Source organism: Mycobacterium sp. NGS11 (assembly GCF_059813315.1).
In genome coordinates this window covers 1-56,539 of record NZ_JCALEJ010000012.1, presented here as the reverse complement: position 1 = coordinate 56,539, position 56,539 = coordinate 1, and the positions used below count along the sequence as shown (strand labels likewise).

Annotated in this window: 52 protein-coding genes (1 of these 52 cut by a window edge); 25 read left to right on the top strand and 27 right to left on the bottom strand. The window is 66.0% G+C overall.

The genetic code is table 11. The features are described 5' to 3' along the window. From AC5Y4T_RS15620 to AC5Y4T_RS15605, 4 genes are all read right to left on the bottom strand, one after another. Nucleotides 1-921 carry the beginning of a helix-turn-helix transcriptional regulator gene (locus AC5Y4T_RS15620; RefSeq protein WP_499954214.1) on the bottom strand. Its footprint begins 2,403 nt before the window's first position, so the window shows 921 of its 3,324 coding nt (coding positions 1-921); its start codon is at nt 919-921; its stop codon lies off the left edge, out of view. A 63-nt stretch (nt 922-984) separates the two neighbouring features. Continuing rightward, nucleotides 985-1,413 carry a pyridoxamine 5'-phosphate oxidase family protein gene (locus AC5Y4T_RS15615; protein WP_499921353.1) on the bottom strand — a complete coding sequence of 143 codons (429 nt, stop codon included), beginning with the start codon at nt 1,411-1,413 and terminating at the stop codon, nt 985-987. 48 nt (nt 1,414-1,461) lie between these two features. Then, nucleotides 1,462-2,283 carry a mycofactocin-coupled SDR family oxidoreductase gene (locus tag AC5Y4T_RS15610; RefSeq protein WP_499954212.1) on the bottom strand — a complete coding sequence of 274 codons (822 nt, stop codon included), beginning with the start codon at nt 2,281-2,283 and terminating at the stop codon, nt 1,462-1,464. Nucleotides 2,284-2,311: 28 nt separating this feature from the next. Then, nucleotides 2,312-3,484, bottom strand: coding sequence for an acyl-CoA dehydrogenase family protein (locus tag AC5Y4T_RS15605; protein WP_499921356.1), 1,173 nt, complete (start codon nt 3,482-3,484; stop codon nt 2,312-2,314). A gap of 128 nt (nt 3,485-3,612) precedes the next feature. Between AC5Y4T_RS15605 and fabG the strand changes: the two genes are divergently transcribed. From fabG to AC5Y4T_RS15580, 5 genes are read left to right on the top strand one after another with little or no spacing between them, the layout of a single operon-like run. Continuing rightward, nucleotides 3,613-4,347 (top strand): 3-oxoacyl-ACP reductase FabG, encoded by a 735-nt coding sequence (fabG, locus tag AC5Y4T_RS15600; RefSeq protein WP_499921402.1) that lies wholly within the window; start codon nt 3,613-3,615, stop codon nt 4,345-4,347. Continuing rightward, nucleotides 4,344-5,570, top strand: a complete 1,227-nt coding sequence (locus AC5Y4T_RS15595; protein WP_499954210.1) for an acetyl-CoA C-acetyltransferase — start codon at nt 4,344-4,346, stop codon at nt 5,568-5,570. Before fabG ends, AC5Y4T_RS15595 begins: the two co-directional genes overlap by 4 nt. Continuing rightward, the gene (locus AC5Y4T_RS15590; RefSeq protein ID WP_499921360.1) at nt 5,567-6,766 is read left to right on the top strand and encodes a CoA transferase; all 1,200 of its coding nucleotides are present in this window, start codon (nt 5,567-5,569) and stop codon (nt 6,764-6,766) included. Before AC5Y4T_RS15595 ends, AC5Y4T_RS15590 begins: the two co-directional genes overlap by 4 nt. A gap of 18 nt (nt 6,767-6,784) precedes the next feature. Next, nucleotides 6,785-7,978 carry an acyl-CoA dehydrogenase family protein gene (locus AC5Y4T_RS15585; protein WP_499954208.1) on the top strand — a complete coding sequence of 398 codons (1,194 nt, stop codon included), beginning with the start codon at nt 6,785-6,787 and terminating at the stop codon, nt 7,976-7,978. A gap of 4 nt (nt 7,979-7,982) precedes the next feature. Further along, nucleotides 7,983-8,675 (top strand): GntR family transcriptional regulator, encoded by a 693-nt coding sequence (locus AC5Y4T_RS15580; protein ID WP_499950231.1) that lies wholly within the window; start codon nt 7,983-7,985, stop codon nt 8,673-8,675. Nucleotides 8,676-8,738: 63 nt separating this feature from the next. Here AC5Y4T_RS15580 and AC5Y4T_RS15575 read toward each other — a convergent pair whose 3' ends face one another. From AC5Y4T_RS15575 to AC5Y4T_RS15550, 6 genes are read right to left on the bottom strand one after another with little or no spacing between them, the layout of a single operon-like run. Further along, on the bottom strand, nt 8,739-10,277 hold the full coding sequence (locus AC5Y4T_RS15575; RefSeq protein ID WP_499954206.1) for a class I adenylate-forming enzyme family protein: 1,539 nt from the start codon (nt 10,275-10,277) through the stop codon (nt 8,739-8,741). After that, nucleotides 10,270-11,838, bottom strand: a complete 1,569-nt coding sequence (locus AC5Y4T_RS15570; protein WP_499954204.1) for a class I adenylate-forming enzyme family protein — start codon at nt 11,836-11,838, stop codon at nt 10,270-10,272. Before AC5Y4T_RS15570 ends, AC5Y4T_RS15575 begins: the two co-directional genes overlap by 8 nt. Beyond that, entirely contained in the window at nt 11,828-13,297 is a 1,470-nt protein-coding gene (locus AC5Y4T_RS15565) for a class I adenylate-forming enzyme family protein (protein WP_499954202.1), read from the bottom strand. The genes AC5Y4T_RS15570 and AC5Y4T_RS15565 overlap by 11 nt, the downstream gene beginning before the upstream one ends. Continuing rightward, nucleotides 13,297-14,091 (bottom strand): enoyl-CoA hydratase/isomerase family protein, encoded by a 795-nt coding sequence (locus tag AC5Y4T_RS15560; RefSeq protein WP_499954200.1) that lies wholly within the window; start codon nt 14,089-14,091, stop codon nt 13,297-13,299. Before AC5Y4T_RS15560 ends, AC5Y4T_RS15565 begins: the two co-directional genes overlap by 1 nt. Next, on the bottom strand, nt 14,082-14,894 hold the full coding sequence (locus tag AC5Y4T_RS15555; protein WP_499921372.1) for an enoyl-CoA hydratase/isomerase family protein: 813 nt from the start codon (nt 14,892-14,894) through the stop codon (nt 14,082-14,084). The genes AC5Y4T_RS15560 and AC5Y4T_RS15555 overlap by 10 nt, the downstream gene beginning before the upstream one ends. Before the next feature lie 15 nt (nt 14,895-14,909). Next, the gene (locus AC5Y4T_RS15550) at nt 14,910-15,731 is read right to left on the bottom strand and encodes an enoyl-CoA hydratase/isomerase family protein (RefSeq protein WP_499954198.1); all 822 of its coding nucleotides are present in this window, start codon (nt 15,729-15,731) and stop codon (nt 14,910-14,912) included. Nucleotides 15,732-15,853: 122 nt separating this feature from the next. On the opposite strand from AC5Y4T_RS15550, the gene AC5Y4T_RS15545 reads away from it, so the two are divergent. Both AC5Y4T_RS15545 and AC5Y4T_RS15540 read left to right on the top strand, forming a co-directional pair. After that, nucleotides 15,854-16,549: a hotdog family protein gene (locus tag AC5Y4T_RS15545; protein ID WP_499954196.1), complete on the top strand. Its 696-nt coding sequence runs from the start codon at nt 15,854-15,856 to the stop codon at nt 16,547-16,549. After that, nucleotides 16,546-17,454, top strand: coding sequence for an enoyl-CoA hydratase/isomerase family protein (locus AC5Y4T_RS15540; RefSeq protein ID WP_499954194.1), 909 nt, complete (start codon nt 16,546-16,548; stop codon nt 17,452-17,454). The genes AC5Y4T_RS15545 and AC5Y4T_RS15540 overlap by 4 nt, the downstream gene beginning before the upstream one ends. Nucleotides 17,455-17,473: 19 nt before the next feature. Here the strand turns inward: AC5Y4T_RS15540 and AC5Y4T_RS15535 are convergent, their stop codons facing one another. Beyond that, the gene (locus tag AC5Y4T_RS15535; RefSeq protein ID WP_499954192.1) at nt 17,474-18,286 is read right to left on the bottom strand and encodes a TetR/AcrR family transcriptional regulator; all 813 of its coding nucleotides are present in this window, start codon (nt 18,284-18,286) and stop codon (nt 17,474-17,476) included. Nucleotides 18,287-18,479: 193 nt separating this feature from the next. Between AC5Y4T_RS15535 and AC5Y4T_RS15530 the strand changes: the two genes are divergently transcribed. After that, nucleotides 18,480-19,277 (top strand): SDR family NAD(P)-dependent oxidoreductase, encoded by a 798-nt coding sequence (locus tag AC5Y4T_RS15530; protein WP_499954190.1) that lies wholly within the window; start codon nt 18,480-18,482, stop codon nt 19,275-19,277. Between the two features lie 43 nt (nt 19,278-19,320). Then, a complete protein-coding gene (locus AC5Y4T_RS15525) occupies nt 19,321-20,337 on the top strand; it encodes a dihydrodipicolinate synthase family protein (RefSeq protein ID WP_499950216.1) in 1,017 nt (338 codons plus the stop codon). Between the two features lie 62 nt (nt 20,338-20,399). Here AC5Y4T_RS15525 and mbp1 read toward each other — a convergent pair whose 3' ends face one another. Then, a complete protein-coding gene (gene mbp1 / locus AC5Y4T_RS15520; protein WP_499954188.1) occupies nt 20,400-20,639 on the bottom strand; it encodes a microaggregate-binding protein 1 in 240 nt (79 codons plus the stop codon). 355 nt (nt 20,640-20,994) lie between these two features. Between mbp1 and AC5Y4T_RS15515 the strand changes: the two genes are divergently transcribed. The 6 genes from AC5Y4T_RS15515 to AC5Y4T_RS15490 are packed head-to-tail and all read left to right on the top strand — an operon-like array spanning nt 20,995 to nt 27,799. Beyond that, a complete protein-coding gene (locus AC5Y4T_RS15515) occupies nt 20,995-21,840 on the top strand; it encodes an enoyl-CoA hydratase (protein ID WP_499954186.1) in 846 nt (281 codons plus the stop codon). A gap of 30 nt (nt 21,841-21,870) precedes the next feature. Continuing rightward, nucleotides 21,871-23,073, top strand: coding sequence for an amidohydrolase family protein (locus AC5Y4T_RS15510; RefSeq protein WP_499950214.1), 1,203 nt, complete (start codon nt 21,871-21,873; stop codon nt 23,071-23,073). A gap of 24 nt (nt 23,074-23,097) precedes the next feature. Then, complete coding sequence (locus tag AC5Y4T_RS15505; RefSeq protein WP_499954184.1) at nt 23,098-24,723, top strand: acyl-CoA synthetase; 1,626 nt, start codon at nt 23,098-23,100, stop codon at nt 24,721-24,723. Further along, nucleotides 24,720-25,550 carry an amidohydrolase family protein gene (locus AC5Y4T_RS15500; RefSeq protein WP_499954182.1) on the top strand — a complete coding sequence of 277 codons (831 nt, stop codon included), beginning with the start codon at nt 24,720-24,722 and terminating at the stop codon, nt 25,548-25,550. The genes AC5Y4T_RS15505 and AC5Y4T_RS15500 overlap by 4 nt, the downstream gene beginning before the upstream one ends. Nucleotides 25,551-25,552: 2 nt before the next feature. Continuing rightward, on the top strand, nt 25,553-26,599 hold the full coding sequence (locus AC5Y4T_RS15495; RefSeq protein WP_499954180.1) for an acyl-CoA dehydrogenase family protein: 1,047 nt from the start codon (nt 25,553-25,555) through the stop codon (nt 26,597-26,599). Beyond that, on the top strand, nt 26,600-27,799 hold the full coding sequence (locus AC5Y4T_RS15490; protein WP_499954178.1) for an acyl-CoA dehydrogenase family protein: 1,200 nt from the start codon (nt 26,600-26,602) through the stop codon (nt 27,797-27,799). Nucleotides 27,800-27,877: 78 nt separating this feature from the next. Here AC5Y4T_RS15490 and AC5Y4T_RS15485 read toward each other — a convergent pair whose 3' ends face one another. The 7 genes from AC5Y4T_RS15485 to AC5Y4T_RS15455 form a co-directional block, all read right to left on the bottom strand. Then, complete coding sequence (locus AC5Y4T_RS15485) at nt 27,878-29,032, bottom strand: thiolase family protein (RefSeq protein WP_499954176.1); 1,155 nt, start codon at nt 29,030-29,032, stop codon at nt 27,878-27,880. Then, complete coding sequence (locus tag AC5Y4T_RS15480) at nt 29,029-30,243, bottom strand: CaiB/BaiF CoA transferase family protein (RefSeq protein ID WP_499954267.1); 1,215 nt, start codon at nt 30,241-30,243, stop codon at nt 29,029-29,031. Before AC5Y4T_RS15480 ends, AC5Y4T_RS15485 begins: the two co-directional genes overlap by 4 nt. Nucleotides 30,244-30,264: 21 nt before the next feature. Next, nucleotides 30,265-31,473: a cytochrome P450 gene (locus AC5Y4T_RS15475; RefSeq protein ID WP_499954174.1), complete on the bottom strand. Its 1,209-nt coding sequence runs from the start codon at nt 31,471-31,473 to the stop codon at nt 30,265-30,267. Between the two features lie 122 nt (nt 31,474-31,595). Continuing rightward, on the bottom strand, nt 31,596-33,248 hold the full coding sequence (locus tag AC5Y4T_RS15470) for an acyl-CoA synthetase (protein WP_499954172.1): 1,653 nt from the start codon (nt 33,246-33,248) through the stop codon (nt 31,596-31,598). 8 nt (nt 33,249-33,256) lie between these two features. Continuing rightward, nucleotides 33,257-33,877 (bottom strand): PaaI family thioesterase, encoded by a 621-nt coding sequence (locus AC5Y4T_RS15465; protein ID WP_499954170.1) that lies wholly within the window; start codon nt 33,875-33,877, stop codon nt 33,257-33,259. Further along, a complete protein-coding gene (locus AC5Y4T_RS15460; protein WP_499954168.1) occupies nt 33,874-34,503 on the bottom strand; it encodes a cysteine hydrolase family protein in 630 nt (209 codons plus the stop codon). Before AC5Y4T_RS15460 ends, AC5Y4T_RS15465 begins: the two co-directional genes overlap by 4 nt. Further along, a complete protein-coding gene (locus tag AC5Y4T_RS15455; RefSeq protein WP_499954166.1) occupies nt 34,500-35,507 on the bottom strand; it encodes a Rieske 2Fe-2S domain-containing protein in 1,008 nt (335 codons plus the stop codon). Before AC5Y4T_RS15455 ends, AC5Y4T_RS15460 begins: the two co-directional genes overlap by 4 nt. A 230-nt stretch (nt 35,508-35,737) precedes the next feature. On the opposite strand from AC5Y4T_RS15455, the gene AC5Y4T_RS15450 reads away from it, so the two are divergent. The 3 genes from AC5Y4T_RS15450 to AC5Y4T_RS15440 are packed head-to-tail and all read left to right on the top strand — an operon-like array spanning nt 35,738 to nt 38,297. Further along, nucleotides 35,738-36,877 (top strand): alpha/beta hydrolase, encoded by a 1,140-nt coding sequence (locus AC5Y4T_RS15450; RefSeq protein ID WP_499954164.1) that lies wholly within the window; start codon nt 35,738-35,740, stop codon nt 36,875-36,877. Next, entirely contained in the window at nt 36,877-37,257 is a 381-nt protein-coding gene (locus AC5Y4T_RS15445; protein ID WP_499950192.1) for a nuclear transport factor 2 family protein, read from the top strand. The genes AC5Y4T_RS15450 and AC5Y4T_RS15445 overlap by 1 nt, the downstream gene beginning before the upstream one ends. Continuing rightward, complete coding sequence (locus tag AC5Y4T_RS15440) at nt 37,254-38,297, top strand: TIGR03857 family LLM class F420-dependent oxidoreductase (RefSeq protein WP_499954162.1); 1,044 nt, start codon at nt 37,254-37,256, stop codon at nt 38,295-38,297. The genes AC5Y4T_RS15445 and AC5Y4T_RS15440 overlap by 4 nt, the downstream gene beginning before the upstream one ends. 16 nt (nt 38,298-38,313) lie before the next feature. Here the strand turns inward: AC5Y4T_RS15440 and AC5Y4T_RS15435 are convergent, their stop codons facing one another. After that, entirely contained in the window at nt 38,314-39,810 is a 1,497-nt protein-coding gene (locus AC5Y4T_RS15435; protein WP_499950189.1) for an acyl-CoA carboxylase subunit beta, read from the bottom strand. A 213-nt stretch (nt 39,811-40,023) separates the two neighbouring features. Between AC5Y4T_RS15435 and AC5Y4T_RS15430 the strand changes: the two genes are divergently transcribed. Genes AC5Y4T_RS15430 through AC5Y4T_RS15415 form a run of 4 tightly spaced genes read left to right on the top strand, consistent with a single transcriptional unit; the run spans nt 40,024 to nt 43,333 of the window. After that, nucleotides 40,024-41,244 carry a cytochrome P450 gene (locus AC5Y4T_RS15430; protein WP_499922026.1) on the top strand — a complete coding sequence of 407 codons (1,221 nt, stop codon included), beginning with the start codon at nt 40,024-40,026 and terminating at the stop codon, nt 41,242-41,244. Between the two features lie 48 nt (nt 41,245-41,292). Continuing rightward, complete coding sequence (locus tag AC5Y4T_RS15425; protein ID WP_499921994.1) at nt 41,293-42,114, top strand: SDR family NAD(P)-dependent oxidoreductase; 822 nt, start codon at nt 41,293-41,295, stop codon at nt 42,112-42,114. 41 nt (nt 42,115-42,155) lie between these two features. Next, nucleotides 42,156-42,596 carry a VOC family protein gene (locus AC5Y4T_RS15420; protein ID WP_499921992.1) on the top strand — a complete coding sequence of 147 codons (441 nt, stop codon included), beginning with the start codon at nt 42,156-42,158 and terminating at the stop codon, nt 42,594-42,596. Further along, on the top strand, nt 42,593-43,333 hold the full coding sequence (locus tag AC5Y4T_RS15415) for an SDR family NAD(P)-dependent oxidoreductase (RefSeq protein ID WP_499921990.1): 741 nt from the start codon (nt 42,593-42,595) through the stop codon (nt 43,331-43,333). The genes AC5Y4T_RS15420 and AC5Y4T_RS15415 overlap by 4 nt, the downstream gene beginning before the upstream one ends. 2 nt (nt 43,334-43,335) lie before the next feature. Here AC5Y4T_RS15415 and AC5Y4T_RS15410 read toward each other — a convergent pair whose 3' ends face one another. Beyond that, entirely contained in the window at nt 43,336-44,493 is a 1,158-nt protein-coding gene (locus AC5Y4T_RS15410; RefSeq protein ID WP_499954160.1) for a Zn-dependent alcohol dehydrogenase, read from the bottom strand. Further along, on the bottom strand, nt 44,490-45,722 hold the full coding sequence (locus AC5Y4T_RS15405) for a cytochrome P450 (RefSeq protein WP_499954158.1): 1,233 nt from the start codon (nt 45,720-45,722) through the stop codon (nt 44,490-44,492). The genes AC5Y4T_RS15410 and AC5Y4T_RS15405 overlap by 4 nt, the downstream gene beginning before the upstream one ends. 356 nt (nt 45,723-46,078) lie before the next feature. Here AC5Y4T_RS15405 and AC5Y4T_RS15400 point away from each other — a divergent pair, with 356 nt between their 5' ends. The 3 genes from AC5Y4T_RS15400 (at nt 46,079) to AC5Y4T_RS15390 (ending at nt 49,635) form a co-directional block, all read left to right on the top strand. After that, entirely contained in the window at nt 46,079-47,038 is a 960-nt protein-coding gene (locus AC5Y4T_RS15400; protein ID WP_499954156.1) for an alpha/beta hydrolase, read from the top strand. A gap of 190 nt (nt 47,039-47,228) precedes the next feature. Further along, nucleotides 47,229-48,380, top strand: a complete 1,152-nt coding sequence (locus AC5Y4T_RS15395; protein WP_499954154.1) for an acyl-CoA dehydrogenase family protein — start codon at nt 47,229-47,231, stop codon at nt 48,378-48,380. 10 nt (nt 48,381-48,390) lie between these two features. Next, complete coding sequence (locus AC5Y4T_RS15390; RefSeq protein WP_499954152.1) at nt 48,391-49,635, top strand: acyl-CoA dehydrogenase family protein; 1,245 nt, start codon at nt 48,391-48,393, stop codon at nt 49,633-49,635. Here the strand turns inward: AC5Y4T_RS15390 and AC5Y4T_RS15385 are convergent. From AC5Y4T_RS15385 to AC5Y4T_RS15365, 5 genes are all read right to left on the bottom strand, one after another. Continuing rightward, nucleotides 49,632-51,599 (bottom strand): SpoIIE family protein phosphatase, encoded by a 1,968-nt coding sequence (locus tag AC5Y4T_RS15385; RefSeq protein ID WP_499954150.1) that lies wholly within the window; start codon nt 51,597-51,599, stop codon nt 49,632-49,634. The two genes, AC5Y4T_RS15390 and AC5Y4T_RS15385, sit on opposite strands and share 4 nt — an antisense overlap. Before the next feature lie 260 nt (nt 51,600-51,859). Beyond that, nucleotides 51,860-53,065 (bottom strand): amidohydrolase family protein, encoded by a 1,206-nt coding sequence (locus AC5Y4T_RS15380; RefSeq protein WP_499954148.1) that lies wholly within the window; start codon nt 53,063-53,065, stop codon nt 51,860-51,862. Between the two features lie 100 nt (nt 53,066-53,165). Next, the gene (locus tag AC5Y4T_RS15375; protein ID WP_499954146.1) at nt 53,166-54,197 is read right to left on the bottom strand and encodes a hotdog fold thioesterase; all 1,032 of its coding nucleotides are present in this window, start codon (nt 54,195-54,197) and stop codon (nt 53,166-53,168) included. Between the two features lie 292 nt (nt 54,198-54,489). Next, nucleotides 54,490-54,945, bottom strand: a complete 456-nt coding sequence (locus AC5Y4T_RS15370; protein ID WP_499954144.1) for an SRPBCC family protein — start codon at nt 54,943-54,945, stop codon at nt 54,490-54,492. A 57-nt stretch (nt 54,946-55,002) separates the two neighbouring features. Beyond that, nucleotides 55,003-56,520 carry an HNH endonuclease signature motif containing protein gene (locus tag AC5Y4T_RS15365; protein ID WP_499954142.1) on the bottom strand — a complete coding sequence of 506 codons (1,518 nt, stop codon included), beginning with the start codon at nt 56,518-56,520 and terminating at the stop codon, nt 55,003-55,005. Nucleotides 56,521-56,539 lie beyond the last annotated feature (19 nt).

The window sequence follows — 56,539 nt, the reverse complement described above, 5'->3', positions numbered from 1 at the left end:
GAACTGCAGCAGGCTTTTCTCCGGGGAGCGCCCTGGGTGGTCCGGCAATCCCAACGTCCGGGCCGCGGTGACCGGCACCAGGTCGGGGTCGGTGATCGGAGCCAGGTCGACGTAGCAGATTCCGTCGGCGTAGTCGTCCGCGACGGAGGCCGCTACCTGCACGGCCAAGCGGGTCTTGCCCACGCCGCCGGCACCGGTCAACGTCACCAACCTGCTGTGCGCGAGAATGCTTCGCACGCCGTCCATCTCGGTGGCGCGGCCCACGAAGCTGGTCAGCTGAGCCGGAAGACGTTGAGCCACAGACATTCCGGGCGCGTCACGCTTCCGTAGCGGCGGAAATTCGTTGCAGAGGTCGGGATGGCACAGCTGCACGACCCGCTCGGGACGGGGCAGATCGCGAAGCGCGTGGGTGCCCAGGTCGGTCAGCCACGCGTCGTCGGAAAGTGTGTCGGCAACGAGATCGCCGGTGGTGCCCGACAAAACCGTCTGGCCGCCGTGCGCGAGCTCGCGAAGCCGGGCGGCCCGGTTGATGGCCGGACCGACGTAGTTGTTCTCGTCACGCAATTGCACCTCGCCGGTGTGCACCCCAATCCGTAGCCGCAGCGGCGCTAGGGGAGCGTGTTGCAACGCAAGCGCGCACGCCACGGCATCCGAGGCTCGGCTGAAAGCGATGACGAAGCTGTCACCCTCACCCTGCTCGACCGGACGAATTCCGTGATGGGCGCCGACCAACACGGCGAGTGTCTGGTCCAATTTCGCGATCGCCGCGGTCATCTCCAGCGGTTGGGTGTCCCACAGCTGCGTCGAACCCTGGACGTCGGCCAGCAGCAGCGTCACCGTGCCGGTCGGCAAGGGCTCGTTCATGCCTAGCTCGCTCCAGTCCAACGGCGGCACGTCCGCCCGTGGATCGATTTCGCTCATGGTAGCCAGCATGAACTGAGCGCATGCCGTAAAACATCGGCGGATGCGCGTATATCTCGCGGCTCAGAGGTCGCCGGTGAAGTCGGCGCTCAGCCAGCGGTCGGGCCGGATGGTGAAGAGCACCTCCTCGACGCCTTCCATGCTTTGCACGAACGCGCGGCCGCCTTCCTCGCCGAGGTATCGGATGGCGATCGATTCCTGTAGGTCGGCCGGGGCCGGGTTGGTGGTCTCGACGATGGTGCCTTCCACCACGACGTACTGGTACGGCGGCTCCTCGCGCTGCACCACCAGCGTGACGGTGCCCGCTTGGGTGATGAGCCGGGCCTTGCGGCTGGACGCCCCGGTCATGATCCGGACGTCTCCGCCGGGGGTGTAGTCGTACCAGATCGGGACGCTGGCCGGCGGCCGGCCTTCGGTGGCGGCGACGGACAGCACGGCCACATGCTTGTCGGCGAGGAACTCCTGGCGCTCGGTTTCACTGAAGGCTTTCATGACGAGTGCAAACGCCGCGACCGTGGAGCTATTCCCGGGCTAACGCGATCAGTACTGCGTCGAGCCTTGATCGACCGGGATCTGTGCGGCGGTGACCTTGCGCGACTCGTCGCTGGCCAGCCAGCACACGGTATCGGCGATCTCCTCCGGCTCGGCGACCCAGTCCGGCAGGAACGGCGTGAGGACGTGCGACAGCTGCGGGTTGGTCTCCATGGTCTTGCCCACCGCGTTGACCATGTCGCCGGAGCCCATCGCGGTGTTGACCGGGCCCGGGTGAACGCTGTTGACCCGGATCGAGTGCTTGCCCAACTCCGCGGCGAAGGCCCGCGCCAGCCCGGTGACGGCGTGCTTGCTGGCGGTGTAGTGAATCATGAACGGCTGCATCTTCATGCCGGCGGCCGAGCTGATCAGGATGATCGAGCCGCCGCGGCCGCCCTCGATGATCTTGTCGGCGCCCGCCATCACGGTGTTCCAGGTGCCGGTCACGTTGATGTCCATCACGTCGCGGAAGTTCGCCGGGGTGATGTCGTCCCACGCCTGCGGAGCCGCGACCCCGGCGTTCGCGACGATGATGTCCAGCCGGCCCAGCTCGGCGACGCCGTCGGCGACCACCTGTCGCAGACCGTCGAAGTCGCGGGTGTCGACCACCGACGAGATGATCCGTCGGTCCGCCGCTTCGACCAGGCGCACGGTCTCGCTCAGGTCGCCGGGGGTCGCCGGATCGTAGGGCACGCACGACGGCAGCTTGCCGGCGATATCGACGGCGATGATGTCGGCGCCTTCGCGGGCCATGCGCACCGCGTGCGCCCGGCCCTGGCCGCGCGCCGCGCCGGTAATGAATGCCACTTTTCCGGCCAGCTTGCCGCTCATAGTTCTCCTCTGTTGGGTCCGGCCACTTTCATCGCTGCGCGGCCTTGACGAGGTTCGATCCGATGATCAACCGCTGAATTTCACTGGTGCCCTCGTACAGCCGCAGCAGGCGCACATCGCGGTAGATGCGCTCGACGGCAACGCCCCGCATGTAACCCGTGCCGCCATGAATCTGCACCGCGAGATCCGCGACATTGCCGGCCATTTCGGTGCAGAAGACCTTGGCGGCTGATGGCGCGATCCGGCGATCCTCGTCGGCGACCCACAGCCGAGCGGCTTCGCGCACCAGCGCACGGCCGGCCATCACGCCGGTCTGCTGGTCGGCGAGCATGCCCTGCACCAACTGGAAGCTGCCGATCGGCGTCCCGCCCTGCGTGGCGGTGGCGGCGTACGACACGGATTCGTCGAGCGCGCGTTGAGCGGCGCCCACCGCCAGGGCGGCGATGTGCACCCGCCCGCGGGCCAACGACGTCAGGGCCGCCCGGTACCCGTGGTCTTCGCTGCCGCCGACGAGCGCATCCGGGCCGACGCGGACGTCGGTGAAGTTCACGTCCGCCGTCCAGGCGCCCTCCTGGCCCATCTTGGCGTCCTTGGCGCCCACCTCCACCCCGGCGGCGTCGGCGGGAACCAGAAACACGGCGATGCCCGGGCCCTGGTCGTCGGCCGGCCGGGTGCGTGCGAACACCACGAAGAGATCGGCGACGGGCGCGTTGGTGATGAAGCGCTTCTGCCCGGAGATGACCCAACCATCCCCGTCGGGAACGGCTTTGGTGCGCAAGCCGGCCGGGTTCGATCCGGCGCCCGGTTCGGTCAGCGCGAAGGAGGCGACGACGTCGCCGGACGCGATCGACTCCAGCCAACGGGATTTCTGGTCGTCGGTGCCGAACCCCACCAACACCTGTCCGGCGATGCCGTTGTTGGTACCGAACATCGAACGCAGCGCCAACGACGTGTAGCCCAACTCCATCGCCATCTCGACGTCCTGCATCAGGTTGAGGCCAAGGCCGCCCCACTCCTGGGGAATCGCGTAGCCGAACAGGCCCATCTTCTTGGCCTCGTCGCGCAGGTCGTCGGGAACGCGATCGGTGTCGAGAATCTCCTGCTCGCGCGGGACAACGGCGCTGCGGACGAATTGCCTTGTCTGAGCGAGGATCTCGCGGAAGTCCTCGTCGGAGACTTCAGCGGCTTCGGCGGCGGCCATGGGCTCCACACTCCTCTCTCGATCCGGGACACCCCGGTTCAGGGCAGGATCCTATATCAAATATGATATTTGCCTTACGGGTGCCCTGTGGAGGCGACGACAGTGAAGGATGTGTGATCCAGGTGGCGATGTTGACAGGTCAGACCGCGGTAATCACGGGCGGAGCGCAAGGGCTGGGTCTGGCCATCGCGGAGCGCTTCGTCGCCGAGGGTGCCCGAGTCGTGCTCGGCGACGTGAACCTCGAGGAAACCCAGGTCGTGGCCAAGCAGCTGGGCGGCGACGATGTCGCGATCGCGGTTCGGTGCGATGTCACCCGGTCGGCCGACGTCGAAACCCTGATCCAGACCGCGGTCGAGCGTTTCGGCGGCCTGGACATCATGGTCAACAACGCCGGGATCACCCGGGACGCGACGATGCGCAAGATGACCGAGGAGCAGTTCGATCAGGTGATCAACGTGCACCTGAAGGGGACCTGGAACGGCACCCGGTTGGCCGCCGCCGTCATGCGCGAAAACAAGCGCGGCTCCATCATCAACATGTCCTCGGTGTCCGGCAAGGTCGGCATGATCGGCCAGACCAACTACTCCGCGGCCAAGGCGGGCATCGTCGGCATGACCAAGGCGGCCGCCAAAGAGCTGGCCTACCTGGGCGTCCGGGTGAACGCGATCGCCCCCGGCCTGATCCGCTCGGCCATGACCGAGGCCATGCCGCAACGGATTTGGGATTCCAAGGTCGCCGAGGTGCCGCTGGGCCGGGCCGGTGAGCCCAGCGAGGTCGCCAGCGTGGCGCTGTTCCTGGCGTCCGACCTGTCGTCGTACATGACGGGCACCGTTATGGAAATCACCGGCGGCCGCCACCTATGAGCGCGACGCGCCAGGCCGTCATCTGTGAACCCGTCCGGACCCCGATCGGCCGCTACGGCGGAATGTTCAAGGCGTGCAGCGCCGTCGACCTCGGCGTCACCGCGCTGAAGGGGTTGCTCGAACGGACCGGGCTGGCGCCCGACACCGTGCAGGACGTGATCCTGGGCCACTGCTATCCGAACAGCGACGCGCCGGCGATCGGGCGCGTGGTGGCGCTGGATTCCGGTCTGCCGGTGACGGTTCCGGGCATGCAGGTCGATCGGCGTTGCGGCTCGGGCCTGCAGGCGGTGATCCAGGCGTGCCTGCAGGTGGCCGCGGGGGACAACGACCTCGTCGTCGCCGGCGGCTGCGAGAGCATGAGCAACGTCGCCTTCTACTCCACCGACATGCGTTGGGGCGGCGCCCGCAACGGCGTTCAGGTGCACGACGGGCTGGCGCGGGGACGCACCACCGCCGGCGGCCGGAACTACCCGGTGCCGGGCGGAATGCTGGAGACGGCCGAGAATCTGCGCCGCCAGTACGGCATTTCACGCCAGGAGCAAGACGAGCTGGCGGTGCGATCCCACCAGCGTGCCGTCGCCGCGCAGAAGGACGGAGTCCTGGCCTCGGAAATAATTCCAGTGATCATCCGCAGTCGACAGGGTGACGACATCATCGACACCGACGAACACCCGCGCGCCGACACGTCGGTCGAGTCGCTGGGCAAGCTCAAACCCGTTCTGCTGAAGGATGATCCGGAGGCGACGGTGACCGCCGGCAACGCCAGTGGGCAGAACGACGCGGCCTCGATGTGCGTGGTCACCACCCCGGAGAAGGCCGACGAATACGGCCTCAAGCCGTTGGTGCGTCTGGTGTCGTGGGGCGTGGCGGGGGTCGCACCCGACGTCATGGGCATCGGCCCGGTGCCCGCGACCGAGGTGGCGCTGGCCAAGGCGGGCCTGCAGCTGTCCGACATCGACCTCATCGAGCTCAACGAAGCCTTTGCCGCGCAAGCGCTTGCGGTGATGCGGGAGTGGAAGTTCGGCGCCGCCGATCACGAGCGGACCAACGTGCACGGTTCGGGGATATCGCTGGGCCATCCGGTGGGCGCGACGGGCGGCCGGATGCTGGCCACCTTGGCGCGCGAACTCCATCGCCGCGAGGCGCGCTACGGACTGGAGACCATGTGCATCGGCGGCGGCCAGGGCCTGGCGGCCGTCTTCGAACGGGTCACGTCGCGATGACCGGTTCGGCGTTGCCACTGGACGGCCTCACCGTTGTGGAGGTGTCGAGTTTCGTCGCCGCCCCGCTGTGCGGCATGACGCTGAGTCAGCTCGGCGCAGAAGTCATCCGGGTCGACCCCATCGGCGGCGCATCCGATGTGCAACGGTGGCCGCTGGCGGCGGATGGCACCTCGATCTATTGGACCGGCCTGAACAAGGGGAAGCGTTCGGCCACCATCGATCTGCGGTCCCCGGAAGGCCACGAACTGGTTCAGCGGCTCATCATCGAGGGCGACGGCATCGTGGTGACCAACGCCGCGGGATTGTCCTGGCTCAGCCACGAGGTGCTGGCGGCCAAGCGCCCCGACGTGGTTCACGTGCAGCTACTCGGGCGCGGTGACGGATCCACTGGAGTGGATTACACGGTGAACGCGGGTCTCGGCTATCCGCTCGTCACCGGTCCGGCCGATCATGGCGGAGCGATCAACCACGTGCTGCCGGCCTGGGACGTGTGCTGCGGCCTGTACGCCGCGCTCGCCGTCGTCACCGCCGTCCGCCACCGCGAGCGGTCCGGGGCGGGGGCCCGGATCAGCCTGGCGTTGGAGGATGTCGCCCTGGCCACCGCGGCCAACTTGGGGTTGCTGACCGAGCCGCAAGTCAATGGGACACAACGCGAACGGCTGGGTAACGCGATCTACGGCCAGTACGGGCAGGACTTTCTCAGCAGTGACGGGGCCAGGTTCATGGTGGTCACCTTGACGGGGCGGCATTTTCGCGACCTGCTTGCGGTGACGGGCACCGACGGCGCGGTGTCGGCGCTGGCCGAGGCGCTGGGCGCGGATTTCGGGTCCGAGGGCGATCGTTACCGCTACCGTGACGTGCTTTCCAGTTTGTTCGCCACCTGGTTCAGCGCTCACACCGCCGACGAGATCACCATCGCGCTGTCAGGCACCACGGTGCTGTTCGAGCGGTACCGCACCTTCGCCGAGGTGGCCGCGGGTCCGAAAGTGACTGGCAATCCTCTGTTCTCGCGATTGCGGCAACCGGGTCTCGGCGAATACTTCGCCCCCGGGCTGCCGGCCGCGTTCGACGGCACACACCCGGCCAGCGCGCCCGCGCCCGCCCTGGGGCAGGACACCGCCGACATCCTCGCGCGGTTGGGTTTGACCGCCGCCGACATCGAGCGTCTGACGACCGCCAAGACCATCGCCTGCTGAGCAAAGGAAACGCAGCACATGACCAGACTCGCGCAAACGCTCGGCTTGACCGAGATGCAGACCGAGATCGTCGCTACCGTAAGAAAATTCGTGGAGAAGGAGGTCATTCCCCACGCGGCCGAGCTGGAACGGGCCGACACCTACCCGCAGGCGATTGTCGACCAGATGCGGGAGATGGGCCTGTTCGGCCTGATGATTCCGCAGGAGTACGGGGGGCTGGGTGAGTCGCTGTTGACGTACGCCCTGTGTGTCGAGGAGCTGGCGCGGGGCTGGATGAGCGTGTCCGGCGTGCTCAATACGCACTTCATCGTGGCCTACATGCTGCGTCAGCACGGCACCGACGGACAAAAGCAGCGGTTCCTGCCGCGGATGGCGGTCGGTGAGACGCGGGGCGCCTTCTCGATGTCGGAGCCGGAGCTGGGTTCCGACGTGGCCGCGATCCGCACCCGGGCGCGCCGCAATGACGACGGGACCTACACCATCGACGGCCAGAAGATGTGGCTGACCAATGGCGCCACTGCCACGCTGGTGGCGGTGTTGGTGCGCACGGACGAAGGGTCGGACAAACCGCACCGCAACCTCACCGCGTTCCTGGTCGAGAAGCCGGCGGGTTTCGGGGAAGTCGTTCCCGGACTGCGCATTCCGGGCAAGATCGAGAAGCTGGGCTACAAGGGCATCGAAACGACGGAGATGATCTTCGACGGCTACCGGGCCGGCGCCGGCGACGTGCTTGGCGGCAACACCGGCCAGGGTTTCTTCCAGATGATGGACGGCATCGAGGTCGGCCGGGTCAACGTGTCGGCCCGCGCGTGCGGCCTCGGGATTCGCGCGTTCGAGCTCGCGGTGCGCTACGCGCAACAACGCGAGACCTTCGGCAAGCCGATCGCCGAGCATCAGGCCATCGCGTTCCAATTGGCCGAGATGGCGACCAAAGTCGAAGCCGCACACCTGATGATGGTCAACGCGGCGCGCTTGAAGGACTCGGGTGAGCGCAATGACGTCGCCGCCGGGATGGCGAAATACCTGTGTAGCGAATATTGCACCGAAGTCACCCAACAGAGTTTCCGGATCCACGGCGGTTACGGCTATTCCAAGGAGTACGAAATCGAGCGGCTGATGCGCGATGCGCCATTCCTGCTCATCGGCGAGGGCACCAGCGAGATCCAGAAGAACATCATCAGCAAGCGACTGCTCGCCGAGTATCAGGTGTAAGCAGATGAGCGTTCCGGATTTCGCTGCGCGGCCTCAACTTTCCGAGGACGTCGCGCGCCTCATCCGCCGGCGGATCTTCGACGGGTCGTACGCCGCCGGATCGTACGTCCGGTTGGATCAATTGGCCGCGGAGCTGGGTATCAGCGTCACACCGGTGCGTGAGGCGCTGTTCGCGCTGTGCGCCGAAGGCCTGATCAACCAGCAACCGCGCCGTGGCTTTGTGGTGCTGCCGGTCACCGGACGCGACGTCACCGATGTGGCGAATGTGCAGGCGCATGTCGGTGGCGAGTTGGCCGCGCGGGCGGCGCTCAACATCACCGACGAGCAACTGCACGAGCTCAAGGAGATCCAAGCACAACTGGAGGATGCGTACGCCGGTGATGAACACGAACGCACCGTGCGGCTGAATCACGAGTTTCACCGGGCCATCAATGTCGCGGCGGACTCGCCCAAGCTCGCGCAGCTGATGTCACAGATCACCCGGTATGCCCCCGAATCCGTGTTCCCCGCCATCGAGGGGTGGCCAGAGCAATCGATGCACGACCATCGCCGGATCCTGTCCGCGCTGAAAAAGCACGACGCCAAGCTCGCCCGCGCGGCGATGTCGGAACACCTTGCCGCCGGGGCGGTGCCGCTGATCGATCACCTCGTCGCACGCGGAGTGGTGGCCGACGTCGGCGGTCCGACGTCTTCGTGAAGCCGCCCCGGCGGTATCTCTTGTTGCTCGCGCGCGCCTGGGTACCAGGCAAGGTGTCGTGGATCAACAACGTGCCGGGCCCTGAGCCTCGTCTGTCAACATCTCGCGCAGTCGACGGATGTCGACCTTGCCGGTGCCACCGCGCGGAACGTCCTCGTCGGATTCCAGCAGTAGCCACACCGTCGGAACCTTGAAGGCGCTCAACAGAGTTCGCGCGCAGCCGCGCAACCGATCGGCGGTCAACCCTCGGCACACGACGACGGCGCCCACCCGATTGCCCGCGGCGGCGGGAACATTGGTGACGAAGGCGTTGTCGATGCCGTCGATCGTGCGCAGCGCGCTCTCGACCTCGCTGGGGTAAACGGTCGCGCCGCTGACTTTGAACATGTCGTCCGATCGCCCGTGGTAGAACAGGAATCCGTCGTCGTCGAGGTGGCCGAGGTCACCGGTGGGGTAGAAGCCGTCGGTGGTGAAGAGGTCCTCGCGGGTGCGCCCGCAGATGCCGCGCAGCGTGTGCGGTCCGCGGATTTGGATCACGCCGGTGGCGCCGGCCGCGGTCGGCGCGCCGCTGTCGGCGTCGACGATGCGGACTTCCATGCCGGGAAAGGGTTTTCCGCAGCTGCCCCACGCGGAGGCGGGCATGTCGGTATCGGCGGGATAACCGCAGTACGGCCCGAAGGCTTCGGTCATACCGAACAACGCGGCTCGCGCGCCGGGCCGGGCGCGCCGCTCGGGCGGTAACAGGGCCTGCAGGCTTCCCGGCTGTAGGGCCGAGAGGTCGGCGCCGACCTCGCCGGCGTGCCGCGCCAACGCCTCGGCCTGGTCCGGCCAGCCGCGAAACAGCGTGACCCGTTCGTCTTCCAGCAGTCTCAGGGTGGTTTGCGGCCGCGGGATTTCTTCGGTCACCAGGGTGGCGCCGGCCAGCAGGACGGAGAGTATGCCGCTGCCGAAACCGCCCACCCAGAAGAAGGGCATCGGCAGATACAGGCGGGTATCAGAGGCGATGCAGCGAGCCGCAAGGCCCGACTGCACAGCGCCCAGCGCGCTGCCGTGCGAGTGGATGACTCCTTTGGGTGGTCCGCTGCTGCCCGACGTGAACATGATCACCAGCGGGTCGGCGGGCGTGACCGTCGCTGTCATGGGGTCGACGATGTTGCGGACCCGCTCGCTCGGGCAGACTTTTTCGAGTCGGTCGACCGACCAGACCGCCCGCAACGCGGGAAGTTCGGTCCGGCGCGTGTTCTTGAGCTCATCCAGGTAGCGGTGCCCGCGGAACTCCTCGACGCTGAGCAGGAATTGCACCGCGGCCGCCCGCAGTTGCGCGGCCAGCTCCGCGGCGGTCAGCAGGGTGCTCAGTGGTACCAGCACCGCGCCGATGCGGGTCAGGGCGATGGCGATCTGCACCCAGCGGGTGCCGTTGGGCATGATGAGCCCCACCCGGGTGCCCTTGACCACGCCAGCCTCGATGAAGGTGGCGGCCAAATCGCGTGTCGTCGAGTCGAGTTCGCGGTAGCTGATGCGGGACGTGGGATCGATCACCATCGGCGTGTCAGCATCGTGTTCGGCCCGCCACCGCACCAGCTCGTCGATGGTGCTAGGCATCGAAGAGTTCCGTGAGTTGGCGCATGTCGACCTTGCCACTGGACAGCAGCGGAACCTCGGCGCCGCGCAGGGCGAGGAACCGCTTGGGAATCTTGTACGCGGACAGCTCCAATTTGAGCAGCGCGACCAGTGCGGCTTCGTCGAAATCCGTGGCACCGTCGGGCTGGACAACCACCGCGGCGACGAGCTGCCCGCGCCGGGCGTCGGGAATGCCGACCACATGAGCCGCTGCTCCGCCGGTGACCCTACTGATGGCCTTCTCCACCTCGGCCGCCGAGACATTGGCGCCCCCCGTTTTGATCATCGCGCGGAGCCGGCCGAGGAAATAGACGAATCCCTCGGCATCGACGCGCACCAAGTCGCCGGTGTGAAACCAACCGTCGGCATCGAAACACTCTTCGCGGCTGCGCCGGTAATAGCGCTGCATCAGGCACGGTCCGCGAATGCACAACTCGCCGACCTCGCCGACCGGCTTGATGGCCGCGGTGTCGGGGTCGACGACTTTGGTCTCAACGCCCGGTGCCGGCTTGCCGAACGAGCCGCGCCGGTGCTCGGGTTGGTCGGCTTCGTCATCGCCGATCAGCACCACGCTGCCTGCCTCGGTCATGCCCAGCATGTTGTGCCGAAGTTCCGGGTCCACCGGGCGGGCATCGAGAGCCATGATCGGGTACAGGTTGCCGCGCCGCATCGAGGTCAAGTCGCGCTGGGGGAAGCTCGGATGGTCGGCCAGGTGGGCGACCCCCGCCTCGAAACCGTTGGTCATGGTGGGCTTCTCGGTCTCCAGCAGATCGAGCGTCGCGCCCGCATCTTCGGCGTTGGAACACACCAAGGTCGATCCGGCCACCAAGGTCGCGAGCAGGCCGAACGCGAATCCACCGATCCAGAAGAACGGCGAATTGCAGAACAGCCTGTCGTCGGCGGACAAGCCCCGGACCCTGTTGAGGGTTTGTTGATGCGCGAGCAGGGCGCCGTGGGTGTGCACCGCCCCCTTCGGGCAGCTGGTGGAGCCCGACGTGTACACGATCGCCATCGGATCGCATTCCGCGACATCATCTTCCAGCGCCGCCAGCAATGCCGGATCGACAGTGTCGGCGCGCCCAGCTACGGTCTCGTGAGTTATCGCGACGTGACGCAGTTGCGGTGCTGTCGCACAATACAAGCGGGAGCCGAGATCGGCGTCCGGGAGAATTTCGCACAGGCGTTGCAGGTAATCGTGAGAACGAAAAGACCTGGCGGTCAATAGGATCTCCACGTCACTATCGACAAGTTGCTCGCGCAGCTCGCGGCCGGTGACGAAGGTGGAGAACGGAATCAGCACGGCACCGATTCGCGCCGCGGCCGCCATCCCGACGACGAAGTCGGACCCGTTCGGATAGAGCAGCCCCACGTGGGTGCCCTTGCCGGCGCCGAGAGCAACCAAACCGCGCGCGAGCCGCGCCGAACGGAAATCGGTCTCGGCGTAGCTGATCCGGTCACCGTCGCAGACCAGGAACGGGTGGTCGCCGCGCGAACCGGCTTGCCGCCGCAGGAGCTCGCCGACCGTCAATGATTCAACGGGCATGGTCGCGTTGGATCGCGGGCTGGCGAAAGAAGTTTCGTATCGCACCAAGATCGGCTTTCCCCGATGGTGTCCGGGGGATGGTGTCGACGATCGCGATCTCGGTGGGTATCTCGTAACCCGCCAGCCGCTCTCGCAGGTACTTCACCAGCGCCTCGGCGTCGGCGTGGGCCCGCTCGCGTAGCTCGACCATGGCGACCGGTGTCTCGCCGAGCCGCTCGTCGGGTCGGGCGATCACCGCCGCGCCGGCCACCGCGGGGTGGCTCTCCAATGCGGCGCGAACGTCATCCGGCATCACCTTGAAACCGCCGCGGATGATCGCCTGGTCGGCGCGCCCGACGATCCAGAGAAACCCGTCGTCGTCGATCCGCGCCATATCCGTGGTCCGCATCCATTGCGCGGCAGGCCCAAGCTGGCCCGGCTTTACCTCCAGCAGGCCCACTTCGTCCGGGCCCAAAGGGGTTCCGTCTTCGGCGACCACCCTGAGCCCAGCGCCGGGATTGGCCCGGCCGACGCTGCCTCGCTTGGTCTTCCAGTACCGCTGATGGTCGGAAAGTGTCCAGCCCGCCACGCCACCACCGAATTCGGTTGCCGCATAAGAGGTCAACACGGGCACGCCGTACTTCTCGGTGAAGGCGTCGGCATCCTCGGCCGACAGCGGTGCCGTCCCGCAGGTGACGGCCTTCAGGCTTGCCAGGTCGGCGCGCGGAACATCGGAGTGCAACACGGTTCGCAACGCGGCCGGTACCAGCGACGCCGCGCGGGGGCGATGCTTGCGCACCGCCTCGGCCCACGCGTTGAGCTCGAAACGTTCCAACAGCACGAACGGTCGTGCCTCGGCGACGCATTGCAGCACCCGGAACACCCCGCCGATGTGCACCAGCGGTGAGTTCACGATCGCGATGCCGCGGCGCAGCCCTTGAGGCGACGCCGCCTGCTCGGGCTCGGGACCCATCACGCTGCGCGCCAGCATGTCGTAACTCAGGTCGATTCGCTTGGGTGGCCCCGTCGTGCCGCTGGTCAACATGCGCACCGCGACGCCGGACGGGGGACCGCCTTCGCGAGCGGACGGCGCGATTGCGTCGTCGTCATCCAACAGACCCGAAATCGCGACGGTCGGCGTGCCCGCGGGTACCAGCGCCGTCAGATCGGTACGCTCGCCCACGATCACCGGAAGCCGCAGCCCCACGATGTCGTTCTTGGTACGCTCGTCACCGCGCGACGGGTTGATGACCACCACCGTTCCGCCGCTCAGCAGCACGCCCAGAAAGGCGGCCACGTGTCCCGGCCGGTTGCGGAGCAGCATCCCGACTTCGGCTCCGCAGGTTTTGGCGGCGATGCGTTGTGCCGCTGCGGCCACCCGGGCCCAGGAGATCCACTGCCCGCCATACTCAATGGCATGCGAGTCCGGCTGTAGGGCAAGAACTTCGGCGATGCGTTGAACCAGTGGGTGGCGCGACATCAGCGAATCTCCGGTTTACCCACCCGGGTTTGGGAATCGCGTTGAGCTGCGAGCTCGGCGATGCCCAGCGGGTTCCCCAGCCGGGTGTAGATCAGGTTCTGCTCCATCGCGGCGCGGTACGGCTTGTCCAGGGATTCCCAAATCGCTTTCACCGTGCCCGCGGTCGCGGTCGGGGGCTTGGCCGCGATGGTCGCCGCGATCTCGTGGGCGCGGCTCCAGAGCTGGTCAGCGGCGACGACCTCGGAGACCAACCCGATGCGCAGCGCGGTGTCGGCGCTGACGCGTTCGTCGTTGCCCATCAGTGCTATGCGCAGAGTTTCGCCCAGGCCGATGCGGCGCATCAGGCCGATCGGTTCCAATGCGCAGACCAGGCCCGCCGACACGTGAGAGTCGAAGAACGTGGCGTCCTCGGAGCAGATGACCACGTCGGATTCGTTGACGAAGTAGAACGCGCCCGCGGTGCACATGCCCTGGACCGCGCAGACCACGGGCTTCCACATCTTCTGCCACTTTGGGCTCAGGGCTTCTCCGGGATCCTCGTGGTGCCAGATGTTTTCGGGCTGCCCGTACGGCTTCTTGATGTCCAGGCCGGCGCTGAACGCCCGATCGCCGGCGGCGCGTAACACCACCGCGTGCACCGCGTCGTCGAGCTTGACCGTGCGCCACGCGCGGGCCATTTCCTCGCACATGGTGCGGTTGAACGCGTTGAGCTGATCGGGGCGCTTCAGCGTGATGGTGGCGACATGGTCGTGCGCGTCCACCTCGAGCAGAATGGTTTCGAAGGTCATCGGCATTGCCAGTTCGGTTTGCGCTTCTCGACGAAAGCCCTCGGACCCTCCTGCGCGTCCTCGGTACGCAGCACACGCTCGCGGAACGTCTCGGCGAGTATCTCCGCCTCGTGCAGCGGAACGTTCAGCCCCTTGAGGATCGCCAGCCGGGTGCCCCGGACTGCCAGCGGCGCATTGGAATTGACGGTGTCCGCGATCTCGTGGGCACGCTCGAGCAGACGCTCGTGTTCGACGATTTCGCTGATCAGCCCGAGCTCGTAGGCGCGTTGCGCGCCCATCCGCTCGTGCTTGCCCATCAAGGCCATTCGCAGCGCGATCGAGCGGGGCAACACGCGAGACACCCGCACCAGTTCCCGGCCGGCCACCAGCCCGATGCTGACGTGCGGATCGAAGAAGGTCGCCTGCTCGGAAGCGATCACTATGTCCGTCGTCGTGACCCAATCCATCCCGGCGCCACAGCAGATTCCGTTCACGGCGGTCAGCACGGGCTTGGCCATTGCGCGAAATGGCGGCGTGCCCTCCTGCGGCGCCTCCCACTGGTCGTACGTCGACAGATATGGCCGCTCGTAGATCACCTTGCCGTCTTCCGGAATCTCTTTGACGTCGGCGCCGGTGCAAAAGGCCCGGCCGGTGCCGGTGACGATGGTGAGCCAGACGTTGTCGTCGTTTTCGGCCTCGTCGTAGGCCGCGCGCAGCTCGGTGATCATGTGCGGGCTGAGAGCATTGAGGGCGTCCGGACGGTTCAGGGTGATAGTCGCGGTGTGCCCATCGACGTCGTACTTGATGGTGTCGAATGACTCAGTGGGCATCGATCATCCCTTCGATCATCGGCCATCGAACTTCGGTGCCCGTCGCTGCCTGAAGGCTTCCAGGCCTTCCTTGAAATCTCTTGTCCTGCAGGCTAACTCCAGGTTGAACAGCTCCTGGGTCAACGACTGGCTCAGCGTCGCATGCTGGCCGAAGTTCAACGCCTGTTTGGCCAGGCCGAGCGCGGCCGTCGCACCGGAGGCGAGTCGGCCCACCAGCTCCTTGGCTGCGTGGTCGAGGTCCGGACCGCTTACCGTCTGATGAATCAGCCCCCAGTCGGCCGCATCCGGCGCGCTCACCTTCTCACCGAGCAGCAGCATGCGCCTGGCCCGCGCCAAGCCGACGAGCCGGGGCAGCAGCCAGGTGGATCCCGAGTCCGGGCTGAATCCACGGTCGATGAAGGGCTCCCAGAACACCGCATCGTCGGCGGCCACCGTGAAGTCGGCGGCCAGAGCCAGATTGCAGCCGAATCCCACCGCCCAGCCCCGCACGCTGCACACCACCGGCAGTTGGATGCTTGCGAGGAGCTCGATCACCCGGTGAGCGCCATGGGGGATCCGTCGCACCAGATCACCGGCGCGGGGACGCTGAGCGCCCGGATTGTTGGCGGCCACCCAGTCGGCGCCGGCGCAAAAGTGATCGCCCGCGCCGCGGATGTGGACGGCGCGTAGCGAGTCGTCGGCAGCGGCATCGGTGAGCGCGTCGACCAACGTCCCGATCATCAACTGTGTCAACGAGTTACGCCGGCTTGGGCGGTCGATAGTCACCAGCAACACCGCACCGTCGCGGTGCGCTGTTACCGAACCCTCGGCACCGGCCGTGTCGGCCCCCTGACTCACCGTCGAATCCGGCCTTTCTCCGCCGATACGGTTACCCATACAGTAGGCAATACGATTGATACGCTGTATAAGTTAGCAAGGATACGCTGCCTGCGGAACAACCCGGGGTGAAAGAGGGAACGATGACCTTGTCGGAGGGGCATGCCGCACGGGCGTCGACGAGCAACGGAGGCGCGCGATTCGGTGAGGCTCCGCTTGCCCAGACGGTGGCCGCGGCCGCCGCCATGCGGCGCCTGAGCTCGTTGCTGGTATCCCTCGAGCATCCGCACCGCGCGGTGGACGCCATGCTGCAGAAGTTCGCCGAGTGGGAAAGCGAACTGGCGGCCGCGGCGCCGGCGGACAACGCACCGCGCATCGGCGAATTGCCCGACGACCCCCGGCGCGTCTACCTCAACCACGCCACCGACATCGGCGCGTACAACCCGTGCTTTCCCGAATACCGGTTCGAGCAACTCGACGCCGAGAATGCAACGGGCACTGTCGAGTTCCCGCTGATATATGAGGGTCCGCCCGGACTGGTGCACGGCGGGTTCCTGGGCGTCTTCTTCGACTGCGTCATTCAGCACCACAACTGCGTCACCGGCCTCTCTGGCAAAACGCGATCCTTGGCCGTCACTTTCCGCCGGCCGACACCGGTGCTGACCGAGCTGCGATTCGACATCACCCGATCCCCGGGCGAACGCGGCATCACTTCCACCGGGCGGCTGCTGCTCGACGGCGAAGTCCTGTGTACCGGTGAGGTCAACACGTTGGCTTCACGGCCGGAAAGGCTTGCCGGAACGCGATTCGGCAGGCGCCGAAAGGAGTCCGACACATGACCGCCTCGAGCACCTCAGACGATCGCGTGCTTTTCGACGTCGATCCCGACCGGCGCATCGCGACCATCACGCTGAACAATCCCAAACAACGCAACTCCTACGACGCGGCGATGCGCGAGGCCGTCGCCCGCTGTCTGGACCGGGTGGCCGAGGACGACGACCTCACGGTGGTGTTACTGCGTGGCGCCGAGGGGGTCTTTTCCACCGGAGCCGACATGAACAATGCCTACGGCTGGTACGGCTCGTCCGCGCCACCCGACCAGGCGGCCGCCGACGACCGGGCTGCCAAACGTCGCCCCAGCCAACGCCGACGACTTACCGTGGACCGCAAGTCTTTTGGCTTCTACCACAATTTCATGGGTTTCCCGAAGGTAACGGTGGGGGAGATCGCCGGCTACGCGCTCGGCGGTGGGTTCGAGATGGCGTTGATGACCGACATCTCGGTCATCGCGCGCGACACCAAGATCGGCATGCCCGCAACCCGTTTCCTGGGCCCCGCGCTCGGCAGCCTGCACATGTTCTTTCACCGGCTCGGGCCGGTGCTGGCCCGGCGGCTGCTGCTGACCGGCGACATCATCGAGGCGGCCGAGATCGAACACCTCGGAATCTTCACCGACACGTGCGCGCCCGGCGCGGTGACGGCCCGGGCACGCTACTGGGCGGAGAAGGCGGCGAAGATGCCCGCCGACGGAGTCGTCATCGCCAAGGAGGCATTCCGGCTCGTCGAGCAGAGCCAGGCGTACCAGGGCGAAGAGGTCGCCAGCTATCTGTTCCACGCCTTCGGCACCAACCTGCAATTCGGGCCCGACGAATTCAACTTCGTCAAAACCCGTGCGCAACACGGTGCCCGGGAGGCATTTCGGTTACGCGACGAGCACTTCCACGTCCCGGAACCCGAAGGCTGACAGAGGGTTTCGGACGGGGTCAGCGAGCCGCTGCCGCCTTGCTTTTGCCCCGGGTGGTAGCGGACTTGGCGGGCTTGCGCTGTCGTGATGGCGCCGCCTTGGCGCCCTTCGACCCGTTGCTCTCGTCGATCAGCCGGCCGGCGTGATCAAGAATGCAGGTGAGGCCGTACTCGAAATTGGTCTCATCGGGAGCGCCGATGCGGTGACCGATCCGGGTCACCTGTGCGAGGAGCGGGGTCTTTTCCGGGTCAATGGAAACAGCGTCCTCGATGGCGCGGGGTCCGATATCCGACGACTGGTTCTTTTCGTAGAGCCGTTGCAGCACCACGGAACCGCGCACGTGCACCGAGACCGCCGAATAGGTGTCGAACGCGTCCTCCGGTGACAGGCCGGCCTCCACCAGATTGGCGACCGCCTTTTCCATCTCCTGGGCACCCATCCGTGCCGCCTTCGGGGAAAGGGCCGCCCGAATCAGAATCAGGTCGCACAGAATTGGGTTGCCCATGAACGTCTTACGCATCAAGCGCGCGTGGTTGGCCAACGTCTCGCGCCAGTCGTTGGCCTCGACGTAGGGAGTGGCGAACACGTACTTGCTCAGGGCGCGGTCGGTCATCGCGTTGAGCAGGTCGTCCTTCTTGCGGAAGTACCAGTAGATGCTCGTCACGCCGACACCGAGATGTTTGCCGAGCAGCGGCATGCTCAAGTTGTCGATCGACACCTGCTCCGCGAGTTCGAATGCGCCGCTGATGATGTCGTCGGGATTGATGGACCCGCGTTCGCGTCGCTGGCGCTTATCGGCGGTTGCCTGTTTTGCCACTACGGGCACCTCCATCAAAATCTGTTTCGTTCATTCGGTCTGCCGACCGTGCCGCCGGTATTATCGAATTTACCGGCACTTTCTCATCTGACCTGCGTATACGCCTTCGTGTCGCATTCTTCCTCTGCTACTGTAATACCTATCGTAGGCTTTTTGGTAAATCGGCTGGACAGGCGAAAATGACCAGGCTAGAGCTACGGATTACGCAATGGATCTAGGGCTGGCGAATGCCACTGCGATGGTAGTCGGTGGTAGCCGCGGAATGGGATTGGCGACGGCGCGCTGCTTCGCCGACGAAGGTGCCCGGGTGGCGGTCGTCGGCCGTAGTCGAGACGCCCTCGACGCGGCGGTGACCGATCTCACGCGGCGTGGCAGCCCGGATGCGGTAGGGCTGACCGCCGACATCGGGGACGACGAAGCGGTCGGCGCGGTGTTCGGGGAGCTCGCGCAGCGATGGGACGGTGAGCTCAATGCGCTGGTGGTCACGGTGGGGCCGGGCGCCGCGGGCACGTTCGAAGATCTGACCGACGACCAGTGGCGTCAGTCCGTAGAAGACGGCGTGCTGGGGATGGTGCGCTGCGTGCGTGCGGCGCTTCCGTTACTGCGAAAGGCGCAATGGGCCCGGATCGTCACCTTTTCGGCGCACTCGATTCAGCGTCAAAGTGTGATGCTGCCCGCCTACACGGCGGCGAAATCGATGCTGACGAGCGTTTCGAAGAACCTGTCCTTGTCGCTGGCCAAGGACGAGATCCTGGTCAACGTGGTGTCGCCCGGCAGCATCGCATCCGAATCACTGGCGGGCTGGGCGAAGTCGGTGGGGGTCGACGGCAACGACCCCTACGCCCTGATGGAGGCCATCGCCAAGCATTTCGGTCATCCCGCGCACCTGCCGCGGGCGGGCCTGCCGGACGAAATCGGCCCAGTCGCCGCCTTCCTGGCCTCGCGGCGCAACTCCTACATGACCGGAGCCAACATCAATGTCGATGGTGGTTCAGACTTCACTTGAGGATAAGGCGAAGAAATCGATTGGCAGACAAAAGGAGTCGGCTTTGGCTACGGCAGCGGAGGCGCGTGCGTGGGCGCCCGGCGCATTGCGGGGGATCGGTGACTCCCTCTACACGCCGTTCTGCGGCACCGACGGCGATGATATCGACTGGGACGCCTACCGGACGCTGGTCCGTTACTGTGTCGGCGACCTCGGGCATCCGATGTTGTGGTGCACCAGCGGAATCGCCGAATTCTGGTCGCTGACCCTCGACGAACGCAGACGCCTTTTGGAGGTGGCCGTCGAGGAGGCGCGCAGTATCAATCCCGACGTGGTGGTGCAGGCGTGCACGGCGGCCATGTCGGCCAAGGACTGCGTGGACTTGACGCTGCACGCTCAGGAGGCGGGCGCTGACATCGCCTATATCCAAACGCCGATGATGGAGGCGCATGGCGGCGAGGGCGTGCTGCGCTTCTTCAAATACGTGGCGGCGCGCACGAATATAGCGCTGGGCATGTTCAACTCGCCGTCCTCGGGTTACGTGCTGACGCCGGCCGAGAGCGCCCGGATCTACCACGAGGTTCCCGCGGTGTGCGCCACCAAAGAGGGCGCCTTCCGACCGGCGAGCAGCCGGATGCTGCATGAACTGGCACCTGGCCTCGCGGTGTGGGAATGCGACAAGACGGTGTACCGCGCAGGCTGGCTGCGCGACGGGATCGTCTGTCCGGCGCAGCTGGGTACGTCGGGTTACCTTTTCGAAACGCCTACGCGGCGATTGTTCTCCGAATACTGGGATCTGGTGCAGAGCGACAAACTCGTCGAGGCGATGGACTATGGCCGCGCGTCCGGCCTGGACCAGTTCGACCTCGACATCGGGTCTTGGTGGACCTGCTACCCGGGCCGTGCGGATTACTTCACCCACTGGGGCGGCGCGTTCAAATACGCTGCGTCGCTACTTGGCCTGCCCATCGGTGCGTACCCCCATTCGCGGCCCCCGCAAGCCGAACTACCCGCCGAGGCGAAGGCCCAAATCGAAGGCGCGTATGAACGCCTGGGCCTACTCGAAACTGTGGTGCCGTAACAGCGATTACGCAGCGAAGCGGGCCCGGTCAATCGACCGGGCCCGCCCGACTAGCTGACCGCTTAGTTCTGCTCGGCCCGCTCACGCTGCTCATAGGCCTTGGCCTTACCACGGGCCTTCTCAGCGGCGGCTTCCTTCTTTCCAGCGTTGCGCTGGGCTTCCGCCTTGTCCTGCTGAGCCTTACCCTCGTCGATCAGGCCGTCGTTGCCGATGATGATCCCGATGACCTGCTTGGTCTTACCCAGGGCATCTTCGACGATGCCTCGAATCAGTTCGATCGGGCCACTCTTGACGTCAACCACTGCAACTACCTCCCCATTGATTGGCTGGCTCCTCGTGGGTTTCCCGATCGCGGGGCCGATGCAAACGTCGCGGCGACGTGGGACACACCACAGAAATCAAGTCTTGCGCCGTCGCGGACGGTTTGTGCACCGAGAACAGGGTGCGTGCCCCCGCCCGTCGCGCGGGTTGCGACTGCGTCGAAATCCGTCTTAGCCGGGCGGTCGATCTGTGGGCGGTTTGAAACTGCCCTCGCGCCCGAAATCGCAGTGTAGCCGGGGTTTCACCCGGGACTGGCTGCGGTTGTGGAATGCGGTACCGATAGGTATACAGTATGGGTACAAACTCGCCCGCTGGTCACTATGAGGGGACGGTCCGATGAGCGCCGCCGACCGTGTGGTCACCGATGCGGCGGTGCTGTATGAGGTTACTGAAACCGGTGTGGCAATTCTGACGTTCAATCGTCCGGATCGCCTGAACGCCTGGGGGCCCGACATCGCCGCGGGGTTCTACGCGGCGATCGATCGCGCCGAGCAGGACCCGGCCGTTCGCGTCATCGTGGTGACCGGCCGGGGCCGGGGATTCTGTGCGGGCGCGTATTTGGGCGCACCGAGTGCGGCACCCGACTACGGCGAGACGATGGAGAAGGCGGCTCAGACGGACCTGGCCGACTTGGTGGGGGAGCGCCCACCCCACTTCGTGACGACGCTGCGCAAGCCCGTCATCGCTGCCATCAACGGTGCTTGTGTCGGCATCGGGTTGACCCAGGCGCTGATGTGCGACGTCCGGTTCGCGGCCGCCGGCGCGAAGTTCGGCGCCGTGTTCGCACGCCGCGGTCTGATCGCGGAGTTCGGGATCTCCTGGATACTGCCGCGGCTGACCAACTGGGGCGTGGCTCTCGATCTGTTGCTCAGCGGGCGGACCTTCCTCGCCGAGGAGGCGGCCGAGCTGGGCCTCGTGAAAGAAGTTGTCGCTCCGGACAATCTGATGAATCGCGCCCTGAACTACGCCGAGGACATCGCCGCGCATTGCTCTCCGGCGGCGATGGCGGTGATCAAGAGGCAGGTCTACGGCGACGCGACCCGCGACGTCGAACAGGCCAATTCGCTCGCCGAGGTTTTGTTGCACGAGGCCATGCCGCGCCCTGACGTGATCGAGGGCATCACGAGTTTTCTGGAGAAGCGGCCGCCGCAATTCCCATCGCTCGATTCGACCGACGCTTAGTGTTCGCCGGTATTGGCGGAAAGGATGATCATGGCTGACTTGGGTTACCAGGCGATCGACGTCGACAACCACTATTACGAGCCGCTGGACTCGTTCACCCGTCACCTGGACAAGAGGTTCAAACGGCGCGGCGTCCAGATGGTCACGCAGGGCAAGCGGACCTGGGCCGTGATCGGCGACCGCGTCAACCACTTCATCCCCAATCCCACCTTCGATCCGATCATCGTGCCGGGCTGCCTCGACCTGTTGTTCCGCGGCGAGATTCCGGAAGGCGTCGACCCGGCCTCGCTGATGAAGGTCGAACGGCTGGCGGACCATCCCGAGTACCAGAACCGCGATGCCCGGATCGCGGTGATGGACACCCAGGACATCGAGACGGTGTTCATGCTGCCGACGTTCGGCTGCGGGGTCGAAGAGGCGCTCAAACACGACATCGAGGCGACGATGGCGTCGGTGCATGCGTTCAATCTGTGGCTCGACGAGGACTGGGGCTTCGACCTGCCCGATCGCCGAATCATTGCCGCGCCGATCATTTCGCTGGCCGACCCGGCCAAGGCCGTCGAAGAGGTCGAGTTCGTATTGGCGCGCGGCGCCAAGCTGGTGCTGGTGCGGCCCGCGCCGGTGCCCGGCCTGGTCAAGCCGCGCTCCCTGGGCGATCCCAGCCACGACCCGGTGTGGGCCCGGCTGGCCGAGGCGGGCGTGCCGGTGGGATTCCACCTGTCCGACAGCGGTTATCTGCACATCGCGGCGGCGTGGGGCGGCAAGGCGACGTTCGAGGGCTTCGGGGCCAAGGATCCGCTGGACCAGGTCCTCCTCGACGACCGGGCCATCCACGACACGATGGCCTCCATGATCGTGCACGGGGTGTTCACCCGTCATCCGAAACTCAAGGCGGTCAGCATCGAGAACGGCTCCTACTTCGTGCACCGGCTGATCAAGCGGCTGAAGAAGGCGGCGAACACCCAGCCCCAGTGGTTCCCCGAAGACCCGGTGGAGCAGTTGCGTAACAACGTGTGGATCGCCCCCTACTACGAGGACGACCTACCGGAGCTGGCCGAGGCCATCGGTGTCGACAAGATCCTGTTCGGCTCCGACTGGCCGCACGGCGAGGGCCTGGAATCACCGGTGTCGTTCGCCGAGGAGCTGAAAGGCTTCAGTTCGTCCGACGTGCGAAAGATCATGCGGGACAACGCGCTAGACCTTCTCGGCGTCCAAGTCGGCTCGGCCGCCTGATCGGGGACGAGGCCGACTACGCCCGTGAGCGAATGGACCATAGGGGCGGTTCTCGACGAAATCGCCAACGTCATACCCGACCGGACGATGACCGTCTGCGGCGGCCGCCGCAGCACCTTTCGCCAGTCGGCAGAACGCACGCGCCGATTGGCGAACTTCCTGGCGGGCAACGGGTTAGGGGCTCATCGGGAACGCGCATCCCTGCGGAACTGGGAATGCGGGCAGGATCGGGTCGCGCTCGTGATGCACAACGATCTGTACGCCGACGTGCTCGTCGGCTGCCTCAAGGCCCGGACCGTTCCGGTGAACATCAACTACCACTACACGCCACGTGAGGTCGGCGAGCTGCTCGACTACGTGCGGCCCAGGGCGGTCATCTACCACCGTGGGTTGGGCGCGGCGTTCGCCGACGTGCTCGCTCGCGACGGCGTGGAGCTCTTGGTGTCGGTCGACGACGGCAGCACGACCCCGGACCTGCCCGGCTCCGTGTCATTGGATGATGCACTGGCGCAAGGGGATACCGACCAGAGCGTGATGGCGTCGCCGGACGATCTGCTGATGATCTGCACCGGCGGGACGACCGGCCGGCCTAAGGGTGTGCTCTGGCGACAGTCCGACATGTACGTGACGTCGATGGTGGGGGCCGACCACGCCTGTGCCCAGGAGATCCACGACAAGGTGCGTGGTGGCGCCGGTGCACCATGGTTCGCCGTCTCGCCGCTGATGCACGCGGCCGGCATGTGGACAGCATTCGCCGCGATCATGGCGGGTACCCCGGTGGTGCTCTATGACACCTCGAAAAAGCTTGACCCGCACGTGGTCTGGGAGACGGCCGAACGCGAGAAGGTCGGCATGATGACGATGGTCGGCGACGCCTACGCCGCGCCGCTGGTGGCGCAGTTGCGGGCTGGTTCCTACGACCTGTCGTCGCTGTATGCGATCGGCACCGGGGGCGCCGCGACGAATCCGAAGTATCAGCAAGCCCTGCTGGAACTGCTACCGCAGATCACGCTCATCAACGGCTATGGCTCGTCGGAGACGGGCAACATGGGATTCGGCCACAGCCGGCCCGGCACGCAAGCCGACACCTTCACGCTGCGCGAGGGCGGACTGGTGCTTTCCGAGGACTACAGCCACTTTCTTGCCCCCGGCGAGACGGAGGTGGGCTGGGTCGCCCGGGAAGGGCGAATACCGTTGGGCTACTTCAACGATCCCGAAGCCACGCGTAAGACGTTTCCCGAGATCGACGGCAAGCGGGTGGTCATATCCGGTGACCGGGCAGGATTGGAACCCGATGGAACGTTGCGGCTGTTCGGCCGTGACTCGTTGGTGGTCAACACCGGCGGTGAGAAGGTTTTCGTCGAGGAAGTCGAAGAGGTGCTGCGCGCCCACCCGGCGATCGCCGACGCCTTGGTGGTCGGCCGCCCCAGCGAGCGCTGGGGCGAGGAACTCGTGGCCCTCATCGAACTCCGCGACGGAGCCGTCGCGACCGCCGAGGAGCTGCACGCGCTCTGCACGTCGCGGCTGGCGCGCTTCAAGGCGCCCAAGGAGTTCGTCGTCGTCGAGCGGGTTCAGCGCCTGGGCAACGGCAAGGCCGATTACCGTTGGGCGAAACGTCACGCAACAGCAAAGGCGCCGATGTCGACATGAAGGTCATCGATTGTCTGGTCAATGTGCACTTCGGCGAGACCGAGCGGCAGCCCTCCTGGATGCTCAAGGTGCGTGACGACTACTTCAAAGGGCCGGAGTCGATGTTCGAGCCGGTCGAATTGTCGAAGCTGCTCGAGGAGATGGACGTCCAGGGCGTGCGCAAGGCGATCCTGATGGACAACCTGGCCAAGCCGTCGGTGACCGCGCGCAAGTTCGTCGAGGAGAAGCCCGACCGGTTCGCGCTGGCGATGGGCGGGGTCAACCTGCTGCGGCCGATGCCGTCCCTGCGGGAACTCTCCTCCGTCGTCAACGACCTGCCCGTTGCCTATGCCGCTGTGGGACCGAGCTTTTGGGGTGACGGCCAGTACCCGCCGAGCGATGCCGTGTACTACCCGCTGTACACCAAGTGCGCCGAGCTCGGGCTGCCGCTGTGTATCAACACCGGCATTCCCGGGCCGCCCATCCCCGGGGAGGTGCAGAACCCAATGCACCTCGACCGGGTCTGCGTGCGATTTCCCGAACTGAAGCTGTGCATGATTCACGGCGCCGACCCGTGGTGGGACATCGCGATCAGGCTGTTGATCAAATACGCAAACCTGCGGCTGATGACGTCGGCGTGGTCACCGAAGCGGTTGCCGGACAGCCTGTTGCATTACATGCGGACTCGCGGACCGAACAAGGTGATCTTCGCCTCCGACTGGCCGGTGCTGAAAATGCACCGCGTCGTTCCCGAAGCGGCCGGGCTGGATCTGCCCGCCGAGGTGCTCGACAACTATCTCTACAACAATGCGCAAGAATTCTTCTTCGGTGGCCAGAAGGAAGGCTGAGGATGGACCGCTATGAACTACGTAGGCTCGACTACAGCCTGACGTCGGATCACGAGGCGATACAGGCCGCCTACCGCGATTTCTTCAAAACGCATTGCCCGATCGAAACCGTGCGCGCCGCCGAGGAGACCGGCTTCGACAAGAATCTGTGGGAGCGGTTGTGCGCCATGGGCGCGACGACCATGGCGGTCCCGGAATCCGCGGGCGGAGACGGCGCGACGCTCGTCGACCTGACCTTGGTGGCCGAGGAGATCGGCCGGTCGCTCGCGCCCGTGCCGTGGATCGACCAGGTCTGCACCGCACGGCTGCTCGCGCGCCTCGGCGAGGCTGAACCCGACGTCGTGCACGGCAGGCGTCTCGCCGCGTTCGATCCGCAGCAGGACAGCGCCTCCGGCGCTCGGCTCCTGCCCACCGGATCGATCGCCGATCAGATCATCGTGCGCGAAGACGGGGCCGTGGTCGCGCTGACGTTCGGCACGCGCCCGACCAAGGTGGACAACATCGGACGGTTGCCGATGGCCTGGGTGGATCCGGCGACCGCCGACACCCGCACCGTGCTGGCCGAAGGATCCGACGCGATGGCGGAATATCAACGGGCGCTGGATGAATGGCGGGTGCTGAGCGCGGCGGCGTTGGTGGGCCTGGTGGAGGAGACCATGACCATCGCCGCCGAGTTCGCCAAGACGCGTTACACGCTGGGGGTCCCCATTTCGACGTTGCAGGGCATCTCTCATCCGTTGGCCAACATCGCGATCACCGTGCAGGGCGGCCGCAATCTGGCGCGGCGGGCGGCCTGGTTCCTGGACAACGAGCCGCACGAGCGACCGGAGCTGGCGCCCTCGGCCTTCGTGTTCATGGCGGAAGAGGCGGCGAAGGCCGCGACCATGGCGGTGCACATCCAAGGCGGACTTGGCGTTTCGGCCGAGGCCGCCGCCACGGCGTATCTGGTACGTGCCCGCGGGTGGGCGCTGGCCGGCGGGGATCCCGGCGCCAGCGCCAAGTACGTCGGCGAGCTGGTCGCCGCGCGCGAAAGTGGAAAGGGCGCCTAAGTGGATTTTTCACGAGTCACCCTGTCCGACGACGATCAGCGCTTCCTCGAGGAGGCGCGCGAGTTTCTGCGCACGCATGTGACGGAAGACGTCATACGCCGGGACCGGGAAACGGGCGACAACTTCGACGAGGGAGTGCACCTGGCGTTGGGCGCCGCCGGCTACCTCGAACGCGAATGGAAGCCGGAGGCCGACGGTGGCTTCAGCCGGCTGCGTCGCCGCATCTGGGAGCTGGAGAAACGGCGCGCGCACGTGCCCTGGGTGACCTGGGGCACCACCGCCATGGTGACCCGCTCGGTCGCGAGGTTCGGCTCCGCCGAGTTGCGGGACGAAGTGTTGCCGGGCGTCTTCAGCGGACACGTCAGGCTGTGCCTGGGCTACACCGAACCCGAGGGCGGGTCCGACATCGCCACCTGCAAGACCCGCGCGGTGCGTGAGGCGGATGGATCAACCTGGATTATCAATGGCTCCAAGATGTTCACCACCGGCGCGCACAACTGCCAGTACGTCTTCCTCATCACCAATACCGATCCGGACGCTCAGAAGCACAAGAGCCTGACCATGTTTCTGGTCCCGCTGAACTCCGCGGGCATCGAGATCCAGGGCATCCGCACCGTCGATGGTGACCGCACCAACATCGTCTACTACAGCGAAGTGCGCGTCGACGACAAGTATCGCCTGGGCGACGTGAACGCCGGCTGGACGGTGTTGCGTGAACCCCTCAACACCGAGCACGGGGCGGTGGCGGCCGCCCCGGATGGGCTGCAGGATGTCTCGATCATGATGCACCAGGCCGGTTTCATGGCGAACGCCCTGGACAAGGCCGCGGCCAAAGTGGGCGAGCGAGACCCGAACGGGCGCAGGCTCATCGATGATTCGGCGGTGGCATATCGCTTGGGGCGCAGCGCGGCACGGATGGAAGCGTCGTTGAGCGCGCCCAGCATCTTCGGGCGCGTCGCCCTGGCGCAGACGATGCGCGACATCTCGCCGGACCTGATGGACATCCTGGGCACCGCGGCGACGCTGCCCCTCGGCACCGACGGCGCGGCCGACAACGGGGCCGCGGAATACGTGTACCGATTCGCCCCGCTGGTCGGCATCTACGGCGGCACGCTCGAGGTGTTCCGCAACATGATCGCGCAATACGTGCTGGGCCTGGGTAAGCCGGCGTACGCGCCGGTCGCGCGGAAAGCTTCCTAGCTTCGCCGAGCGTGAACTGACGGCGCAAGCCTTCGGCGTGTCGTAACCGCCAGTTCACGTTCGGCGCTGGGGGCGCCGTCAGGTCGTGAGGATCGTCGCCGCGGCGGTGCCCGGCGCGCCGTACAGCTGGGTGAATCCCACCTTCGGGTTGCCGGGCACTTGGCGTTCACCCGCCTCGCCGCGGAGCTGGCGCACGATTTCGTGGATTTGCCGCAGGCCGGAGGCGCCGATGGGCTCGCCGTTGGCGATCAGCCCGCCGTCGGTGTTGACCGGCAGCGCGCCGTTGATCTCGGTGGCGCCGTCGGCCAGGAGCTTTTCCTGGTCGCCGTGTTCGCAGAACCCGCACTCGGCCATGTGGATAATCTCGGCGCCGGCGTCGGTGTCCTGCAACTGGATGACGTCGACGTCGTCGGGCGAGATGCCGGCTCTTTCGAATGCGCTGCGGGCGGCGTAAACCGTTGGCGCCACGTCTTCTTCGACGGGTGCGCAGGTGGTGTTGACTTCGTAGGCCCCGTAGCGGCGGGTGCGGACCTCCACTGCCCGCAGGTAGACCGGCGTGGAGGTGTAGCGGTGTGCGATGTCCGATCGGCACATAACCACGGCGGCGGCGCCCTCGTCGGGCGCGCAGAACATGTATTGCGTCAGCGGGTAATTGAGCATCGCCGAGTTCAGGATGTCTTCTTCGGAGATCGGCTTGCGGCGAAATGCGTTGGGGTTCATCGCCCCGTTGCGGAAGTTCTTGGCGGCGACCTTGGCCAGGGTCTGCTGGGATATGCCGTGCTCGTGTAGGTAGCGGTTGGCTTTCATCCCGAAGAACTGGGTGGTCAGATATTGCCCGTTTTCCGCATACCAGCGCGGCATACCGACCAGTGCGGGGTCCTCGGTGAACGCACCGCGCGGGTGCTTGTCCAGACCGACGGCGATCCCGATGTCGTAGTCGCCGAGCCGGATGCCGTCGGCGCAGGCCTTGGCGGCGCTGGCCGCGGTCGCGCAGGCGTTGAACACGTTGGTGAACGGGATGCCGGTCAGCCCGACCATGCCGACGATCGCGTCCGGGTTGGCTACCGTCCAGCTGCCGCCGGTGGCGAACTGGACGTCCTGCCAAGCGATTCCGGCGTCAGCGACCGCGGCGAGAATGGCGTCGACACCCATCTGCATCGCCGACTTGCCCTCGAAGCGGCCGAACGGGTGTAAACCCACGCCGATGATGGCGACATCGTTAGTGGGGGTCACGCAATGGCCCCTGCATTCTTGAGTTCCTCGATCCGCTCCCAGTCCATGCCGAGCTCCATCAGAACCAGCTCGGTGTGCTCGCTGGCCTGGGGGGCACGGGTCGTCGTCAACGGCTCGTGGTTGAACTGAACGGGGCCGCGGACCACGCGGAACGGCTTGCCTCCGCCGGCGAGCTCGACTTCGGCGATCATGTCGTTGGCGATCGCCTGCTCGTCGTCGACCAGGTCGATGAGGCTCTGGAACGGCGCCCACTGGCCCTTCATCGTCTTGAGGTGCTGCCGCCAATAGTCAAAGGGCTTGCCGGCGAAGGCCTTCGCGATCAGCTCGGCGGCGGCGTCGGCGTTCTGGATCAGGGGAAGCACGTCGGCGAAGCGGGGATCGTCGGCCGCCTCGGGAATGCCCAGGTGTTCGAACGTGTCGCGGATCAGCCCGGTCGGGCTGATGATGCACAGGTTGATGGTGCCGCCGTCGGAGGTCTCGTAGTTGCCCATGAACGGATTCACCGAGGGCGCGCCGGAACCCGGCATGGGAGTGCGCATGACCTCGCCGGTCTCCATGCCCTGTGTCACGCTGGCGCCGGCCGCCCACCACGCGGTGCTCAGCAGCGACACGTCGAGCTCGACGGCCTCACCGGTGCGCTCGCGATGCAGCAGCGCGGCCGAGATGCCGCCGGCGATGAACATGCCGCCGATCGAGTCGCCGAATGCGGGAATGCCTTGTCCCAGTGCGCCGCCCAGCTCCTCGGGTGTCAGGGCGTACCCGATGCCGCTGCGCGTCCAGAACGCTGTGCCATCATAGCCGCCGGTGTCACGCTCGGCCCCTTTGTCGCCGTAGGCCGAGCCGCGGGCGTACACGATGTCCGGGTTCACCGCGCGAATGTGCTCGACGTCGAACTTGTGCTTCTGGCGTTGCGCGGGCTTGTAGTTGGTGAGGAACACGTCCGCCGTCTTGGCCAGCTCGTAAATCACTTCCTGGCCGCCCGGCGTGGAGACGTCGATTCCGACGCTGCGTTTGCCCCGGTTGGGATGTTCCATCAACGGGTGTCGTTCCGGATCGATCTGAATGCCACCCATATTCAGGAAGCCGCGCTGGGTATCGCCGCGGCCCGGGTGTTCGACTTTGATGACGTCGGCTCCCCAGTCGGCCAGGATGGCTCCCGCCGCCGGAACGAAGGTGAACTGCGCAAGCTCGAGGACCCGAAAGCCCGTCATGACTTTGACCATTTCCGGACACTACTTCGCGTCGAACGTCACTGGAAGCGCATTCGGTGACCGGAACGGCTGACCGTGGATGTGCGGGTCATCATCGGTCAGCAAGGTGACGTTGGTCAGCCGGTCCAGCAGGCATTCCATCGCGACGCGCGTTTCCAGCCGGGCCAGATGCAAACCGAGGCAGGTGTGCTCACCTGCGGCGAACGAAATGTGTGGCGTGTGCTTGCGGAAGATGTCGAACTCTTCGGAGCGTTCCCAGCGTCGCTCGTCGCGGTTCGCCGAACCGATGCACACCCCGATCACCGAGCGTGCCGGGATCTGCACGCCTTCCACCTCGGTGTCTTCGGTCGTGAAGCGTTGCACGACGGTCAGCGGCGTCTCGTAGCGCAGCCCTTCCTCGATGGCCGGTGCCAGTAGCCCGCGGTCGGCTTGCAGCGCGGCGAATTGCTCCGGGTGCGTCAGCAGCAGATACAACAGGTTTCCCGACGAGCGGTAGGTGGTTTCCAAGCCGGCCGGCAGCAGCAGACGAAGGAACGAGTAAATGGCTTCGTCGGTGAGCTTTTCGCCATCGATCTCCGCGGTGACCAGGTCACCGATGATGTCCTCGGTGGGCTTGGATTTGCGCTGTTCGATCTGCTCGACGAAATACTCCTTGAGCGCGGCCGAGGCCTCGAAAGCGCCTTCGTAGTTGACGTGATAGCTGATCAATTGCACGGCGCGCTTGCGGAACATCGGCAGGTCGTCGGCCGGCAGCCCCAGCAGCTTTGCGATGACGCGGGTGGGGAATTCGAAGGTGAAGTTGCGGATCAGGTCGGCGCGACCGGTCTCGATGAACTCGTCGATCAGGGCATTGCAGATCGGCCGCACTATGGTTGGCTCCCAGCGGGCCAGGGCCTTTGACTTGAATGCCGCGGATACCAAGTTGCGGTGTTCGCGGTGTTTCTTTCCCTCCATCGCCAGGATCGTCGGCCCCATGAACAGGCCGATGGTCTTGTCGTACGGCTTGGAAGTGAACACCCGGCCATCCCGAAACACCGTGTTGACCGCGTCGAATGACATCGCGGAGTATTCCTGCCTTGGTCGCAGGGACTCCGGCGTCTTGGAGTAGTCCATCACCGTGCCGGCGAACACGCCGGCTTCCCGCCGCTTGCGGGCGAAGAACGGGTAGGGGTCACGCAGGCTGACCGTCTCGTCGCCGGCACCGGCGGCGGTGTGCACGTTGGTCGTCACTTGATCTCCAGCATCTCGATCTCGGCACGAGTCGAACACCTACTGCGTAAGATCGTACTGTAATTATTACAGTAGGCAATATGGCACGGCCGCGTGAGGTCGCGCGCCGCCGGCATCACCGGTCAGCCATTCACCGCCTGCTCGCGCGCCCAGCGGTAGTCGGCCTTTCCGGACGGGCTGCGCTCGACGACCGGACGGAACACGATCGCTTTGGGGAGCTTGTAGCGCGCCAGCGTCTGCGCGGCGTGTGCCACCAGTTCTGCGGACTCGGCGCTGGCTCCCGGTGCGAGCGCCACCACGGCGACGACCTCCTGGCCCCACCGTTCGCTGGGCCGCCCGGCGACCACCACGTCGGCCACCGCGGGATGCGAGGCGATCGCAGTCTCAACCTCCTCGACGAAGATCTTCTCGCCGCCGGAGTTGATGGTCACCGAGTCGCGGCCCAGCAATTCGATGGAGCCGTCGGTGCCGTGGCGCGCGCGGTCACCGGGGACGGCGTACCGAACGCCGTCGATCACCGGAAATGTCTTGGCCGTCTTGGCCGCATCGCCCTTGTAACCGAGCGGAACGTAGCCCCGCTGCGCCAGCCAGCCCATCCCGTCATGCCCGGGCTCCAGGATCGCCGTCAGATCCTCGGCAGCCACGAACGTGTCCGGCCCGGCGTTGAACCTGCCGGTCGCCACCGCCCCCGACGTCGACATGTGGTGCATCTGCGCCCCGGTCTCCGACGATCCGACGCCGTCGACGACGACGGCGTTCGGCAGCGTCTCGATCAAACGTTGCTTGACGTATGGGGTCAGCAGCGCACCGCCGTTGGCGACGACGGCCAGCGACGAAACGTCGGCGATCCCCTTCTCGATCGCGGCGACCAAGGGGCGCGCCATGGCGTCGCCAACCACAGTGACCACCATGACCTTCTCCCGCTCGATGGTGCGCACCACGTCGTCGGCGTCCAGATGATCGACGACCGTGGGGAAAACGACGGATTGCCCCGTGGTGATCGCGGTCATCACACTCCACTGGGCGGCACCGTGGATCAGCGGGGGCAGGATCATCAGCTTGGTGCCCGGGCCCGACGCGGCGCGCTCGAGGATCTCGTCGATGGAGCTCGATGGCTCGCCGGTCATGAGATTGCGGCCGCCGAACGACGTCATGAAAATGTCGTGCTGGCGCCACAACACGCCCTTTGGCATCCCCGTCGTGCCGCCGGTGTACAAGACGTACAGGTCGTCGGCGGAGTGTTGCACCGGTGGCGGCTCCGGAGACACCGACGCCAGGGCGGCCTCGTAATCGACTGCGCCCTTCAGCAATTCGTTGCCCGAGTCGTCGGCGATCTGGATCAGCACGCGCAGCTGCGGCAGGTCGGGCAGGATCTCGGCGACCCGCGGTGCGAACGCGGCGTGGTAAAGCAGCGCCGTCGCCCCGGCATCCGCCAGCAGGTACTGCAGCTCGCTCTTCACGTAGCGGAAGTTGACGTTGAACGGCGCCACGCGCGCTTCGAAGCTGCCCAGTAGCGCCTCGACGAATTCGTTTCCGTTGTAGGCGTAGAGGCCCAGCAGGTCCTGGCCCACCTCGTGTCCGCCCAGCGCGGAGCGCTCCGTGTGGCAGCCCAGCCCCCGCGAGTGCAAGTACGCCGCCAGCCGGTTGGCGCGATCGATCACCTGCTCGTAGGTGTAGCGCCGGTCCCCCTGAATGATGAGCTCTCGATCGGGGATCGCGGCGGCGACGGCCTTCGCGACGGCAGGAACCGTGAAAGTTGTTGTGCTGTCGGACATCGAACCTCTCACGGCTGGTGGGGTAACAGACGAACCATCAGGCCGTTGGCTTCGCTGAGCAAGGTTCCATCGGCGGCTGTCATAGTAGCGTCAATGAAAACCTTCCTGCCGTCGACGCTGGTGATGCGGCCATGGGCGGTCAGCGGCTGGTCGATGGGGGTGATGCTGCGGAAGTCGACGTGTAGGTAGGCCGTGCGCGTCGGCCGGATGTCGGCGGTCGTCACGACCATGCCGAACAGCCAGTCGTAAAACAGCGGGATCATGCCGCCGTGCACGGCCCGGTTCCCGCCGATGTGTGCGGTGCTGAAGTGACCGGCCATCCGAACGCCGCCGGGACCGGACTCGGTCACCATCCAGGGCGGCATCAGGGGATGGGCCAATCCGGGCAGGCTCAGCACCCGCCCGGCCACCGCCTCGGTCTCCGCAACCTGGTGGCCGTTCAGCAGCGCGCAGGCGTTCTCCAGGTGTGCGGTCGCGGCGGCCCACACCGCCGGGTCGGGCTTGGTGGACACCGTGAGGTCCTGCAGACGGCGCAGCGCCGCGACGAACGGGCCCAGTCCCTTTGGCGCGTCCTCGACGGGTCTGACGTCGGGGAAACCGCCACGAACTTCCGGCGCTGTTTCGGTCATCGCGGTCCTTCGTCCCAGGCCTGCAGCAGCTCGTCGGTGCTGGTGATGGTGGCCAGCAGCGACAGCGTGTTGGCGATCATCGCTGCACCATAGTCCGCGGGTATGCCGGCCACCGCGTCGCGGGGGAGGACCACGCGGTAGGCGGCGTTGACGGCGTCCATGACGAGGTTGGGAATCGCGATGTTCAGCGAAACGCCGACGACGACAATCGTCGACACGCCGAGATTGCGCAGCACCGCGTCCAGGTCGGTGCCCCCCATCGGGCCTACGCCGTGCCACCGGCGCAGCACCAAATCCGAAGGCTCCGGCCCCAATTCGGGCAGCAACTCCGCGCCCGGCGTCCCGGGCGTGATGTCCACCTGATTGCCGGTGCCCATCGCGAAGATCTTCGCGTTGTGGTTGGAGCCGAGCCCGTCGGGCCGCCGCTGCACCAGGCAGTGCACGACGCGCACTCCGGCCGCGCGGGCCGCGGGCAGCAGCCGCGCGATGTTGGGCAGCGCCTCGCGGCGGGCTTCCTCCGCGAGCATCGCCAGTCCGGCGTCGGGGCCCATCACCGCGCCCTGGCACTCCTGGGTGACGATCGCGGTGTTTTCCGGTGCGGCGAGCCCGGCCAGTCGGTCCGTCATGCGGGGGCGCCCACCGGCGCGACGTCATAGAACTGCGTCGCCCATTTCCGCAGCGCCATATAGCCTTTCGCGTCGACCTTCGACAGAGCTGGGTGTTCGACGTACTTCTGGTAGCGCCAGATCTGCAGATCGTCGAACACGGTGGACAGAAACTGCTTCTCGATGACCTCGCGAAGTTTGCCGTCGGGAACGTCCCCGGTGTCCCCGGGCAGTCGCGGCCACCAGATCGAGTAGAACAAGTCCGAGCATTCGTCGTCGACCGGCGTACAAGTGAAGATCAAGCGATGGTTCTGCGCCCCCTCGAAGACGCTGATCGCGCCGCCGAGACCGAAGAGGTGGCTGTGGAACCGCAGCGCGAGGTCATCTGGGTTGTCGCTACGTGCGTCGGGCCAGCCCGCGATGAACTGCCATTCCTGGTCGACGATCTTCCACTCCAGCACCCTGGGCGTCACGGTGGCGTGGTGGACGTATTCGAAATGGGCGCTGTCCGGGGCATTTTCGGCCACGATCTGCGGATGCACCGGTTCGCGCTCCGCGCGCCGGGAGAACTCCGGGTATGCGCGGTAATAAGCCGCGGGGTCCGTCTCGAACTGCGGGAACTTGTGAAAGATGTCCGGCATCTCCCATTGCGGTTGCTCGCCGTCCGGGTGGTGCCAGACGAAGACGCAGTCGTACTGCTCCCGCACGGGAAACACCTTGAGGCGTAGCCCGCGGTTGGGCCGGTCCGGCTGGTAGGGGATGTACCGGTTGGTGCCGTCCGGACCCCAGCGCCAGCCGTGGAAGGGGCACTCGACGCAGTCGCCGACCACCTTGCCGCCATGACCGATGTGCGCGCCCAGGTGTTTGCAATGTGCCTCCAAGACGTGCAGCTCACCCTGCTCATCCCGGTAGGCCACCAAATCCTCACCGAAGTAATGCAGCGGCCGGACCTCGCCGGCAGGGAACTCCGGAGACCAGCCGACCATGAACCAGCCGGTGACTTTCCAGGTGAATGGGACTTTCACGGTCAACGCCTCTCGCGATCGTTGATACTAAATCCATTACAGTATAGATTTCAGCAGTCCGGTCCGCGCGCGGCAAGGAGCGACATGACGACAGCGGCTGACGAGCTGGAAGCCATCCGGCAATTGAAGGCGCGCCCCTGCCGCTTCCGGGATACCGGCGCCGCTGCGACGAAATCGCGGCCGGCGGATACACCGGGATCGAATTGGCTTGGCTAATGAAGGTGAGCGACATGGCGACGGCGGCGAACGGGCTGAGCCTGGCTAAAGATGTGGTTCGCGAATTGGGAATGCTGGCGCCGCGCACCGTGGCCGGCCTGCGCGAGTCGACGGGTTGGGTCCCACTATCGCCACGCGGTGCGCGTCAGTTCGGCGAGGCGATGCTCGACGAATTGGTGCTGAGCGCCTTTTCACTGCTGGGCGGCAGTCCCGCGGAGATGCGGTCATTAGACGTGTGCACCGCGGCCGCCGAGGAGCTCTCGTCGCTGGGCATCGACCGGGCGCACGCCGACCCGAACCCGTTGCGGCCAACCTCGTTACGCAAGCGCAGCATCGCCGGTCTTGCCTACGAGCGGATGGCTTTCGAGCACGACCCGACGTTGCCGACCACGCTGGAGGCCGACGGGCTGGGCGGCCCTGCACGGGCGGTGGTGCGCCTGTGTCGGCACCACGACGGACCTCGTCCATGGCTGGTCTGGGTGCACGGGGCCGGCCAGGGTGGCGACGAAGACCTGCTGTTGGCACGGATTGGGCGCATCCACCACAAGCTGGGCTTCAATGTCGCGCTGCCGGTGCAGCCCGGTCACGGCTGCCGGCGGCGCCAATGGCCGGCCTATCCCGACATGGACCCGCTGGGCAATGTGGCGGGGATGATGCGTGTGGTGTCCGAGGTGCGCGCGGTCGTGCGGTGGGTGCAGCCACAAGCCACCGCTGTTGTGGTGGCGGGGATTTCGATGGGCACTCCGGTCGCCGCACTCGTCTCCCACCTGGAGAAGCAGATCGATGCCGTCGCCCTGTACACGCCGATTCTGGGGCTCAACGCGATGATCGCGCGGCACCTGCAGCGGTGGGGCGCATCGCGGGCAGGATTCCGCGAGTTGCTGCAATCCCCCGTGGTGACCCAGCTGACGTCGGTGATCGATCCGCTGGCGGTCACTCCATCCCCGCCGCCGGATCGCCGCCTGATCGTCGGGGCATGGCACGACCGGATGGCGATGCGCGAGCCCGTTGATGCGTTGCACGAACGCTGGGGCGGCCAGCTGTACTGGTACGACGGTAGCCACGTCGGACACGTCTTCTCCCGGCGCGTGCAGCGGATCACCGACCGTTTCCTGCGCGACGTGGCCGCGCGAAAAGCCGCGGTGCCGGGTTGATGGCGCCCACGTGGACCGCGCGGACGGTGGTCGAACTCTACAACCTCGTGGTGTGGAACGAACGCAACATCGATCTGGCCGAGGAGTTGTTGGGCGACACCGTCATTCGGCACGAGGTGGGTTCCTCGCGTACCCTGACCCACGCCGAAGCGGTGCAGCGCGTGGTGGACATGTGGCAGCTGGCCGATTCGCTGCGCTTCGACCTCAACGTCGTCATCGAGGGCGAGGACGGCGAGCACGTCGCCATCGTCTACGACTCGACGATCACCACCAAGGACGGCACCGAGACCAACATCGCCAGCATCGAGGTGTTCCGCGTCGTCGAAGGCAAGATAACCGAGGTTTGGAACTGCGGCTACCAGCAAGGGGTGTGGAATTGAGCGACCATGCGCTTGATGAGTTGGGCTTCTACCTGCTAGCCGGGGCCGGTGGTGAGGGCCCTGCGACGTTGATGGACGAGGCGCGTCGCGGCGAGGAACTCGGCTTCGGCACCGCCTTCATCTCCGAGCGGTGGAACGTCAAAGAGGCTTCATCTCTGGTCGGGGCGGCGTGCGCGGTGACCAATCGGATGCAAATCGCCACCGCGGCAACCAATCACAACACCCGCCATCCCCTGATCACCGGATCCTGGGCGACCACGATGCATCGCCTGTCCGGCGGCCGGTTCACCCTGGGCATTGGCCGCGGCATCGCCGCGATCTACGGGGCCTTCGGAATCCCGGCGGTGACGACGGCGCAGATGGAGGACTGGGCTCAGGTCATGCGCCGGCTGTGGCACGGCGAGCTGATCTTCAATCACGACGGCCCGATGGGCAAGTACCCCATCTTGTTCCTCGATCCCGACTTCAACGAGGACATCCGGCTGGCGCTGGTGGCCTTTGGGCCCAACACGCTCGCGCTCGGCGGACGCGTGTTCGACGACGTCATACTGCACACCTATTTCACGCCGGAGACCTTGCAGCGCAGCGTCAAAACCGTGAAGTCGGCTGCGGAGAAGGCGGGCCGCGACCCGGACAGCGTGCGGGTGTGGTCGTGCTTCGCCACCGTCGGTGACCACCTGCCCGAAGAACTCCGGCTCAGGAAGACCGTCGCGCGTCTGGCCACCTACCTGCAGGGCTACGGCGATCTGCTTGTCGCAACCAACAATTGGGATCCCGCTGTGCTGCAACGCTTCCGCGAAGATCCGGTGGTCACCTCGATCGCGGGTGGGATCGATCACAAGGGCACGGCCGAGCAAATCGAGCACATCGCGACGCTGATTCCCGATGAATGGCTGGAGCCATCGGCCACCGGGTCGGCGCAGCAGTGCGTGGACCGCATCCGCAAGGAATTCGACTACGGGGCCGACGCGGTCATCATGCACGGTGCCACACCCGACGAGCTCGAGCCGATCGTCGCGGCCTACCGCGCTGCGAACTAGCCAGACGCGCGGAAAGTCACGGCATGATGACGGTCCGGGTCACCGGCTCGGCGGCGGCTTGCCGGCCGGACAGGCCACGCTTCAGCGAGGCGAGTAGGGCGTCCCGTGTCTCGCGTGGATCGATGAGTTCGTCGAACCCCATGTGCTCGGCAGACCGGTAGGACGCCTGCAACTCGGCCTCGCGTAACTTCGCGGTGACGTCCTCGCCGGCGTGTGTGGCCCGGCCCAGCGCGGCCGCGCTCATGGCGCCCATCGTCGCCCCGGGATAGGCGAAAGTCGCGGACTGGCTGTCGAACCCCAGCAGGGACATGACCATGGAGCCGAACCCGTATGCCTTGCGCAGCGTCACGTGCAGCTTCACCGTGGTCGCGGCCGTCTGCGCGGCGAACATCCGCGCCCCGGCGCGCAACACACCGCTGCGCTCGGAGCGGCTGCCGGGCAGCATGCCGGGATTGTCGGCGAGGAAGACGAGAGGCAGGTGGAACGAGTCGGCCACCAAGATGAAGTGCGCCGCCTTGTCCGCGGCCGCGGCGTCGATGGAGCCGGCGAGCACCTGAGGTTGGTTGGCCACCACCGCGACCGGGTGGCCACCGAGATGGGCCAGCGCGCAGATGATCGCCTTGCCGTACTGCGGCTGGACTTCGAACCAGTCGGGCCGGTCGAAGATCACGTCGAGCACCGCGCGCATGTCGTAGACGCGGCGGTTGTCGCGGGACACGATGTCGAGCAGCTCGGGCGTCGCCCGCGGCTCGCTGTCCTCGTCCTGCGGCAACGATGCCGGGTACGACCATGCGCTCGGCGGAAAGTAGGACAGGTAGCGCCGGACGTCGTCGAGGACGGCTTCGTCGTCCTCGGCGACGTTGTGGATCACGCCGCTGGGCAAAGCGACGTCGGGCCCACCCAGGTCCTCCTTCGAAATGTCTTCTCCGGTCGACTCTTTGACGACGGGTGGTCCGGCGGTGAAGATCGCGCCCTGCCTGCTCATGATCCGGAAGTCGCAGACCGGAGCCACCAGCGCGCCGTGTCCTGCCGACGGCCCGAGTACGGCACCGACGGTCGGGACGCGACCCGAGCACTGCGCCTGGGCCAGTAGATCGGTGGGGGTGCGGCCGTAGTGTCCGCCCCCGGGGCGAAAGCCGGCGCCTTCGAGCAGCATCACCAGCGGGATCTTGTCGCGCAGCGCCAGTTCGGCGATGCGGTACCGCTTGGAGTTGCCGCCGGGCCCGATGCTGCCCGCCATGGTGGTGAAGTCCTCGGCGCCCAGCATCACCGGTGAGCCGTTGATCTCACCGGAGCCGACGATCAGGCCGTCGGCCGCGATCTCGCCACCGACCAGCGTGCCGAGCTCGCGAAATGTGTGCGGGTCGAGGAGGTACTCGATCCGCGCGCGGGCGTCGAGCTTGCCTTTGTTGTGGTGCTTGTCGAGTCGCTCCGGTCCGCCCATTGCCCGCGCGCGCTGACGGCGACGCTCGAGGTCCTCGAGCGTTTCTCCCCAATCCTGGGCTTTCGGCATGTCTATGTCCTACCTCATGGAAGATTCTTCGCGCGACCAGTTCGATGGTGGCGACCCGCTGCGCCCGGCTACGCCGCGCTTGCGCTCACCACAGATTTGTAGGGTCACATACTGGATTGCTTACTGTAAAGTTACCCGCAGGCCCGACGCCGCGCGCCTCAAGGTCGACGGGGCGTCCCAAATCGAGGAGTCTCGGCAGTGAGCGCACCGACGATGGACGAGGCCGCGAAGCTGTTGGCGGACCCGTTGGCGTACACCGACGAGCGCCGGCTGCATGCGGCGCTGACGCACCTGCGGGCCAACGCCCCGGTGTCCTGGGTGGACGTTGCGAACTACCGGCCGTTCTGGGCGATCACCAAACACGCCGACATCATGGACATCGAACGCGAAAACATGCTCTTCACCAACTGGCCGCGGCCCGTGCTGACCACCGCGGCGGGCGATGAGATGCAGGCCGCCGCCGGGGTGCGCACGCTGATCCACCTGGACGACCCCCAACACCGGGTGGTGCGCGCGATCGGCTCCGACTGGTTTCGCCCAAAGGCGATGCGGGCGTTGAAGGTTCGTGTCGAGGAACTGGCCAAGATCTACGTTGACAAGATGATGGCGGCGGGCCCCGAATGCGATTTCGTTCAGGAAGTCGCCGTCAATTACCCGCTCTACGTGATCATGTCGCTGCTCGGGCTGCCCGAAGCCGATTTTCCGCGCATGCTCAAGCTGACCCAGGAATTGTTCGGCAGCGACGACTCAGAATTCACACGCGGCACCACAAACGAAGACCAGCTGCCGGCGTTGTTGGACATGTTCGCTTACTTCAACGGTGTGACGGCGTCTCGCCGCGCGAATCCGACCGAGGACCTCGCGTCGGCGATCGCGAACGCCCGCGTCGACGGCGAACCCCTCTCCGACATCGACACCGTGTCCTACTACCTCATCGTGGCCACCGCCGGCCACGACACCACCAGCGCGACCATCTCCGGCGGGTTGCAGGCGCTGATCGAAAATCCGGAACAGCTCCATCGCCTGCGCGACAACCTGGACCTGATGCCGCTGGCCACCGAGGAGATGATCCGCTGGGTAACCCCGGTCAAGGAATTCATGCGGACCGCCGCCAAGGACACCACCGTGCGTGGAGTGCCCATCGCCGCGGGGGATTCGGTGCTGTTGTCCTACGTTTCGGCCAACCGCGACGAGGACGTCTTCGCCGATCCGTTCCGCTTCGACGTCGGGCGCGAGCCCAACAAGCACGTGGCCTTCGGCTACGGTGTGCACTTCTGCATGGGTGCCGCGCTGGCCCGCATGGAGGTCAGCAGCTTCTTTGCCGAGCTGCTGCCACGGCTCAAATCGATTGACTTGAACGGTGACCCGGAACTGGTCGCCACTACCTTCGTCGGCGGACTCAAACACCTGCCGGTTCGCTACTCGCTCGCTTGAGGTGCGGCCGCGGCGGCTGTCGCTACACTCCCCGTGGAGGTCGAGGCAATGGCGCGCAGGACGATTGTCATCACCGGTGCCAGCGACGGCATCGGCGCCGCGGCGGCCCGCCGGCTCAGCCACGGCGGCCACGATGTGGTGTTGGTGGGACGCTCGGAGAGCAAGACCGCGGCCGTGGCCGCGGAGCTGGACGCCGACTACTTCGTTGCCGACTTCGCCGACCTGTCTCAGGTGCGGGCCCTCGCGGACAAGATCCGGTCGCAGTATCCGCGCATCGACGTGCTGGGCAACAACGCCGGGGGAGTGTTCTCCAAGCCGCAGCGGACGGCCGACGGCCATGAGATCACCCTTCAAGTCAACTACCTGGCGCCGTTCTTGCTGACCACCCAGTTGCTGGATGTCTTGGTCGGTTCGCGAGCCACCATCGTCAATACGTCCAGTTCGTCCCAGCGACTGTTGCGCAAAGTCAAACTCGCCGATTTCGACGCAACGGACCGGCGCCGGCCGAGCACCGCCTATGCGTTGGCGAAGCTGGCAAACATCCTGTTCACCAAGGAATTACATCGGCGCTTTTTCGCCGACGGTCTTTCGGTGGCGGTGGTCCACCCGGGTTTAGTCAATACCAACATCGGTCAATCATCTGGGTCACGGTTTCTGACCACCATGCAACGGACGCCGGTCAGCAAAATGATCAAGTCCGCGGATCACGGCGCCGACCAGCTGGTCTGGCTGGCGACGAGCGTGCCCGGAGTCGACTGGGTGCCCGGCGAGTACTACGTGAAAGGCAAAGTCGCCAAAGCGAATCGGGCGGCCGACGATCCCGTCCTCGCGCACCGGTTGTGGGATCACACCATGGCCAAGGTCGTTTAGGGGCCGCGGACGTCGGAGGCTCGGTACTGGAGAGGAAGTTCATGCTAGGGATCCATCACGCCGCAATCTGCACCGCTGACGTCGACCGTTCGATGAAGTTCTGGCGTGACGGCCTGGGATTCACCAAGTTGTTCGGCCACACCTTCACCGGAGACTGGCCGGAACTGTTCGGCGCGCAGACCGATCGGCTGCAGTCGGTATTCCTCGGTGATCCACAGACGCCAGATGCCGGGATCGTCGAGTTGGTTGTCTTCGAGGGTGCCGACGAAGCGCCGCCCGTACCGGCGGGTCCCCGGCACGGATTCTTCCTGCTCTCCCTGCAGCGTGACGTGGACGAAACCCTGGCCGCGCTAGCCGAATTGGGCTTCACCGACGGTGTTCGCCGGATCACCGCTGCGGCCCCGGCGGGCAAGACCGTGCCGATGGCCGTCATCACCGCACCCGAGGGCGTGGTGGTCGAGTTGATCGGGCCCGCGCAATGAGCGCCGCGAGCGCAGTGGTGACCGGCGGCGCCTCCGGCATCGGGCGGGAGGTCGGCCGACGGCTACGCGACGTGGGCCACGACGTCGTGGTGTGGGATCTGTCCGGTGGTGACATCGCCTGCGACGTCAGCGATCCCGATGCGGTGTCGGCGGCGATGGAACGAACGGTGCGTGAGCACGGTACGCCCACCCGGATGGTCACCTGCGCCGCGATCGGTGCGTCGGGTTTGTTGCTGGACCAGCCGCTCGACGAGTGGCAACGGGTGTTATCGACGAACCTGACCGGCACCTGGCTCTGCATTCGCGCTGGGGCGCAAGCCATGATCGACGCCGGAGTCGGCGGCTCGATCGTGGCGGTCTCCAGCATCAGCGCCACCGTCGCCGACCGGGACATGGGCGCGTATTGCGTCTCGAAGGCGGGGGTCAACATGCTGGTGAAGGTCGCCGCCGAGGAATGGGGCGGCCACGGCATCCGGGTCAACGCAGTAGGTCCCGGTGTCACTCGCACACCGATGCTGCCGAATCCGGAGGCGTTGCCCGGCTGGGTGGAAGGGCTTTCCGAGCGGACCGCATTGGGCGGGCTGGGCGAGGCTTCCGAGGTGGCCGCCGCTATCGTCGGCGTCCTCGAATTGCCATGGGTGACCGGACAAATCGTGCATGCCGACGGCGGCTTGGCGCTGCACAGCCCGATCGACGCGTACGGCCAGCTGCAGCGGGTGCGCAGCCGCAGCAAATAAGCTCAGGCGATCCCGAAATCGATAATCCCGCGGACGATCCTGCCGCTGAGCAGATCGTCGTAGGCGTCGTTGACCTCATCGAGGCGATAGCGCTTGGTGATCATCTCGTCGAGCTGAAGCTGGCCGGTCTCATACAGCCGTGCCAGCCGGGAGATGTCAGCCTTCGGATTGCACGAGCCGAAGATGGTGCCCGCCAACGTCTTGTTCATCAAGATGAAGTCCTGCAGGTCGATCTTGACCGACCGGGTCAACTGCGACGTCATGCCGGTGAGCACGCAGGTGCCGCCCTTGCGGGTGAGCTTCACCGCGTCGCGGACGTCCTCGGCGGTGATCAGCGACGGCGATACCACCACCGCGTCGGCCATCACCCCGTAGGTCAGGCCGCGCACCAGATCCAGCGCCTCGTCGATCGTGGCCGCGGTGTGCGTCGCGCCGAACCGCAGCGCCGACTTCTGTTTGAACTCCACCGGGTCGAGCGCCACGATCTGCGCCGCGCCGTTGATCCGGGCACCCTGAATCGCGCCCGTGCCGATCCCGCCGACGCCGATCACCACGACGGTATCGCCGGCGCGCATGTTCGACCGGTTGGCGACCGAACCGTAACCGGTCGGGATGGCACAGGACAGCAGCGCGCTCGACGTCAGTGGCAGGTGCTGCTCGATCTTCACCAGTGAATTGGCCGATACCACAGTGTGTTCGGCAAAGGCGCCGATTTTGGCGATGTGACCCAGCTTGCGGCCATCGGCGGTGTGGTGACGGAACGTGCCGTCCGTCGGCATTCCCGGGATCATGGTGCCCATGCCGACGTCGCACAGGTACTCGATTCCACTGGCGCACCAACGACATTGGCCGCACACGGCGACGAATGACATCACCACGTGGTCTCCAGGGGCGAAGTCGGTGACACCGGGCCCGATCTCCCGCACGATGCCGGAGCCCTCGTGCCCGCCGATCATCGGGAACATGGTCGGCAAACCCATCGACCGCATCACCTCGTTGGGCGCTGACATGTCGCCTTTGAGGATGTGGTCGTCGGAGTGGCACAGGCCGGCCGCTGCCAGCTGAACCAGGACCTCGCCGGTCTTGGGGGGATCGAGCTCGAATTCCTCGACAGACCACGGTCCGCCGACGTCGTGCAGAATCGCTGCGCGGCTCCTCATGCGGCGGGGGTGAACGTGACGGGAAGCTTGTTCGGCGACCGGAAGGTGAGCCCGACGATCTTGGATTCCACTCCGGTTCCGTCATCGGGCACGAATGCCAGATTGTCGACGCGGTCGAACAGGCTGTTCAAGATGACCCGCGTTTCAAGCCGGGCCAGGTGCATGCCGAGGCACATGTGGATACCGCCGGCGAACGCGATGTGGGATTGGCGGGGCCGGCAGATGTCGAACGTGTTGGGATCGGTCCACCGGCTCTCGTCGCGATTGGCCGATCCCATGCACATGTCGATCTGGGCCTCGGCCGGAATGGTTTTGCCGCCGATTTCGACCTCCTCGGTGGTGGTCCGCATGACGGTGGTCAGCGGCGTTTCGAACCGTAGACCCTCCTCGATCGCCATTGGGATCAATGACCGGTCCTTGGTGACCATCGCCAATTGTTCGGGGTGGGTCAGCAGCAGGTACAGCAGATTGCCCGACGAACGATAGGTGGTCTCCAGGCCGGCCGGCAGCAGCAATCGCAGGAAGGCGATGATGGCCTCGTCGGTGAGCTTCTCGCCGTCGATCTCGGCGGCAACCAGGTCGCCGATGATGTCGTCGGTGAGCTTGCGCCGTCGTTGCTCGACTTGTTTGAGGAAGTAGTCGTAGAGCTCGGTGGCGGCGGTCAATCCGGCCATGATGTCGGTCGGGATCGAGATCAGGTCGAGGGACAACCGCCGGAAGAAATCCAGATCCTCGGCCGGCAGGCCGAGCAGCGTCGAGATGATTCGCGTGGGAAATTCGAAAGTCAGCGCCTTCACCAGATCGGCATGCCCGTCGTGCTTGATTTCGTCGACCAGCTGATCGCAGACCGGCCCGATGACCGACGGTTCCCAGCGCTCCAGCGCGGTCGCCCGGAATGCCTTGGCCACCAGATTGCGGTGGTCGTGGTGTTCCCTGCCGCCCATCGCCAGGATGGTGTGTCCCATCACCAATCCGATCGTCTTGTCGTAGGCGGCGGAGGTGAAGATCCGGTCGTCGCGGAAGGCTTGGGATACACCGTCGTAATCGAACAGGACCCACTCGTCGCTGGGCCGCAGCTCTTCCGGCAACTGCGTGTTGTCGTTCAGCGAGCCGTGCCACACCGGGTCGGTGTGCCGCATGTGTTCGAAGAACGGGTAGGGACTGGTTTCGCCGGTGAAATCGAGTGAGGGTACGACGGGCTGACCATTCGGGCCAGTGCTGAGCGTCATCAGCGCTCCTCCTGAGACAACCGATAAGGCCGTTCACGCGGACCGGATTGCGAGTGGCCGCGAATTCCACGGCGGGGGTAACCGAGCTGAAAATAGCTATCATAGTATAGATAGCAACGAAGCCCAACGACCTGGATCCGCCGGGGCGGATTGCACCCGATCGCGGGGTCTCGAAGACTGGGCGGATAGGGCCTCATTTCACCGCGACGCCGGCTCGCCGGGCTTGATTCGCGGCGCCGAGCACCTGATGTGTCAGTGCCTGAAAGCGCAGGTCTACGTTGAAGGAGGTTTCCGTTGGGGCCCACCTTCGAAGACCACCGATGAGCCCGCACGACGAGCCCGGAAAATGAGTTGATATGACACAGACGAATTTGGCGCGGCCGCACGGCCTCAACCGCATCGATCCGGTGCTCCGCGACGCGGCCGTCGAGCTGGGCGCCTTCGAATTCCGTGCCGAGACACTGCCCGCCGAGCGGGAACACGCCAACCTGCTCGCCGCGCGGCGCGCCGCGGCCGCCGATACCACTGGTGTCTCGGTCTATTCGCGATCGATCGCCGGTCCCGACGGTCAGCAGCTCGGCCTGCGTTTGTATCGCGGCCGCAGCGAATCCTGCGCGCCGGTGGTGCTATACGCCCATGGCGGCGGGTTCGTCACCGGAAACTTGGAAACCGACCATGCGCACTGCGTGGAGCTGGCCCGTGACGGCAATTGCCTGGTGGTTTCGGTGGACTACCGCCTGGCCCCCGAAAATCCATGCCCGGCGGCACTCGACGACGTCGAGGCGGCCCTCCGTTACGCCATCGAAAACAGCGCGGAGCTGGACGCCGACGCCGGCCGCATCGCCGTAATGGGCCGCGACGCCGGTGCTGCACTGGTCGCGGGTCTGACCCAGCGCATGTTCGATCAGGAAGGTCCAGCGATCCTGATGCAGATCCTGCACCAGCCGATGCTCGACTCCGACGCCACGCCCTCGCGCCGCGAATTCCAGCGCACCCCGGGCCTCAACGGCCCGGCCGTGAGTCGGGCGTGGAACCACTATCTGGGCCACGCCAGCGCCAACGGTCAGCACGTCCCCGCGCACCGCGCCAACCTCGAAGGCCTGCCGCCCACGTTCGTCAGCTGCTCCGAGATCGACCCGTGCCGCGACGAGGCCATCGACTATGCCAACCGGTTGTTGCACGCGTACGTCCACACCGAACTGCACGTGATCGCCGCGACCTTCAACGGCTTCGACTCGATGGTCCCCGATTGGGTTGTTTCCCAGGAGAATCGGGCGCTGCACGCGCAGGCGGTGCGCCGCGTGTTCGCCATGTAGCGCAACCGTCTCGAAATACGTGCTGGTCTACGCCGTTACCGATCGAACTCCGGTATCTCTTACCGTATTGCGCGTTGCTAACATCAGGATCGCCAGCCAACCGAGGACCGATCGGGCGGATGATCAAACACACAAGCCGTTTCCGTTGCAGCCGCAGCGTTCGAATGTCACGAAGGACCCCCTCGGCACCATGACCACCCTCGACTCTCCCGAAAAGATCCTCTTCACCTCGACCACCCAAGCGTTCCTGGAAAAGGAAGCGCCGCTGCGCCGGGTTCGGGAGCTGCACGCCGCGGGTACGTCGTTCGACCCCGCGTGGTGGCGGCGCGCCGCGGAACTCGGCTGGACGGGCCTCCTCGTGCCGGAGGAGCTGGGCGGCGGAAGCGTCTCGGAGAACGGCTTCGCCGATCTGGCCATGGTCGCCGAGCAACTCGGCAAGACGGTGGCCCCTGGACCGCTGTATCCCGTGAGCACCGTGCTGGCCGGACTTGTCGAGTGCACAAACCCCGGCGAGCACGCCGACACCATCGAGGCGCTGATGTCAGGTGACTCCGTGGCGTCGTGGGCGGTCTGCGAGCCGGGCGAGGGCTGGGCGCCGCTGAATCCCTCGGTCACGGCAACCGAAACCGACTCCGGTTACCGCATCGACGGCGTCAAGGACCGCGTCGAGGCGGGAGCCCAGAGCGCGGCGCTGCTGGTGGTGGCGCGCTGCGGCGCCGATCCCGCCGAGATTCGTCAGTTTCTCGTTCCGACGGACGCGGCGGGGGTCCTTGTTGAGCCCCAGCAGTCGGTGGATCTGGTCAAGCAATACGCCCGGGTGCACTTCGACGGCGTCGTGGTGCCGCGGTCGGCGGCCGTCGGCACCGCCGAGGAGACGGCTGCGCTCGTCGAACGACAAAGCCAGATCGCCCAGGTCCTGCAGTGCGCGGAGGTGGTCGGTGCCCTGCAGACGGTGTTCGACCTCACCGTGCAGTGGGCGCTGGACCGACACACGTTTGGCCGTCCGCTGGCGTCGTACCAGGCCCTCAAGCACAGATTCGCCGACATGAAGCTCTGGCTGGAGGCCTGTCGCGCCACCACCTCCGCGGCGGTCGCCGACGTCGCCGCCCGCGCGCCGGAGGCGAATGTGTCAGCCAGCATCGCCAAGTCCTACGTGGGCGAGATGGCGGGTCAGATCGTGCAGGCGTGTGTGCAGATGCACGGCGGCATCGGCGTCACCTGGGAACACGACCTGCACCTGTACCTACGCCGGATCACGTTGTACCGCGGCATGTTCGGGACGCCGGAGGAACACAATCTGCGCGTCTACGAGTTCGAAAAGGCGGGTCGTTCGGGGAAATGATCAGCATCCGATGACGCCGACCGAATCCGTTGCACAGTTCGCCGCCCGAGCCAGGGCATGGCTGGCGGACAACATGCCCGCCGTCGACAGTGAGGCCCCACCCGCCGCACCGCGCGACGAGGAACGGTCGTGGCTCAGGGCCAGGGAACTGCAAAAGCGCTTGTACGACGGCGGATTCGCCGGCATCTGCTTTCCCCGTGAGTACGGCGGCCTCGGTCTGGACTACGAATACCAGAAGGCATTCGACGCCGAATCCCTCGGCTATGAGATGCCGCTGATTCTCAACACCCCGACATTCACGATCTGCTGTGCCACGCTGCTCGACACCGGCAGCGAAGAGCAGAAGAAGCAGCACATCGCCGCGGCGTTGCGCGGCGAGGAAGTGCTGGTGCAGTTGCTGAGTGAGCCCAGCGGCGGATCCGACCTGGCGGGTGTCCTCACCCGTGCCGAGCGGCGCGGTGACCGTTGGGTCATCAACGGCGCCAAGACCTGGAGCACGAGTGCGTTCGCCGCCGATTACGGCCTGTGTCTGGCCCGCACCGACTGGGACGTGCCCAAGCACGAGGGCCTGACGATGTTCCTGGTGCCCATCGCCCACCCGGGAATTACATTGCGGCACATCACGATGCTGAGCGGTTCGAAAGAATTCTGCGAGGAGTTCCTCGACGGTGTCGACGTCGGAGATGACGCCGTCGTCGGGGAGGTCAACGGCGGCTGGGCGGTGGCGTCCCGGCAGCTCTACCACGAACGCCGGGCGGTGGGTCAGGGGTCCGAGTTCGCCAGTGGCAGCGGCAGCGAGGGCGGCAATGCGATTCCGGTCGACTATGTGGCGCTCGCGGAGAAGACCGGGCAAGCCGACAACGAACGCGTGCGTGAGATGGCCGGTCGCGCCCTGGTGCACCGCGCGGTGGCAGAGCAACTGATCGGGCACGTCTATCGCTGTGTCAGAGACGGCGTATTGCCGCCCGCCGCCGGAACGCTCATCAGGCTGTTCCACTCCGAGACCACGACCACCGACGTCGACACGGCGCTGGCGATCGCGGGGAGTTCCGGCGTGGTGGGGGAGCAGGGCGCCGGACTCCAAACGGGTCTGCGGTATCTGTCCCGACAGACCGTCGCCATCGGCGGTGGCACAACGGAGATGGCCCGCAACGTCATCGGCGAGCGGGTGCTGGGCTTCCCCCGCGAATACGCCGCCGACCGCGGGGTGCCGTTCAACCAGGTACGGCACGGCGAGCGAGCCGATCGGGCCTAACCCTCGGCGACGAGATTCTCGGCGAGGCCGCCGACGACCGGGAGCTGCACGAGCGACAAGACGTGATGCGCCGGGCTTCCCGGCGGGGCCACCAGCACGTACTCGCTGCCCTGTCGGCGCGCTCGCTCGCGGGCGGCCGCCAGCGCGCTGACACCCGCCGATCCGAGATGGGTCACGGCGGTGAGGTCGACCGTCAATGGTGCGATGCCGGAACGGCTTTCGACAGCGATCTGACGGTCCAGGGTGGACGCGGTGGTGGAGTCGACGTCGCCGGTGACCACGATGCGCCCCGGTTCGCTGACCTCGGAGGCGAATTCCGCGCTGGCCGACCGCCGACCGGTCGCCCGGGCGACCGATGAATCCGTGACGAAGTTCGCCGGCCGGGAAAGTCGGTGCGTCACGGTGGCGGTCGTGCCGCCGGCTCCACGACTGATGTGCGCTTCCGACACCAGGGCCTCGGCCATGGCGAGGCCGCGGCCGCGGCCCGTCTCGCCCTCGCGGTGGTCCTTCCACCGGCCATGGTCGGTCACCGACGCGTGCAGGTTGCCATCCCCGGACAGCGTTGCCTCGACGACGACGCCGTCGGGAACCTCTGTGCCATAACCGTGCTCGACCGCGTTCTCGACGAACTCCGAGATCGCGTGCACCACATCGGAGATGTCGTCGGTGTCGGCGCCGATCTCCGACAGCCACTGCCTAAGGCGGGACCGCACCGTACGCGCGGCCTGGATGGTCGCATCCACTGTCAGGTGCAGCGGTGCGGGCGGTGTGCGGCGTTGCGCCGCGAGAAGTGTCACATCGTCGCTGTAGCCCGTCGAACGCAGCAGCAATTCCAGTGTCTCCGAGCAGATTCGGTCGATCGGCCGGACCGATGACTCGATGACGAAGCCGCGCTGCCCGCCGACGATATCCGCGGTCAGCTCGGCGAATTCGGCGGTGCTGGCGCCCACCGGCCGACCGGGCCTTTCGATCAGGCCGTCGGTGTACAGCAGAATCGAGTCGCCCACGTCAAGGAATTCGGTGCGGACCGGGAAGCCGGTGCCGCTGCCGAGCGGACCCGCGCCGGAAGGCTCGAGATAACGGGCGGTTGCGTCCGCCGTCACCAACAACGGCGGTGGGTGCCCGGCGGTGCAGTAGCGGAATTCGCCGGTGCCGAAGTCGAGTGAGCCGACGCAGATCGTGGCGGTGTTCGAGCCGGGGACGTGCTTGCGGAATCGGTCGACCGCCTCGAGTGCCTCGGCGATCGGATATCCGGCCAACACCTGCATCCGCAGCGCGGTCCGCAGCTGCGACATCGCCGCCGCCGCTTCGACGCCGTGGCCGACGACGTCCCCGACGGCGAGCACCAGCCGGTCGCCGAGCGGTGTCGCGTCGAACCAGTCGCCGCCGGCCGCGGTGTCCTGCGCTGCGACGAGATACTGCGCGGTCACGTCGGCGCCGGGGACGATGGGCACCGAGGATGCCAGCAGCGCCTGCCGCATGATGGTGGCGGAGTCACGGACGTTGCGATACCGCTCGGACATCTCCTCGAGGCGTGCGTCGGCGGCCATCCGGGTCTGCACCCGGCTCGTGACGTCGACGAAGGCCAGCTGTACGCCCTCTATCGAGCCGTCCGCCGCGCACCGTGGCGTGACGATGAAGTCGAAGAAGTGCTCCTGCGCGCTGCCCGCGCCTTCGAAGTCGGCCTGAACCCGCCACTCGGTGCCGGATTGCGGCTCGCCCGTTTGATACACCCGATCGAACATTTGAAAAATCTGCTGGCTCTCCAGCTCTGGATAGACCTCGCGTGCGAGTAGCCCGATTGGGTCGATTGGCGGGCCGAGTGCGCGGTACGCCGCATTGACCGCGACAAACCGGTGGTCGGGCCCTTCGAGTCCGACCAACAGCGCGGGAACATTCTCGAAGACGCGGCGTACGTCGTCTGCCGCACCGACGGTTCTGTCCCAGTCGTTTTCGGCCACCATCCGGCCGTTCCTCCTAGCGGCCTCCGGGCAGCCCGCGAAGACGGGCCGAGTCGGAACCGGTTCAAAAGGGCGGACCTATTTGCACACGTAGTTGTTCACATTAGCAACCGTTGTCGCACGCGTGCTGCCTCGGTTTGATGCCGGTCTAGGTGGGTGCGGGTGGTCGTGGTCGATCTCGTGGCGCGGCGCAGCCTGATCCGGTTTGCCCTTCGCGGATTCATCACAGCCGCAACGCCTTCCGGCTCGCGCGGCGGCGCCGATCAGGCTGAGATCGTCTTTTTGGCCGGCGCGGAAACCTTCATGAGTTTCATCAGGTTGCCGCCCATGATCTTGGCGATGTCGGATTCGGAGAAGTCGGTGAGTTCGTCGACGAAGGAGATGGGGTCTTTCAGGCCTTCGGGGTGTGGCCAGTCGGACCCGAACATCACCCGGTCGGTGCCGACCATGTTGACGATTTCGGTGAACCGGTCCTCCCAGAACGGGGTGATGTACACGCACCGCTTGAACGCCTCGATCGGGTCCTCGCTGAACGACTGCGGCATCTTCTTGTAGACGCCCTTGAGGCCCTTGAAGAGATCCGGCACCCAGTCGGCGCCGTTTTCGATCGACAGGATCCGCAGTTCCGGGTTGCGCGACAGCGCGCCGTGGCACACCAGCGCACCCATGGCGTCGAGGATCGGCCGGTGGCCCATTGCGAAGCTGCGGAACGGGGTCGGCTTGAACGGCAGGAACTCGTCACCGGGTTCCCACACGTTGGCGAATTCGGAATAGCCGCTGTCCGAAGCGTGCATCGACACCGGGATCTCGGCCTTGATGCAGGCCTGCCAGAACGGGTCGAACTCCTCGAGCCCGAACGATCGGCTGCCGCGGAAGCCGGGCACCGGCGCCGGGCGAACCAGGACGGTGCGCGCGCCGCGCTCGAGGCACCACTGCAGTTCTTCCAGGGCGCGGTCGACGATCGGCAGCGTGATCACCGGGGTGGCGAAGATCCGGTCCTTGTAGTTGAACGTCCACTGCTCGTGCATCCACTCGTTGAGCGCGTGGATGACGTCGTGGGTCATCTCCGGGTCGTCCTTCATGCGTTCCTCGACCAGGCTGGCCAGGGTCGGGAACATCAGCGCATAGTCGATGCCGAGTTCGTCCATCACTTCGAGGCGCGCGCCCGGCTCACGGAAGGCGGGGATGGCCTTCATCGGCTCGCCGAGGATCTCGCGGTAGCTCTTGCCTTGCGCGCCGTTGCGGAAGTAGTCCTCCTGGGCGCCCGGCTTGGCCACCTTCTCGAAGGTGGGGTTGGGGATGTACTCGCTAATGTGGCCGCGCACAACGATTTTGGTGCGGCCGCGAACCTGCACGTAGTCGATGACGTTCTTGCGCTTGTCCGGAAGGTATTTGGTCAGCGCTTCCTGTGGCTCGTACATGTGGTTGTCGGCGTCGAAGACGGGGAAGGAAAGTTCGCGCGAGGGCATGGCGATCTCCTTGGGAAAAGTCTGGATTCTCTGTCGCTGGTAATGACGTTACCACTTCTGCGCAATTAGCTGTACCGGATTCGCGGACCCCCGGGCCGGCTCAGGCGTCCGGCCAGCTAGGAAGCTTCGGTGTGGCGCCCTCGATGACGGCGAAGTTGACGGTCGCCGTCGCCAGCAGCTCGTCGTCGCCGTCGCCGTAGATGTCGATTTGCATGACCATTGCCCGCCGGCCCGAACGCAACATCCGGGGCACAGCGAACGCCGCGCCCTGCCGTACCGGCCGCAGATAGCGGATGAACAGATCCGCGGTGGTCATAGTGGTGCCCGGCTTCAGATAGTCCAGCCCGAATTGTCCGCCCGCCACATCCACGAGCGTGGCGATCAGACCGCCCTGCAGCGCGCCGGACGTGTTGACGACCGCGGGACTCACCGGCATGGTCATGGCGAATTCGCCGTTGCGGGTGCTGGGGCGCATGCCGATTTGGCTGAACAGCTCGGCCAGCGACGGGGCGGCCGATTCTTCGTCGGTGTCGCGGATGCCCAGGGCGCGGCTGCAGAAGTCGTAGAGCTGGCCGACATCGACCGGTGTCCCGTTCAATTCCGAACCGAGCCAATGCAATCGCTGCGCACCCATCATCGTCTGCATGACGATCGCGGCCGCCGCGCCGACGTCCAAGCCCGGGTTGAAAACGCCCTCGGTGATGCCCTGCCCGACGATGTCGCGAATCAAGCCGTGCAGCGGAGAAAGCACCCGGGCGTATTCGCGAGGTCGAGTCTCGGCCAGGTGCTGGTTGTAGAGAGTCAACGCTCGATTGAGGCTGTCTTGAGTGCTCGATTCCGGCTGCTGGCTGACCCTGTCGATCAGCAATTTCAGTGCCGCGGTGCTGTCCAACGCCGTGGTTTCGGCGCGCCACGTCTGCACCGATTGGGCGATGGTTCGATCGAACAGCGCCAGCAGCAGTTCGTCCTTGCTGCTGAAATGTTGGTAAAAGGCTCGCAGCGACGTCTTCGAGCGCGCGACCACCTCTTGAACGGTGAAGTCCGTGCGTCCCGTTTCGCCCAGTATCGCGACGGCGGTTTTGATGAAGCGGTCGCCGCGAGTGATCTTCACTTCGTCTTTGGGGTCGGCCATCAGCGCTTGGTCCCCTTCCATAGCGCGCAGGTCGCGCTATGAGAATGAGGTTACCGCGACTGACCGCCGCGCGAGATGGTGCTTACGCCTTACGGCAGAAGATGCCGAGTATCTGCTGGCCGTTGTCCCTGGTGATGAGCGCCGGTGGCGGTGGAGGCTTCGGCGGCGGGTTGTCCCCGTCTCAGGCATGTTGGAGACGTTGCCCATCCCGGGCCACAGGGAGTAGTAGGTGTGGCAGACGTTCAATGTCCCAGAGTTACCGCTCGGCGGAGGGGGCTGGCCCGGGCCGACGTCACCTCCGTGTGACGCCTTCGGCTTCGTGCGCCAATGCCGCTGCGAGGCGCTTATAAGAGGCTTCGATCCTGGTCTTCATCAGATTTTTTGGAAGGCCGGGAATGCGCGGTAGGAAAGTTACGGTCCATATGATCAGCGATCCGTCCGGCCGCTCTTCGATGCGAATGTCACCCCGGTAGTCCTTCAGCGGCGTATACCACGGAAACGATGCGACATAGGCATGGTGATGCGGTCGCGTTCCATCGACGACCGTATCGCGTATTACGCTGTGCCCGATGCGCATTCGTCTGACGCCACCGATTGCAGTGTCAGGCTCTCCGTGCCGCTCCCAGGATGCGGCGGACACGGTAGGCAGGAAATCGGGCCAACGCTCGACATCCATGAGCACGTCATATACCGCTGCAGGTTTTGCGCGAGACAGTTGTTCGGCCCGGCATGACAGCGACCTACTCATGCTGCCGAAACGTACTCCAGGAGCTCAGCCGAATGCGGTGATTCAGGCGAATCTGCGTCAGAATGGCGGCGGGTCATCGTCGCGGTCGGCGGGAGGGGCGGGTCCGGCTGAAGCGGCCTGGCGGGCGGATCGGCGGGCTTGCCGTATTACGCGGTTGTGCCGGCGTTCGCCGGCAATGTACTTCGCGCGGTTCTCGGCGCGGGTGCGCCGCCGCTGCGGCATCATCGCGGCACGATCGGTGAGGCGGTCGGGCAGTCGAGGCTGGGCGATTTCACCGGTTGGCGCGCACAAGGACGGAAACAGGAGCGCACTGCCTGGGGTGGTCACGTATGTGTGCCCCGCCGGGGCGCGCCAGATCACCGTGCCGTCAGGCAGCTGCTGATCCTGCCATCCCCAGAAGGTTTTGATCAGATGATGTTGTCGGCAAAGGCATTTGAGGTTGGAGGCGTGCGTCGCGCCGCCCTGAGAATGAGGAATCGTGTGGTCGAGATCCGCTTCGGTCGCGGGGCGGTCGCACCCGGGAAAGCGACACGTCAAATCGCGGCAGCGCACGAATTCGGCCAACGTCTGCGAAGGGACGTACCCGCGCTCCGGCGGTGCGTCCCCGGGATGCTTTACGGGCAAAAGCGTTGCTGACCCGGCAAGCTCAGCTATCAGTTCCGCAGGGATAAGCGCGTCGGTCCCGATCATCGAACCGTGGTCTGGCGAAGCGCCGTCGATGGTGCACTGATTGGCGACCACGTGGATAACCACCGGGTTCGCCGGGGTCGCGCCTGACGGACACGTCGGCTGCCCGCAACGGCACTGCAGCCTTTGGGCTCCGGCCGCCAGCGCCCCCATCGCGTCAGCGCGGCGCTGTTGCAGGGTGCGCGGATCAGCCTCGCATACTGTGGCGGCCAAGGCATTCAGCCGCGCATCGACGGCGTGGGCATCGGTGGCGAAGAGTGTGCCGTGAACCTCGGACAGGCCCTCGCCTCCATCCCAAATGGAGAACTCACGACCCGCCTGGTGCTCGCGGCGCCGCCGGACCGCGTCGCGATCGGCCCGGGCCACGATCCGGTCCACCGCAGCTGCCAGGCGTCCGCGCGTCATCGTCGGCCATCGTTGGACTCGCAGCGCGAGCGCAGCGTCGACCGCGGCCATGACCTCGGCATCGTTGATCAAGTCGGTGCGGAACACGATCGTCTGGAACGTGGAGTAACTGATGTCACCGGAAACCAACGCGGAGCCCACCTTTGGCAGCCGATTCCGCATGGCCCGCGAATAATTCAGAAAACTCGACGCCTGCGCCTGGCTGATTCTCAGCGCCGCTGCGATCTCGGCGGAGATGGAATCCCAGGTGTCGGTGGCCCAGGTCTCGCGCTCCCCGTATTGGCGCAGCCGCAGCATGTCGAGCTCGCCGATTGCCACCAAGCGCTCACCGGCCGCTCGGTTCTCCGCGCGCGATGACGAACAGATCCGTTCCAGCAAGGCCGCGGACTCCGGCGTCGTGGCTGGATTGAGGCGCGCGACCATCGCGTCAAACCGGGCGATCACCTCCGGTGGCGACCCACGTCCCGTCGGTCCTTCGAACATACATTCGATTATACGTTGC

Coding starts and splice junctions, on each gene's coding strand:
- AC5Y4T_RS15615 (WP_499921353.1), bottom strand. CDS start 1,413: ATGAAAGCCTTCAGTGAAACCGAGCGCCAGGAGTTCCTCGCCGACAAG.
- AC5Y4T_RS15610 (WP_499954212.1), bottom strand. CDS start 2,283: ATGAGCGGCAAGCTGGCCGGAAAAGTGGCATTCATTACCGGCGCGGCG.
- AC5Y4T_RS15605 (WP_499921356.1), bottom strand. CDS start 3,484: ATGGCCGCCGCCGAAGCCGCTGAAGTCTCCGACGAGGACTTCCGCGAG.
- fabG (WP_499921402.1), top strand. CDS start 3,613: ATGTTGACAGGTCAGACCGCGGTAATCACGGGCGGAGCGCAAGGGCTG.
- AC5Y4T_RS15595 (WP_499954210.1), top strand. CDS start 4,344: ATGAGCGCGACGCGCCAGGCCGTCATCTGTGAACCCGTCCGGACCCCG.
- AC5Y4T_RS15590 (WP_499921360.1), top strand. CDS start 5,567: ATGACCGGTTCGGCGTTGCCACTGGACGGCCTCACCGTTGTGGAGGTG.
- AC5Y4T_RS15585 (WP_499954208.1), top strand. CDS start 6,785: ATGACCAGACTCGCGCAAACGCTCGGCTTGACCGAGATGCAGACCGAG.
- AC5Y4T_RS15580 (WP_499950231.1), top strand. CDS start 7,983: ATGAGCGTTCCGGATTTCGCTGCGCGGCCTCAACTTTCCGAGGACGTC.
- AC5Y4T_RS15575 (WP_499954206.1), bottom strand. CDS start 10,277: ATGCCTAGCACCATCGACGAGCTGGTGCGGTGGCGGGCCGAACACGAT.
- AC5Y4T_RS15570 (WP_499954204.1), bottom strand. CDS start 11,838: ATGCCCGTTGAATCATTGACGGTCGGCGAGCTCCTGCGGCGGCAAGCC.
- AC5Y4T_RS15565 (WP_499954202.1), bottom strand. CDS start 13,297: ATGTCGCGCCACCCACTGGTTCAACGCATCGCCGAAGTTCTTGCCCTA.
- AC5Y4T_RS15560 (WP_499954200.1), bottom strand. CDS start 14,091: ATGCCGATGACCTTCGAAACCATTCTGCTCGAGGTGGACGCGCACGAC.
- AC5Y4T_RS15555 (WP_499921372.1), bottom strand. CDS start 14,894: ATGCCCACTGAGTCATTCGACACCATCAAGTACGACGTCGATGGGCAC.
- AC5Y4T_RS15545 (WP_499954196.1), top strand. CDS start 15,854: ATGACCTTGTCGGAGGGGCATGCCGCACGGGCGTCGACGAGCAACGGA.
- AC5Y4T_RS15540 (WP_499954194.1), top strand. CDS start 16,546: ATGACCGCCTCGAGCACCTCAGACGATCGCGTGCTTTTCGACGTCGAT.
- AC5Y4T_RS15535 (WP_499954192.1), bottom strand. CDS start 18,286: ATGGAGGTGCCCGTAGTGGCAAAACAGGCAACCGCCGATAAGCGCCAG.
- AC5Y4T_RS15530 (WP_499954190.1), top strand. CDS start 18,480: ATGGATCTAGGGCTGGCGAATGCCACTGCGATGGTAGTCGGTGGTAGC.
- AC5Y4T_RS15515 (WP_499954186.1), top strand. CDS start 20,995: ATGAGCGCCGCCGACCGTGTGGTCACCGATGCGGCGGTGCTGTATGAG.
- AC5Y4T_RS15510 (WP_499950214.1), top strand. CDS start 21,871: ATGGCTGACTTGGGTTACCAGGCGATCGACGTCGACAACCACTATTAC.
- AC5Y4T_RS15500 (WP_499954182.1), top strand. CDS start 24,720: ATGAAGGTCATCGATTGTCTGGTCAATGTGCACTTCGGCGAGACCGAG.
- AC5Y4T_RS15495 (WP_499954180.1), top strand. CDS start 25,553: ATGGACCGCTATGAACTACGTAGGCTCGACTACAGCCTGACGTCGGAT.
- AC5Y4T_RS15480 (WP_499954267.1), bottom strand. CDS start 30,243: ATGACGGGCTTTCGGGTCCTCGAGCTTGCGCAGTTCACCTTCGTTCCG.
- AC5Y4T_RS15470 (WP_499954172.1), bottom strand. CDS start 33,248: ATGTCCGACAGCACAACAACTTTCACGGTTCCTGCCGTCGCGAAGGCC.
- AC5Y4T_RS15465 (WP_499954170.1), bottom strand. CDS start 33,877: ATGACCGAAACAGCGCCGGAAGTTCGTGGCGGTTTCCCCGACGTCAGA.
- AC5Y4T_RS15460 (WP_499954168.1), bottom strand. CDS start 34,503: ATGACGGACCGACTGGCCGGGCTCGCCGCACCGGAAAACACCGCGATC.
- AC5Y4T_RS15450 (WP_499954164.1), top strand. CDS start 35,738: ATGGCGACGGCGGCGAACGGGCTGAGCCTGGCTAAAGATGTGGTTCGC.
- AC5Y4T_RS15445 (WP_499950192.1), top strand. CDS start 36,877: ATGGCGCCCACGTGGACCGCGCGGACGGTGGTCGAACTCTACAACCTC.
- AC5Y4T_RS15435 (WP_499950189.1), bottom strand. CDS start 39,810: ATGCCGAAAGCCCAGGATTGGGGAGAAACGCTCGAGGACCTCGAGCGT.
- AC5Y4T_RS15430 (WP_499922026.1), top strand. CDS start 40,024: ATGGACGAGGCCGCGAAGCTGTTGGCGGACCCGTTGGCGTACACCGAC.
- AC5Y4T_RS15425 (WP_499921994.1), top strand. CDS start 41,293: ATGGCGCGCAGGACGATTGTCATCACCGGTGCCAGCGACGGCATCGGC.
- AC5Y4T_RS15420 (WP_499921992.1), top strand. CDS start 42,156: ATGCTAGGGATCCATCACGCCGCAATCTGCACCGCTGACGTCGACCGT.
- AC5Y4T_RS15415 (WP_499921990.1), top strand. CDS start 42,593: ATGAGCGCCGCGAGCGCAGTGGTGACCGGCGGCGCCTCCGGCATCGGG.
- AC5Y4T_RS15410 (WP_499954160.1), bottom strand. CDS start 44,493: ATGAGGAGCCGCGCAGCGATTCTGCACGACGTCGGCGGACCGTGGTCT.
- AC5Y4T_RS15405 (WP_499954158.1), bottom strand. CDS start 45,722: ATGACGCTCAGCACTGGCCCGAATGGTCAGCCCGTCGTACCCTCACTC.
- AC5Y4T_RS15400 (WP_499954156.1), top strand. CDS start 46,079: ATGACACAGACGAATTTGGCGCGGCCGCACGGCCTCAACCGCATCGAT.
- AC5Y4T_RS15395 (WP_499954154.1), top strand. CDS start 47,229: ATGACCACCCTCGACTCTCCCGAAAAGATCCTCTTCACCTCGACCACC.
- AC5Y4T_RS15390 (WP_499954152.1), top strand. CDS start 48,391: ATGACGCCGACCGAATCCGTTGCACAGTTCGCCGCCCGAGCCAGGGCA.
- AC5Y4T_RS15385 (WP_499954150.1), bottom strand. CDS start 51,599: ATGGTGGCCGAAAACGACTGGGACAGAACCGTCGGTGCGGCAGACGAC.
- AC5Y4T_RS15380 (WP_499954148.1), bottom strand. CDS start 53,065: ATGCCCTCGCGCGAACTTTCCTTCCCCGTCTTCGACGCCGACAACCAC.
- AC5Y4T_RS15375 (WP_499954146.1), bottom strand. CDS start 54,197: ATGGCCGACCCCAAAGACGAAGTGAAGATCACTCGCGGCGACCGCTTC.
- AC5Y4T_RS15370 (WP_499954144.1), bottom strand. CDS start 54,945: ATGAGTAGGTCGCTGTCATGCCGGGCCGAACAACTGTCTCGCGCAAAA.
- AC5Y4T_RS15365 (WP_499954142.1), bottom strand. CDS start 56,520: ATGTTCGAAGGACCGACGGGACGTGGGTCGCCACCGGAGGTGATCGCC.